The organism is Marinobacter koreensis (genome assembly GCF_023156285.1).
GTDB classification, from domain to species: Bacteria; Pseudomonadota; Gammaproteobacteria; order Pseudomonadales; family Oleiphilaceae; genus Marinobacter; species Marinobacter koreensis.
Window position 1 is genome coordinate 516,983 of record NZ_JAKZAJ010000002.1, and the last position, 56,997, is coordinate 573,979.

Annotated in this window: 53 protein-coding genes, 1 pseudogene and 1 riboswitch (2 of these 55 only partly in view); of the genes and pseudogenes, 14 read left to right on the forward strand and 40 right to left on the reverse strand. The window is 59.2% G+C overall.

Annotated features, from left to right (window positions below; translation table 11 throughout):
• On the reverse strand, positions 1–292 hold the beginning of the coding sequence (locus tag MLD04_RS07450; RefSeq protein ID WP_248156374.1) for an OsmC domain/YcaO domain-containing protein. The gene continues 1,904 nt to the left of window position 1, outside the view; only the first 292 of its 2,196 coding nucleotides appear in the window; its start codon is at positions 290–292; the stop codon falls past the left edge of the window.
• A gap of 176 nt (positions 293–468) precedes the next feature.
• Here MLD04_RS07450 and MLD04_RS07455 point away from each other — a divergent pair, with 176 nt between their 5' ends.
• The gene (locus MLD04_RS07455; protein ID WP_008939948.1) at positions 469–840 is read left to right on the forward strand and encodes a VOC family protein; all 372 of its coding nucleotides are present in this window, start codon (positions 469–471) and stop codon (positions 838–840) included.
• A gap of 30 nt (positions 841–870) precedes the next feature.
• Here MLD04_RS07455 and MLD04_RS07460 read toward each other — a convergent pair whose 3' ends face one another.
• Genes MLD04_RS07460 through osmF form a run of 4 tightly spaced genes read right to left on the reverse strand, consistent with a single transcriptional unit; the run spans position 871 to position 4,667 of the window.
• The gene (locus MLD04_RS07460; RefSeq protein WP_248156860.1) at positions 871–1,614 is read right to left on the reverse strand and encodes an ABC transporter permease; all 744 of its coding nucleotides are present in this window, start codon (positions 1,612–1,614) and stop codon (positions 871–873) included.
• A complete protein-coding gene (locus tag MLD04_RS07465) occupies positions 1,614–2,561 on the reverse strand; it encodes an ABC transporter ATP-binding protein (protein WP_248156376.1) in 948 nt (315 codons plus the stop codon). The genes MLD04_RS07460 and MLD04_RS07465 overlap by 1 nt, the downstream gene beginning before the upstream one ends.
• 21 nt (positions 2,562–2,582) lie before the next feature.
• A complete protein-coding gene (locus MLD04_RS07470) occupies positions 2,583–3,740 on the reverse strand; it encodes an ABC transporter permease (protein ID WP_248156378.1) in 1,158 nt (385 codons plus the stop codon).
• A gap of 3 nt (positions 3,741–3,743) precedes the next feature.
• Positions 3,744–4,667 (reverse strand): glycine betaine ABC transporter substrate-binding protein OsmF, encoded by a 924-nt coding sequence (gene osmF, locus MLD04_RS07475; RefSeq protein WP_248156379.1) that lies wholly within the window; start codon positions 4,665–4,667, stop codon positions 3,744–3,746.
• A gap of 177 nt (positions 4,668–4,844) precedes the next feature.
• Here osmF and MLD04_RS07480 point away from each other — a divergent pair, with 177 nt between their 5' ends.
• On the forward strand, positions 4,845–5,648 hold the full coding sequence (locus MLD04_RS07480) for an enoyl-CoA hydratase-related protein (RefSeq protein WP_248156381.1): 804 nt from the start codon (positions 4,845–4,847) through the stop codon (positions 5,646–5,648).
• A gap of 6 nt (positions 5,649–5,654) precedes the next feature.
• Here the strand turns inward: MLD04_RS07480 and MLD04_RS07485 are convergent, their stop codons facing one another.
• Entirely contained in the window at positions 5,655–6,137 is a 483-nt protein-coding gene (locus MLD04_RS07485; protein WP_248156383.1) for a cupin domain-containing protein, read from the reverse strand.
• Positions 6,138–6,172: 35 nt separating this feature from the next.
• Positions 6,173–7,471, reverse strand: a complete 1,299-nt coding sequence (locus MLD04_RS07490) for an APC family permease (RefSeq protein ID WP_248156390.1) — start codon at positions 7,469–7,471, stop codon at positions 6,173–6,175.
• A gap of 421 nt (positions 7,472–7,892) precedes the next feature.
• Here MLD04_RS07490 and ggpS point away from each other — a divergent pair, with 421 nt between their 5' ends.
• Both ggpS and gtfA read left to right on the forward strand, forming a co-directional pair.
• Entirely contained in the window at positions 7,893–10,166 is a 2,274-nt protein-coding gene (ggpS, locus tag MLD04_RS07495; RefSeq protein ID WP_248156397.1) for a glucosylglycerol-phosphate synthase, read from the forward strand.
• A gap of 41 nt (positions 10,167–10,207) precedes the next feature.
• Positions 10,208–11,650, forward strand: coding sequence for a sucrose phosphorylase (gtfA, locus tag MLD04_RS07500; RefSeq protein ID WP_248156405.1), 1,443 nt, complete (start codon positions 10,208–10,210; stop codon positions 11,648–11,650).
• Positions 11,651–11,665: 15 nt separating this feature from the next.
• On the opposite strand, the gene MLD04_RS07505 is transcribed toward gtfA, so the two are convergent.
• Genes MLD04_RS07505 through MLD04_RS07515 form a run of 3 tightly spaced genes read right to left on the reverse strand, consistent with a single transcriptional unit; the run spans position 11,666 to position 14,982 of the window.
• The gene (locus MLD04_RS07505) at positions 11,666–12,433 is read right to left on the reverse strand and encodes a CLCA_X family protein (RefSeq protein WP_248156407.1); all 768 of its coding nucleotides are present in this window, start codon (positions 12,431–12,433) and stop codon (positions 11,666–11,668) included.
• A gap of 16 nt (positions 12,434–12,449) precedes the next feature.
• Positions 12,450–13,361 carry a homocysteine S-methyltransferase family protein gene (locus MLD04_RS07510; RefSeq protein WP_248156409.1) on the reverse strand — a complete coding sequence of 304 codons (912 nt, stop codon included), beginning with the start codon at positions 13,359–13,361 and terminating at the stop codon, positions 12,450–12,452.
• A gap of 10 nt (positions 13,362–13,371) precedes the next feature.
• Complete coding sequence (locus MLD04_RS07515) at positions 13,372–14,982, reverse strand: methyl-accepting chemotaxis protein (RefSeq protein WP_248156411.1); 1,611 nt, start codon at positions 14,980–14,982, stop codon at positions 13,372–13,374.
• Positions 14,983–15,313: 331 nt separating this feature from the next.
• Between MLD04_RS07515 and MLD04_RS07520 the strand changes: the two genes are divergently transcribed.
• Positions 15,314–17,416, forward strand: coding sequence for a molybdopterin-dependent oxidoreductase (locus MLD04_RS07520; protein WP_248156413.1), 2,103 nt, complete (start codon positions 15,314–15,316; stop codon positions 17,414–17,416).
• A gap of 16 nt (positions 17,417–17,432) precedes the next feature.
• Here the strand turns inward: MLD04_RS07520 and zntB are convergent, their stop codons facing one another.
• From zntB to MLD04_RS07560, 9 genes are all read right to left on the reverse strand, one after another.
• A complete protein-coding gene (gene zntB / locus MLD04_RS07525) occupies positions 17,433–18,407 on the reverse strand; it encodes a zinc transporter ZntB (protein WP_248156415.1) in 975 nt (324 codons plus the stop codon).
• A 38-nt stretch (positions 18,408–18,445) separates the two neighbouring features.
• Positions 18,446–19,687: a Glu/Leu/Phe/Val family dehydrogenase gene (locus MLD04_RS07530; RefSeq protein ID WP_248156417.1), complete on the reverse strand. Its 1,242-nt coding sequence runs from the start codon at positions 19,685–19,687 to the stop codon at positions 18,446–18,448.
• Positions 19,677–20,336 (reverse strand): GDCCVxC domain-containing (seleno)protein, encoded by a 660-nt coding sequence (locus MLD04_RS17795; RefSeq protein WP_465262276.1) that lies wholly within the window; start codon positions 20,334–20,336, stop codon positions 19,677–19,679. The genes MLD04_RS07530 and MLD04_RS17795 overlap by 11 nt, the downstream gene beginning before the upstream one ends.
• 25 nt (positions 20,337–20,361) lie before the next feature.
• The gene (locus MLD04_RS07540; RefSeq protein ID WP_248156425.1) at positions 20,362–21,390 is read right to left on the reverse strand and encodes a DUF2157 domain-containing protein; all 1,029 of its coding nucleotides are present in this window, start codon (positions 21,388–21,390) and stop codon (positions 20,362–20,364) included.
• 53 nt (positions 21,391–21,443) lie between these two features.
• Positions 21,444–22,460, reverse strand: coding sequence for a hypothetical protein (locus MLD04_RS07545; RefSeq protein WP_248156427.1), 1,017 nt, complete (start codon positions 22,458–22,460; stop codon positions 21,444–21,446).
• Entirely contained in the window at positions 22,460–24,949 is a 2,490-nt protein-coding gene (locus tag MLD04_RS07550) for a galactose oxidase early set domain-containing protein (RefSeq protein ID WP_248156428.1), read from the reverse strand. Before MLD04_RS07550 ends, MLD04_RS07545 begins: the two co-directional genes overlap by 1 nt.
• Positions 24,950–25,107: 158 nt before the next feature.
• On the reverse strand, positions 25,108–25,956 hold the full coding sequence (locus MLD04_RS07555; RefSeq protein WP_248156430.1) for a sulfurtransferase: 849 nt from the start codon (positions 25,954–25,956) through the stop codon (positions 25,108–25,110).
• Between the two features lie 15 nt (positions 25,957–25,971).
• A complete protein-coding gene (locus MLD04_RS17760) occupies positions 25,972–26,391 on the reverse strand; it encodes a GFA family protein (protein ID WP_379883039.1) in 420 nt (139 codons plus the stop codon).
• Between the two features lie 93 nt (positions 26,392–26,484).
• Positions 26,485–26,886, reverse strand: coding sequence for a GFA family protein (locus MLD04_RS07560; protein ID WP_248156433.1), 402 nt, complete (start codon positions 26,884–26,886; stop codon positions 26,485–26,487).
• Positions 26,887–27,036: 150 nt separating this feature from the next.
• On the opposite strand from MLD04_RS07560, the gene MLD04_RS07565 reads away from it, so the two are divergent.
• Positions 27,037–28,233, forward strand: coding sequence for an MFS transporter (locus tag MLD04_RS07565; RefSeq protein WP_248156435.1), 1,197 nt, complete (start codon positions 27,037–27,039; stop codon positions 28,231–28,233).
• Here MLD04_RS07565 and MLD04_RS07570 read toward each other — a convergent pair whose 3' ends face one another.
• On the reverse strand, positions 28,234–28,581 hold the full coding sequence (locus MLD04_RS07570) for an avidin-fold protein (protein ID WP_248156437.1): 348 nt from the start codon (positions 28,579–28,581) through the stop codon (positions 28,234–28,236).
• A gap of 588 nt (positions 28,582–29,169) precedes the next feature.
• Here MLD04_RS07570 and MLD04_RS07575 point away from each other — a divergent pair.
• The 4 genes from MLD04_RS07575 (at position 29,170) to MLD04_RS07590 (ending at position 30,372) form a co-directional block, all read left to right on the forward strand.
• Complete coding sequence (locus MLD04_RS07575) at positions 29,170–29,421, forward strand: type II toxin-antitoxin system Phd/YefM family antitoxin (RefSeq protein ID WP_012137510.1); 252 nt, start codon at positions 29,170–29,172, stop codon at positions 29,419–29,421.
• Complete coding sequence (locus tag MLD04_RS07580) at positions 29,418–29,672, forward strand: Txe/YoeB family addiction module toxin (RefSeq protein WP_248156444.1); 255 nt, start codon at positions 29,418–29,420, stop codon at positions 29,670–29,672. Before MLD04_RS07575 ends, MLD04_RS07580 begins: the two co-directional genes overlap by 4 nt.
• A gap of 137 nt (positions 29,673–29,809) precedes the next feature.
• Positions 29,810–30,055 carry a type II toxin-antitoxin system CcdA family antitoxin gene (locus MLD04_RS07585; RefSeq protein ID WP_248156446.1) on the forward strand — a complete coding sequence of 82 codons (246 nt, stop codon included), beginning with the start codon at positions 29,810–29,812 and terminating at the stop codon, positions 30,053–30,055.
• Entirely contained in the window at positions 30,055–30,372 is a 318-nt protein-coding gene (locus MLD04_RS07590) for a CcdB family protein (RefSeq protein ID WP_248156447.1), read from the forward strand. Before MLD04_RS07585 ends, MLD04_RS07590 begins: the two co-directional genes overlap by 1 nt.
• Positions 30,373–30,538: 166 nt before the next feature.
• Here MLD04_RS07590 and MLD04_RS07595 read toward each other — a convergent pair whose 3' ends face one another.
• The 9 genes and pseudogenes from MLD04_RS07595 to MLD04_RS07635 form a co-directional block, all read right to left on the reverse strand.
• Positions 30,539–31,069, reverse strand: a complete 531-nt coding sequence (locus tag MLD04_RS07595) for an SMI1/KNR4 family protein (protein WP_248156449.1) — start codon at positions 31,067–31,069, stop codon at positions 30,539–30,541.
• Between the two features lie 158 nt (positions 31,070–31,227).
• A pseudogene (locus MLD04_RS07600) lies at positions 31,228–32,058 on the reverse strand (IS3 family transposase); the annotation flags it as partial.
• Positions 32,037–32,408, reverse strand: a complete 372-nt coding sequence (locus MLD04_RS07605; RefSeq protein ID WP_345799611.1) for a transposase — start codon at positions 32,406–32,408, stop codon at positions 32,037–32,039. The pseudogene MLD04_RS07600 and the gene MLD04_RS07605, both read right to left, overlap by 22 nt.
• Before the next feature lie 77 nt (positions 32,409–32,485).
• Entirely contained in the window at positions 32,486–32,902 is a 417-nt protein-coding gene (locus MLD04_RS07610) for a GNAT family N-acetyltransferase (RefSeq protein WP_248156451.1), read from the reverse strand.
• Positions 32,903–32,992: 90 nt separating this feature from the next.
• Entirely contained in the window at positions 32,993–33,751 is a 759-nt protein-coding gene (locus MLD04_RS07615; RefSeq protein WP_248156453.1) for a COG4705 family protein, read from the reverse strand.
• A 472-nt stretch (positions 33,752–34,223) separates the two neighbouring features.
• Entirely contained in the window at positions 34,224–34,661 is a 438-nt protein-coding gene (locus MLD04_RS07620; RefSeq protein ID WP_248156455.1) for a hypothetical protein, read from the reverse strand.
• Between the two features lie 100 nt (positions 34,662–34,761).
• Positions 34,762–35,562, reverse strand: a complete 801-nt coding sequence (locus MLD04_RS07625; protein ID WP_248156457.1) for an endonuclease domain-containing protein — start codon at positions 35,560–35,562, stop codon at positions 34,762–34,764.
• Between the two features lie 119 nt (positions 35,563–35,681).
• On the reverse strand, positions 35,682–36,440 hold the full coding sequence (locus MLD04_RS07630) for a COG4705 family protein (protein WP_248156459.1): 759 nt from the start codon (positions 36,438–36,440) through the stop codon (positions 35,682–35,684).
• A gap of 111 nt (positions 36,441–36,551) precedes the next feature.
• Entirely contained in the window at positions 36,552–37,355 is an 804-nt protein-coding gene (locus MLD04_RS07635) for a hypothetical protein (RefSeq protein ID WP_248156466.1), read from the reverse strand.
• A gap of 257 nt (positions 37,356–37,612) precedes the next feature.
• On the opposite strand from MLD04_RS07635, the gene MLD04_RS07640 reads away from it, so the two are divergent.
• Positions 37,613–38,572 (forward strand): integron integrase, encoded by a 960-nt coding sequence (locus tag MLD04_RS07640; RefSeq protein WP_248156468.1) that lies wholly within the window; start codon positions 37,613–37,615, stop codon positions 38,570–38,572.
• A 14-nt stretch (positions 38,573–38,586) separates the two neighbouring features.
• On the opposite strand, the gene MLD04_RS07645 is transcribed toward MLD04_RS07640, so the two are convergent.
• From MLD04_RS07645 to urtA, 11 genes are all read right to left on the reverse strand, one after another.
• Positions 38,587–39,645, reverse strand: a complete 1,059-nt coding sequence (locus tag MLD04_RS07645; RefSeq protein ID WP_248156470.1) for a ribonucleotide-diphosphate reductase subunit beta — start codon at positions 39,643–39,645, stop codon at positions 38,587–38,589.
• A 29-nt stretch (positions 39,646–39,674) separates the two neighbouring features.
• Positions 39,675–42,443, reverse strand: coding sequence for a ribonucleoside-diphosphate reductase subunit alpha (locus MLD04_RS07650; RefSeq protein ID WP_248156472.1), 2,769 nt, complete (start codon positions 42,441–42,443; stop codon positions 39,675–39,677).
• Between the two features lie 178 nt (positions 42,444–42,621).
• Positions 42,622–42,842, reverse strand: a riboswitch (cobalamin riboswitch).
• 84 nt (positions 42,843–42,926) lie between these two features.
• A complete protein-coding gene (locus MLD04_RS07655; protein WP_248156474.1) occupies positions 42,927–43,280 on the reverse strand; it encodes a zinc ribbon domain-containing protein in 354 nt (117 codons plus the stop codon).
• 3 nt (positions 43,281–43,283) lie between these two features.
• Positions 43,284–44,516, reverse strand: a complete 1,233-nt coding sequence (gene fmdA / locus MLD04_RS07660) for a formamidase (protein ID WP_248156476.1) — start codon at positions 44,514–44,516, stop codon at positions 43,284–43,286.
• 91 nt (positions 44,517–44,607) lie between these two features.
• A complete protein-coding gene (locus tag MLD04_RS07665) occupies positions 44,608–45,651 on the reverse strand; it encodes an AAA family ATPase (protein WP_248156478.1) in 1,044 nt (347 codons plus the stop codon).
• A 15-nt stretch (positions 45,652–45,666) separates the two neighbouring features.
• Positions 45,667–46,713 (reverse strand): aliphatic amidase, encoded by a 1,047-nt coding sequence (locus MLD04_RS07670; RefSeq protein WP_248156480.1) that lies wholly within the window; start codon positions 46,711–46,713, stop codon positions 45,667–45,669.
• A 162-nt stretch (positions 46,714–46,875) separates the two neighbouring features.
• Positions 46,876–47,562, reverse strand: coding sequence for an urea ABC transporter ATP-binding subunit UrtE (gene urtE / locus MLD04_RS07675; RefSeq protein ID WP_248156489.1), 687 nt, complete (start codon positions 47,560–47,562; stop codon positions 46,876–46,878).
• A 28-nt stretch (positions 47,563–47,590) separates the two neighbouring features.
• Entirely contained in the window at positions 47,591–48,331 is a 741-nt protein-coding gene (gene urtD, locus MLD04_RS07680) for an urea ABC transporter ATP-binding protein UrtD (RefSeq protein ID WP_248156497.1), read from the reverse strand.
• A complete protein-coding gene (gene urtC / locus MLD04_RS07685) occupies positions 48,331–49,545 on the reverse strand; it encodes an urea ABC transporter permease subunit UrtC (RefSeq protein ID WP_345799612.1) in 1,215 nt (404 codons plus the stop codon). Before urtC ends, urtD begins: the two co-directional genes overlap by 1 nt.
• Before the next feature lie 25 nt (positions 49,546–49,570).
• On the reverse strand, positions 49,571–50,494 hold the full coding sequence (gene urtB, locus MLD04_RS07690) for an urea ABC transporter permease subunit UrtB (protein ID WP_248156505.1): 924 nt from the start codon (positions 50,492–50,494) through the stop codon (positions 49,571–49,573).
• 133 nt (positions 50,495–50,627) lie between these two features.
• Positions 50,628–51,803 carry an urea ABC transporter substrate-binding protein gene (gene urtA, locus MLD04_RS07695; protein ID WP_248156868.1) on the reverse strand — a complete coding sequence of 392 codons (1,176 nt, stop codon included), beginning with the start codon at positions 51,801–51,803 and terminating at the stop codon, positions 50,628–50,630.
• Between the two features lie 400 nt (positions 51,804–52,203).
• Here urtA and MLD04_RS07700 point away from each other — a divergent pair, with 400 nt between their 5' ends.
• The 3 genes from MLD04_RS07700 to MLD04_RS07710 all read left to right on the forward strand — a co-directional run.
• Positions 52,204–55,407, forward strand: a complete 3,204-nt coding sequence (locus tag MLD04_RS07700) for a hybrid sensor histidine kinase/response regulator (protein ID WP_248156513.1) — start codon at positions 52,204–52,206, stop codon at positions 55,405–55,407.
• A complete protein-coding gene (locus MLD04_RS07705; protein WP_248156515.1) occupies positions 55,394–56,299 on the forward strand; it encodes a response regulator transcription factor in 906 nt (301 codons plus the stop codon). Before MLD04_RS07700 ends, MLD04_RS07705 begins: the two co-directional genes overlap by 14 nt.
• Before the next feature lie 65 nt (positions 56,300–56,364).
• A protein-coding gene (locus MLD04_RS07710; protein ID WP_248156517.1) for a DUF3047 domain-containing protein crosses the window boundary here: on the forward strand, positions 56,365–56,997 show its 5' portion. It continues 90 nt past the right edge of the window; only the first 633 of its 723 coding nucleotides appear in the window; the start codon lies at positions 56,365–56,367; the stop codon falls past the right edge of the window.

Genomic DNA, 56,997 nt, shown 5'->3' on the forward strand with positions numbered 1-56,997 from the left:
ACAGATCCTCCGGCAGTTCCACCTGGATCTTGAAAATCTGGTTGTACCGGTCCTCCGGATCAACGATGTTGTTCTGCGACAGCCGGATATTGTCGGTGGGAATATTCCGCGCCAGGCAATACACTCGCACAAAGTAGGCGGCACAGAGCGCCGAGGATGCCAGGAAGTAGTCGAAAGGACTCGGTGCCGAGCCATCGCCCTTGTACCGGATGGGCTGGTCGGTGACGACGGTGAAGTCGTCGAATTTGGCCTCAAGGCGGAGGTTGTCGAGAAAATTGACTTTGATTTCCATAGCGGGAGCACCAGGCTTGGAGAATTTCGGCGAGCCATCAGGCTGAAACCCGCCATTATCCAGTTTTTACCGGGCTTCGTCTCTCCGTATTACTGCGGTAACCGGGAGACACAGCAAACTTTTTGCAGCGGCTTTCGTATTCCTGCTGCTACACCCATCAACGAGGAGAAACAGGCATGATCGGATACGTCACCATCGGCGTGAGTGATATGGAACGGGCGAAAGCCTTCTACAGCGACCTGCTGGGCGACCTGGGCGCGAAAGTGCTGCTGGATATGGGGCGCATCGCCTTCATCGGCAAGAGCATGCGTGAACCCATGCTCGCGGTATGCACCCCCTTCAACGAAGAGCCCAACCACCCGGGCAACGGCAACATGCTGGCCATTCATCCCGGCTCCAAAGAAGCTGTGGATGCCCACTACAAAAAGGCCATCGATCTGGGCGCCACCTGTGACGGCGAACCGGGTCAGCGCATCCCGAACCAGTTCTATGGCGCCTACGTGAAAGACCCGGACGGCAACAAACTGGCGTTTTTCTACTTCGGCTGAGCCCCTACAAAGCCAATCAGTAGGCGCTGATCAACCCGCCACCTGTGGTGAAAACCGACGGTCCCAGGTTCGCTCCAGCGCCTCGAACAGACTGTCGGTGGTCAGTGCCAACAGGCCTATCAGGATCGCCCCCTGCAGCACATACGCGGTGTTGCCATTGACCAGCCCGGCAATGACCGGATCGCCCAGCGTGCGGGCACCAATGGTGGAGCCGATGGCTGCGGTGGCGATGTTGATGGTGACGGAGGTGCGAATACCCGCCAGAATCACCCTGCCCGCCAGGGGAAGTTCCGCCCGCACCAGCACCTGCAGCGGTGACATGCCCATTCCCCGAGCCGCCTCTTTCACGGCAGGATTGATACTCTCCAGTCCCGCCAGGGTATTCCGCAGGATTGGCAACAGGCCATAGAGCATCAGCGCCACCAGGATCGGCGCTTCGCCGAAACCCAGGACCGGCACTGCCAGCGCCAGCACGGCCACCGGCGGGAACGTCTGGCCAATGGACGCGATCTGGCTGACCAGCGGCAGGAAATCCCGCCCCGAGGGACGCGTGGCAAAAATACCGCCGGCCACGGCGGCCAGGGTGCCAGCCGCCGCCGATACGATCACCAGAAACACATGGTTCTGCAGGAGAAACAGAAAGCTCTCGCGCTCATAGATCACCTGCTGTTTGTCCGGCTGTATCCAGTGAAACAGTGGCTCCAGCGCAGGCATGCCGGTGCTCAACCCAATCAGGAGAACGGCCAGCAGGACGGGGGGCAACCAGAGCCGCATCACGCGCCTTCCCGGACAATGCGTTCGCGGGTGATCACACCGGTCTCTTCGCCCCGGCTATTGAAGACGGGCACCTGCGGAGTGTCCTGCCAGAGCATGACCGACAGCGCCAGACGCAGGCTGTCTTCCTCCCTGAGTCCCTCTGTTCCGGGTTCCGGACGTTTTGGCGCCGGATGCGCCTGCATCAGCTCACGCACCGTTCGCAGACCCATCAGTTTCAGGCCCCGATCCTGTTTGCCAACCAGATTCTCGACAAACTCGGTCGCGGGGCGCCGGAGGATGTTCTCCGGGGTGTCGTGCTGGATAATCCGCCCCTGGTCCATCACGGCGATGCGGGTCGCCAGTTTCAGGGCCTCGTCAATATCGTGGGTGACAAACACGGTGGTTTTACGCACCTGCTTCTGGATGCGCAGCATCTCCAGCTGGAGGTTCTCCCGGGTGATCGCATCCAGCGCGCCGAAGGGTTCGTCCATCAGCAGGATGTTCGGATCCGCCGCCAGCGCCCTGGCTACTCCAACCCGCTGCGCCTGGCCACCGGACAGTTGCTGGGGATATTTGTTGGCGTGGGTGGACGGGTCCAGGTCCAGCAGGGTCATCAGCTCGTGGACCCGGGCGTCGATGCGCTCCCGGGGCCACTTCAGCAACTGCGGCACCATGGCGATGTTGCGGGCCACCGTCCAGTGGGGAAACAGCCCCGTGCCCTGGATCACGTAGCCCATGTTGAGCCGGAGCTGCTCCGGATTCATGGTGCCGATGTCTTCCCCGTCCACCAGGATTTCACCGTCGGTTCGGGGCAACAGGCGGTTGATCATCCGCAGGGTGGTGGATTTTCCGCAGCCGGAACTGCCCACCAGCACGCAGACCTCGCCGGTCTCGATGGTCAGGTCGATGTTATCCACCGCGACGGCGTTTCCGAAGCGACGGGTGACATGTTTGAGTTCGATCATCCGGACAATTCCTTTTCCCAGTCAGACACGGGCGGCGGCGGGCCTGAAACTGGCCGCAAGCATTGTGAGTAAGGCGTCGGCCAGCAGGGCGAGTACGATGGTCGGCAAGGCCCCGAGCAGAACCAGATCCATGGCCGCCTGACCCAGGCCCTGGAAAATAAAACTGCCAAAACCACCGGCACCGATCAGTGCCGCGACCGCGGTCAGGCCGATCGCCTGGATGGTGGTAATGCGCACCCCCTCGATAATAACCGGCAGCGCCAGCGGTAATTTGAGTTTGAAGAACAGCTGCCGTTCATTCATGCCCATCCCGCGACCGGCATCGGCCAGCTCTTCAGGCACCTCCGTCAGAGCGACAAAGGTGTTGCGAACCATCGGCAGGAGGCTGTAGGCGATCAGTGCCAGCAGTGCCGGCGCCCAGCCAATTCCCCGGATACCCAGGGACTCCAGCGCCGGAAAGGCTGCCACCAGCGCGCTGAGCGGTGCAATCAGCAAGCCGAATACGGCCAGGCTGGGAATGGTTTGCAGAAAGCTCACCAGGCCGAGAATGGGCCGCTGCCAGGCGGGGCTTCGCATCATTTTCAGGGCCAGGCCAAATGCCAGAACCGCACTGATGGTCACCGCCCCGAACGCCAGCGTCAGGTGGGTCCAGAGCGCCTGTTCGAACTTGGCCGGCCGCGCGTTGAATTCCCGCACCAGCGACAGACTCTCAAGCCCGTCGCTCTGCAGGAACACCACCCAGCTACTGCCAATCACCACCACGAGCAGGAGCTGCAGGCCGCGACGGCGCCCGAGCTGCCCGACCACTTCAATCAGCATCAGGGAAAGCAGGAACAACAGGCACCAGAAACCCGCACCAACGGACGACCGCGCGTAGGGAGAGTCTTCCGGAAGATGTCGGCTCGCAAATACCTCCAGGAGCAGCGGCAACAACGCCAGCGACAGACCGATCAGGGCCAACAGCAACAGGTATCGGCCACGCACCCTCAGGACGGCGAGCAGAATCGCCCCTGCCAGCGCCGACGTGACCAGTGCCGCACCGCCCCAGCCAACGGCCGAGACCAGGCCATGGCCCGTGCCGGGCACGATCCGGTTCGGCTGAATGGCGCCAAGATCCAGCAGCCAGACCAGCGCCAGGGCCAGCAGCCCCAACGCCGCAATCACACGGTTAACAGACAAACCTCAGTCCTGGCTCAGGGAGTCCAGGTAATCCCGTGCCACCTTCTTTGCAGGCACCCCGTTCACCGCCACCTGACCGTTCAGGCGCTGGAGGGTTTCCAGATCCAGGGATTCGAAGATCGGCTTCAGGACATCGCGGATCGCCGGATAGGCATTCAGCACTTCGGCACGAACAATCGGGGTCGGCTGGTAGACCGGCTGAACGCCCTTCGTGTCCGTCATCACCTTGAGATCCAGCGCGTCCAGACCACCATCGGTACCATAGGTCATGGCCCCGTTGACGTCGTTGTTGTTCAGGGCAGCCGCCCGGAGGGTCGCGGCGGTGTTACCCCCGGAAAGAATCAGCAGCTGGTCAGAGTCCAGCTTGAAACCATAGGCCTTCTGGAAGGCAGGCAAGGCGCTGGGCGATTCGACAAATTCGGAACTGGCGGCAAACTTGAAGGCACCACCGCCATTGATGTACTTCGCCAGATCTTCCAGGGTCTTCAGGCCCTGATCCCGCGCCAGATCGCCCCGCACACTCATGGCCCAGGTGTTGTTGGCTTGTGCGGGTGTCAGCCAGACGATGTTGTTGGCTTCCCGATCCAGCTGGGCGGCCTGCTTGTAGGCCTTGTCCGCGTCTTTCCAGAGATCCCGGTCCGCCTGGTCGAAAAAGAACGCCGCATTGCCGGTGTATTCCGGGTAGATATCGATTTCACCGGCCTTGATGGCGTTGCGCACAATGCTCGTGCCGCCCAGCTGCAGGCGATTCTCGACCGGAATTCCGGCGTCCTCCAGCGATTGCAGAACCATCTGGCCCAGCACGGCGCCTTCGGTATCAATCTTCGACGACACCACCACGGGATCGGCGGCCATCGCCGGCGCGGTGATCAGCATAGCGGTTAGTGCCGCAGCGCGGCGAAAGCGGGAGATAAGGGACACAGCCATTCCTCTTCGTTGTTTGAATGAATTTGGCAATCGAAGGGGGCCGCAATCCTCGCGGCCGATCACTTTTAGTCTATGGCACGCACATACGAAGGCAAGGCCGGATTGGTCTTCGATGCGTGAGCCCCGAGCACCCGATCGTTTATCATGGCATCAACGTTGAACCACGAGGATTCCCCGATGGCAAACCTGCCCCAGCTTTCCGATGCCCTGCTTACCCTGGAAGACCGGGTCGCGGTCCTGACCCTGAACCGACATGACCTGCGCAACGCCCTCACCGGCTCAAACCTGATCGATGACCTCGTCGCCACGGCAGACTGGGTCAACCACTGCGACGACGTCTCGGTGCTGGTCATCACCGGGGCAGGTTCGGCGTTCAGCGCCGGCGGTAACATCCGCGACATGGCGGACCGCAGCGGCGATTTTGCCGGCGATCCGGCGGAGTGTGCCGAGCGGTACCGCAAGGGCATCCAGCGCATCCCGCTGGCCATGCAGGCAATTGAAGTGCCGGTGATTGCCGCAGTGAATGGCCCGGCCATTGGCGCCGGCTTTGATCTGGCCAACATGGCGGACATCCGGATCGCCGCAGACACGGCCAAATTCGGCGAGACGTTCCTGAACCTGGGGATCATCCCGGGGGATGGCGGTGCCTGGTTCATGCAGCGCCTGATCGGTTATCAACGGGCCTTCGAACTGACCCTGACCGGACGCGTTGTCGATGCCGCCGAGGCGAAAGACCTGGGCATTGTGATGGACATGGTCCCGGCGGACGAGCTGATGCCAAAGGCACTGGCCATGGCCACCAAAATGGCCAGCCAGCCACCGAAGGCGACCCGCCTCACCAAACGCCTGATGAAGATGGCACAACGCATGGAGCTGAAGGACTTCCTGGACCTGTGTGCGTGCTTCCAGGGCATGAGCCACAACGAGCCGGAGCATCTGGAAGCGGTGCAGAAGATGCTGGCCAGCATGGCCCGGAAGTAACCGGGCTCAGATTTTCCGGCCGGCGGTCGGTTCGACCACATTCTCCAGATCCACCAGGTTCCAGGGCATCCCGACGTTCCTGTAGATCCGCTTCTGCAGCCTGGGATAATCCGCCACGTCGTGATCGGCTCTCTGGCCGACCACGATGCACCGGAGGGTGCTGTCGCCGGTATTCTTCAATGCATGGGCCTCGCCGCCGGTCCGATAGCCGATGAAATCCCCGGCCGACACCGCCACTGTCTGGTCACCAATCGTGGCCTCCGCCGTGCCCTCCAGAATGTAGACGCACTCTTCCTCGTGGTAATGCACGTGCAATTCCGTGGTTTCCCGGCCGGGCGCCACCTCGATGATGTGAAAGCCGATCCGGTTCAGCCCCGTCAGGTCCCCCAGGGACTTGTTGCGACGCTGGGCATTCTCGTTGAGAAAATGCGTCTTCTCGACGCCCTCGAAATCCTCGATTTCCTGGCGGGTAACGATGTATCTGTCCATCCACGGGCTCCTTGTTCTGGATTGAACGGTGTCTTCTAACGGCCGGAGGGATTGAGCTTCCGCCTGGTCGCCAAACGAAAGGTCGCTTCTGTCAGGAAGGCGGCGCCAAGAATGGCTACCAGGAACCACAACTTGCCGGGGGTACTGATCGCCGTCTGCCAGACCAGTGCGCCAAGCGCTGCCAGACACAGGGCAACGCCAAGCAGCGAGACCATTCGCCGGCTTCCGGTGTCACGCGCCAATACGGCATTGGCCGCGTTCACCGCGGCAAATATGATCAGGAAACCGGCACTGCCCATGGTAGACATACTGGAGATGTCCGTCAGATTGGCGATCAGCAGGGTCACACCGGAGGTAATCAGCAGCCCTTCCACTGGCTTACCCCAGATTTTTTTCTCCAGCACTTCCGGCAGCTCTCCGTCCTTGGCGATGATATAGCTCAGGCGGGCCGCGCCGTAAATGGTGGCATTGATCGCTGAACTGGTGGACAGCATGGCGGCAATGGCAATCAGGATAAAACCGGTCTGACCCAAGGACGGCCGCGCCGCCTCGGCCAGGGCGTAGTCCTTGGCCTCCGCCACCTTGTCCACCGGCAGGGAGCCGACGGTTACAATCGCCACCAGCACATAGAGCACAATGACAAAGCCCACACTGGAATAGAACGCGCGGGGAAGATTTTTAGAGGGATCGCGGACGTCCTGCGCGGTATTGGCGATCAGCTCGAAGCCCTCGTAGGCGAGGAAAATAATCATGCCGCCTGCCACCAGGTTCAGTGGATCCGACCAGGTGGACACGGCCAGCCTCGCGCCGTCGATGCCCCAGATGCCCACGCCGATAAAGACCGCCAGGATGATCAGCTTGAGCGCGACAATCCAGTCCTCGGCCTTGCCGATCAATCCGGCATTCAACAGGTTCAACCCGGTAATACCAACCACGCTTGCGGTAATCAGGACATGCTTCCAGAACAGTTGGGATTCCGGTGGGAAGAACGAAGCGCCATAGCTCCCGAAGGCGTAGGAATACAGCGAGAGCATGACCATGTAGCTGATCCACAGGAGGATATTGGCCGCGCCGGTCATCAGGCCCGGCCCGAACGCTCTGTCCAGAAAGGCGACCGTGCCCCCCTGGCTGGGAAAGCTCACCGAAAGCCGTGCGTAGGAATAGGAAGTCACCAGGGCAATGATTCCCGCAATCAGAAACGCCACGGGTGCGCCCCCGCCCGCCAGTTCCACCGACAGCCCCAGCACCGCAAAGATGCCGCCGCCAATCATGCCGCCAATGCCGATGGAGACTACTTCCCAGTAGCCGAGGGTGTCTTTGGAGGAGTCGCTCATAATGGATTCGCCTTTGTCGGTCGGGACAGACGATGAAATTCAGTAGGTACCAAAAATCCTGCCATCAAACGGTTCCCTGTAAAAACCATTCTCCGCACAGCAGGGTTATACCGACTGCTCAGCCAGCCCCGAAATAAGGCATGAGGCGACAGGATGCACCATACTGAAACCATCGACATTCTGCATAGTGAAATTCCAGAAATCCTCAGATTCTTTCAAGCCATTGTTTTTACAGTTTCAACAGCGTGATTTCCCGGGCAGGAAGGACACATCGGCGCCTGACCCGGAACAAAACCTGCAGGAACGTCTGTAAGGTTCCTCAGGTTCAGCAAAGCTTTGCCCAAACTGAGCGGTTCCCGTTTTCTCGCAAACGTTTCGCTGAACTCCTGGACATTGGAATCGACAGATTCAGGAGTACACCATGCTACTAGCCACCGATCTGGACGGTACGTTCCTTGCCGGCGATCCCGACAATCGCCTGAAGCTCTACCAGCTGATTTCCGCCCACCCCGAAATCGATCTCGTGTTCGTCACCGGACGGGGGCTGGAATCGGTGCTGCCGCTGTTGTCCGATCCGACGATTCCCCAACCCGACTACATCATCTGCGACGTGGGGTGCACCGTGGTGCACGGCGACTCGCAACAGGCCATCCAACCGCTGCAGGGTGCTATCGACGAGCTGTGGCCCGGCGCCCAGGTGATCGAAGACGCACTCTCGGGCTTCGACGGCCTACAGCGCCAGGAGGTGCCCCAGGAGCGCAGGGTGTCCTACTTCTGCGAGCAGGACGTCGTATGCGACGAGATGCGAGACAAGATCGAGACCCTGTCCTGCGAGGTCCTGTTTTCTGCGGGCAAGTACCTGGACATCCTGCCCCGGGGCGTCAATAAAGGCACCACCCTGTCGCTCCTTGTGGATCACCTCGGCGTAGATCCGGAGGCCGTGCTGGTCGCCGGCGACACGCTCAACGATCTGTCCATGTATCAGCAGAGCTTCAAGGGCGTCTGCGTTGGCGCATCCGAGACCGACCTGCTGGCGGCGACGGAGCATCAGGCCCGGGTGCTCCACGCCGGGGCCACCGGCTGTGGCGGTATTCTCGAAGCCTTCGAACATTTTGGTTTCCTCGGCCATGCCGGCATTGCGGCCGAAATCCCGGAGTCCGCCAGCTCGGGCAAATCCGACCTGGTCATCGTGTACCACCGCCTGCCCTATGAGGAGATTGTCGAGAACGGGGAGCTGATCCGCCGTCGCCCGAAATCGCCGAACGGCATCATTCCCACCCTGCTCAGCTTCTTCGCCGACGGCAAGGCCGGCTCCTGGGTGGCCTGGTCCATCGACGATCCGGATCTCGGTCCGTTCCAGACCCACACGGAAGTGGACACCGACCGCTATGAAAAACTGGTGGCCGCTCGGGTACCCCTGAGCGAGGAGGACGTGGAGATCTTCTATAAGCGCTTCTCGAAGGAAGCCTTCTGGCCGACCCTGCACACCTTCTGGGAACGGGCCACCTTCCGGGACGACCACTGGCAGGTGTTCCTCAAGGTCAACAAACGCTTTGCCGAGCGTACCGCCGAGGAAGCGGCGGAAAATGCGGTGGTCTGGATCCACGACTACAACCTGTGGATGGTGCCCGCCTTCCTGCGGGAGCTGCGTCCGGATGTGACCATCGCGTTTTTCCACCACACCTACTTCCCGTCCGCCGACGTGTTCAACGTACTGCCCTGGCGCCGGGAGATCATCGGCAGCCTGCTGCAGTGCGACCACATCGGCTTCCACATTCCCAGGCAGGCGGAGAATTTCGTCGACGTGGCCCGGGGCGTGACGCCGCTGGAGGTCACCCGCAAGGCCGGCTGCGCGCCGCGCTTTCTGACCTATGGCTGCGCCGTAGGCCTCGATGAGATGAGCGTCGAGATCGCGGTGAACGACCGGAAGATCGGCCTGGGCGCCCACCCGGTCGGGCTGGATCTCAACCGTGTTCGCAATGCGCTGAACGACTCCGACGTTCAGACCCGCATGGAGAGCCTGCGAAAAGAGCTGGAGGATGTGCGGCTGATTCTGTCCGTGGAGCGGCTCGATTTCACCAAGGGCATTCTCGAAAAACTCCATGCCTACGAGCGCATGCTCAGCGAGCATCCGGAACTGGAAACCAAAGTCACCCTGATGATGGTGTGTGTCCCGGCGGCGAAAGGGATGACCATCTACGAAGAGCTGCTCTCGCAGATCGAGCAGACCGTGGGCCGCATCAACGGGCAATTCGCCCGGGTGGGCTGGACCCCGGTGCAGTTTTTCTTCCGGGCCCTGCCCTTTGAAGAACTGGTGGCCTACTACACCATGGCGGACGTGATGTGGATTACCCCGCTGCGGGATGGTCTGAACCTGGTGGCCAAGGAGTACATTGCCACCCAGGGCCTCACCGAAGGGCGCGGTGTGCTGGTGCTGTCCGAGTTTGCCGGAGCGGCGGCCGAACTGCGCGGCGCCATCCTCGCCAATCCGCACCACCCGCAGGACCTGGCGGATACCTGTTACTACGCCCTGGCCATGAGCCGCAGTGAAGCCCGCAACCGGCTCAGCGAAGCCTTCGAGGCAGTGTGCCGGTATGACATTGAATACTGGGGACGGGAGTTCATCGAGGCGGTGGAGCAACGGCGCACCACCAAGCTGAAGAAGATCGTGCCATTGGGTCAGAGCGCGGCCTGATCACGATGCCATCCCGGCCTTAATAACCCAGGAGCCGAACCATGCTGCTCAAAAACGCGGTGCAGCTGATCTGCTATCCCAACCGGATCGGCAAGGATCTGAAAGACCTGCACACGGTGGTGGAAAAACACCTGGCCGACGCCATCGGCGGGCTGCACATCCTGCCGTTTTTCCCCTCCAACGCCGACGGGGGTTTCTCGCCCCTCACCCACAAGGAGGTGGACCCGGCCTACGGCACCTGGGACGACATCGAGGCGTTCACGCAGAAGTACGACCTGTGCGTCGACCTCACCGTGAACCACATCTCCGACGAGTCCCCGGAGTTCCGGGACTTCATCGCCAGGGGCTTCGATTCGGAGTACGCCGAGTTGTTTGTGCACGTGGACAAATTCGGCGAGATTTCCCCGGACGACATGGCCAAGATCCACATCCGTAAGGAGAAGGAGCCCTTCCGGGAAGTCACCCTGGCCGATGGCACCCGAACCCGGGTGTGGTGCACCTTCACCGAACAGCAGATCGATCTCAATTACGACGCCGATCTGGCCTACCGACTGATGGAAAGCTACATCGGTTTTCTGACCTCCAAAGGCGTGAACCTGTTGCGGCTGGATGCCTTCGGCTACACCACCAAACGCATCGGCACCAGCTGCTTCCTGGTGGAGCCGGAGGTCTACCGGATACTGGACTGGATCAACGAAGTGGCCCTGAAACACGGCGCGGAATGCCTGCCGGAAGTGCACGACCACACCAGCTACCAGTACGCCATCAGCCGGCGCAACATGCACCCCTACGGCTTTGCCCTGCCACCGCTGCTACTGTATTCGCTGCTGGATGCCAACAGCGTGTACCTGAAGAACTGGCTGCGCATGTGCCCCCGCAATATGGTCACCGTGCTCGATACCCACGACGGCATCTGCATCCCGGATGTGGAAGGCGTGTTGCCGGACGAGAAGATCAGGGTGCTGATCGACAACATCGACGCCCGCAGTGCCGATCCGATTATGCGCCGTTCCGCTGCCAATATTCACAGCGTCGGTGCCATCTACCAGCTCACCTGCACCTTCTACGACGCCCTGATGCAGAACGACGATGCCTACATCGCCGCCCGCGCCATCCAGTTCTTCACCCCCGGCATTCCCCAGGTCTATTACGTGGGCCTGCTCGCCGGCTGCAACGATCAGGAACTGATGGAACAGACCGGCGAATTGCGGGACATCAATCGCCACTACTACAGCCTGGAGGAGGTGGACGAAGAGATCGGGAAACCGGTGGTCCAGCGTCTGCTCAGCCTGATGCGGTTTCGCAGCAACTACCCCGCGTTCGACGGGCATTTCGAACTGAACTACTCCAACGACTCCAGCGTGGCCATGGCCTGGCGCCATGGAGAGTATTACTGCCACCTGTTCGTGGACCTGAACTTCAAGACGGTGAAGGTGGAGTATGTGGATGTGGAGAGCGGCGAGACGAAAAGCCTCGACTGTTAAGCCGAGGTGCCAGATTCAGGAACGTTTCAGCGCCCGACCGAGGTTCATGAAATAGTCCCGGAAAGCGAAGTTGATACGTTCCCGCTCGTCGCCTTGCGGATAAAGCCCGAGTTTTGCCTCCTCCGATTCCCGGGTGCCCCGCACCAGAAAGGCGTTCTTACAGGCCGCATCCTGCACGAAGGCTTCGAACGCCCGGGCACACAGCTCTTCGGGCTGACTGTAGTAGTGCACGCCTGCCGCCTTGTCGGTTTTCGCGGACTGGCGAAACAGATCGCTGGGCTCGGTACCGGCGGCATTGAGCAGCACCGCGCGATAGCAGGACTGAAGGCGGTCATTGAGCGGGTGGGCAATGGGGTCTTCGCGGCTCAGCCAGAGCCGGGAGCCAAAATCCCCCTTGCCAGTTCCGGGGAACAGTTTGTCGGCGATGTAGTGGTCGAACGCGTGAAACCATTCATGGGCAATGCTGCCAGGACCGGCGTTCTTGGCCAGGGCAAAGCTGCGAGTCGCCGGCGTATAGTGAGCAGAGACGCCCGGTCGACCGCCGATGCCGTATTGCAGCGCCAGGGAACCACGCAGGGAAATCAGGGATTCGGTACCGCCAATGATAGTCATCAGGTCGCACAGGGCATCGTAGAAGAGCGCGGCGCTGCGCTGCTTTTCTGGCTCCGTTACCCAGCGGCCGATTTCCACGGAACGGAACTGGAAGCGGCGGCGGACGTCCAGGAAGGTGACGGCAGAGCCCGCCCGGTGATCGGGCCCGCGGCGGTAGAAAGTTCGTGCCATGGCAACAGGAGAGCTCTCAGTGTTTCCTGTGGGTTACCAGGTATTGCAGGTGCTCAATACCGGTGCCACAACATCCTCCGAGTATCTTCACCCCGTAGGACTGATTGAGCGTTAACATCAGCTGCCCCCACTCAGCCACATCGTCCGCCTTCAGTTCCCCTGCGTTATCCAGGTCACAGTGATCAAGTGACGATGCATTGGCCTGATAGCCGATCAATCGATTGAAAACCGTGCGCGGCTGCTGTTCCGGGCACAGGAATGACGGGTGGGCACAATTCACCATATAGCCAAGGGGTGGCCGACTCGTACCGGCATCGATCAGTTCAATCGCAGCCTCCAGACTGGAGCCATCCAGCACATGGCCGTCCCTGGAAATGACGAAACTGATCATGTACGGAACACCCGTCGCTTCCATGGCCTTTGCTATGCCGAGCGCTTCCTGAACATTCGGCAGTGTCTCCGCGAGCAGGAAATCCACGCCTGCACTGGCGAGTTGCTGGACTTGCCACGCGTGGAACTGCTCGGCCTCGGCAGCGGACAGTCCTTCATCTGGCCGATAACAATCGTTCCTGCATCCGATCATTCCACCAATTTTCACGCGTGTATCGTCATAGCCTGCTGAATCGCGAAGCTCTCGCAGGAAGGAAACCGCGTCCGGATTGACGGTATCGCTGATATCGGCGTCACGCACCCTGGCCCGGTTCGCGCGCCAGGTAGGCGTACACACAAGAATTGGCAATTGAGCATTCTCTGCCAGCCTCATGTACTCCAGATAGATGGCACCCATGACGTCCCTTGCTTCAGGGTCGTATATCAACGGCGCGTTGACGAGCGTCTCGTGGAGATGCACCTCTCCGGAACGCCGCAACTGCTCAACGATAGCGGCTTCCATCAAGATGAACGGATTATTTTCGAGGAGCTTCTTCATAGTGGAGCTATTAAACCACGAACCGGGCCACCATTTCCTTCAGACGATCCGCCTCCCCACGGAGGGAGGAACCTGCTTCGCTGGATTCACCAACACCGGCGACGGCTTCGGTAGAAGCGTGGCTGATCTGTTGCAGCCGACGACTCATATCCTCGGACACCGAGCTCTGTTCCTCGGTGGTCGACGCAATCTGGGTGGTCATCTCGGTGAGACGGGCCACCGCCTGCCGGATTGCATCGAACTGGTGGTGAGCATTAGCCGCCCCATCAGCGCTCCGGGTCCCGGTCACGCGGCCATTCTCCATGGCAGACGCGGCGGTTTTGATCCGGGACTGGAGGTTCTCGATCATTTTCTGGATGTCCTGGCTCGCGGACTGCACCTTCGCGGCCAGGCCACGCACTTCATCGGCCACCACCGAGAAGCCGCGACCGGCATCGCCAGCCCTGGCCGCCTCAATCGCGGCATTCAGGGCGAGTAGGTTGGTTTGTTCCGCCACACCCTGTATGACCGACAAGATGCCGCCAATCTCCCCCGATTCCTTCTCCACCTCTTCCATCATCGACGAGGTGTCGGTCATTTCTTTCGCCAGTCGTTCGATGTCCGCCAGCAGGGGCTCGAGTATGTCGCGGCCGGAGGACACACTGGCGTCCGCCTGGCTCGCCGCATCAGCCGCCGACGACGTATGGCTGGCCACTTCTGCCACACTCACCTGCAATTCTTCCATTGCCGAGGCGACCTGCTCGGTTTCCTGGTTCTGGCTGTGCAATTGATTGCTCACCGTACCCAGGCCGGAGGACAACTGGGTGGCCGACGCCACCAGCGCGTTCGCGGCGTGCAGGATGCCGCCGACCAGGCTGTTCAGCTGATCCCGCATGCTGTTCGTGGCCTGGGCCAGCGCACTGATCTCATCCTTACCTTTCACGGGCAACGGCTCACCGGTCAGATCCCCGCCGGCAATCTGTCCAAGCGCTTCGGTGACGGCAGGAAGCTGCCGGATGCCCCGGAAATTCAGGACAATCATCACAATCAGGCCCAGCAGAAGCACAGCGGACATCACCAATCCCCAGTTCCTCGCCATGTGGGCGCCGTCGGTGAGTTCTGCGGTATGCACGCCGGTGGTTGCTATGGCATCCGCCACAAAACGGTCCAGATTCTCCCCGAGGGTTTCAGCCGCCTGATCAAAGTCCGGCATCATCGCGTTGCCGGCTGCCGGCCCGCCACTGATATAGGCCTGCGCCATCTCGGCACCAATCCGGTAATACGGCTCGAAGTCCTTCTCCAGCTCTTCATACTGGCTCACGCCCTCCGGATCGATCACCTTTAACTCTTTGATCTGCGATCGAAAACGATCCGCCTGCTCCCGGGCGAGCGCCAACCCGTCGTCCAGCCCATCCTGCGCCCGGGTGGCACTCACGTCCGAGAGATATTGCTGAACCTGGACCACCGAAAGCTTGGCCTGATGGGCCAGGTTGAGTTTCACGAGTGTTTTGTCGGCAAGGCCCTGGGACAGCGTCAGTGATCGCTGGGTTGTCCACGCGGTGAGCAATGTCTGTGCAACCAGCAGGACGAAGAAGATGGCACCCAGCCCCAACAGGCGGGTCCTTAAACTGTGTGTATTCATGAAAGCGCTACCCGTTTATGTCCAGGCCGCAACGCCCCTTCGGTGTTCTGATACTCCGCAGGTGATCAACTCGTCGCGCGCCCATTTTATTTTTTTGATACAGGAAAATAGAGGCAATTAGCTTGCCAAGTTATAAACATAGTGCATTAAATGAATAAGGCAGCACCGAATGGCCAATTATTGAGCCTGATCAAAAACCAGTCAGGGCTTCATTCTTTCATTTGGCGAAATCAACCAATGATATGTCATTTCTGACCGTCTGATTTTGCTCGCCTGTGTGCCAAACTCGAATCTTGCCAATAACAACAGCTGCTCGAACGAGGCCCTTCCCATGAGCGACATCCGTACTCACCACCGGACCTGCAACATCTGCGAAGCCATGTGTGGCCTGGAAATCCAGCACCGGAACGGCGAGATCCTGTCGATCAAGGGCGACAAGGACGACCCGTTCAGCCGGGGCCATATCTGCCCCAAGGCCGTTGCGCTCCAGGATTTCTACAACGACAGCGACCGACTGAAAACACCGCTCCGGAAAACCGCCGACGGCTGGACCTCGATCAGCTGGGAGGCGGCCTATGAAGAGATCGCCACCCGCTTCCGGGCGCTTCAGGAGGCCCATGGCAAGGACGCGGTTGGCGTTTACCTCGGCAACCCCAATGCCCACAACTTCGGCAACGCCATCATGCTGCCGCGATTCTTCAAGGCATTAGGCACCAATAACCGCTTCAGTTCCGCCTCCGCCGACCAGTTGCCCCATCATGTTGCGTCCAACTACATGCTTGGCGCAGGCATGCTCATTCCGATTCCGGACATCGACCACACGGACTTCATGCTGATCATCGGCGCCAACCCGATTGTGTCCAACGGCAGCCTGATGACGGCCCCGGGGGTTGGCAAACGCCTGAAGGCCATTCAGCAGCGGGGCGGCAAGGTTGTGGTGGTCGACCCCCGCCGCACAGAAACCGCGAAGAAAGCCGATCAACACCTGTTCATCCGCCCGGAAACCGACGCCCTGTTGATGCTGGCACTGGTGCAAACCCTGTTTGATGAACAGCGGGTGAGCCTTGGCCACCTGGCGTCCCGGATAGATGGGCTGGATTCGCTGGCCAACGCGGTGAAAGCCTATGCGCCGGAAACCGTGGCGGAGGCCTGCGGCATCGACGCACCGACCATCCGCCAGCTTGCGCGGGACCTGGCCGGGGCCAAGAGTGCCGTCTGCTATAGCCGCATGGGCGCCTCGACCCAGTCCTTCGGAGGGCTGTGCCAATGGCTCAACAACGTGCTGAATATCCTGACCGGGAATTTTGATCGCCGGGGCGGCGCCATGTTTCCCCAGCCCGCCTTCGATCTGGTCCGCGACAAGAAGGGCAAACCAAGCTCCTACGGCCGCTACCAGTCGCGGGTACGAAAGCTGCCCTACTTCAATAACGAATTCCCGGTGGCCACCCTGGCCGACGAAATCCTTACCCCCGGCGACGGCCAGATCCGGGGGATGATCACCGTGGCGGGTAACCCGGTGCTCTCCGCACCCGGCGGAGCCCGCCTGGAGGAGGCGTTCGAAGCCCTGGATTTCATGGTGTCCGTGGATATCTACCTGAACGAGACCACCCGGCATGCCGACATTATCCTGCCGGCCACCACGGGCCTGGAAGTGCCCCATTACGATGTCTTCTTCCATTCCTTTGCGGTACGCAACACCGCCAAGTTCTCAGAACCGATGGTCGAGAAATCACCGGAGCAGAAGCACGACTGGGAAATCCTTCGGGATCTGTCCCTGCACCTGACCGGGCTGGATGACGACGGGGTGACACCGGAACAGATGCTCGACGCGGGGCTCAGGCACGGGGCCTATGGCGAACAGGGCATGAGCCTGGAGACCCTGAAGGCCAACCCGCACGGCGTGGATCTCGGCCCGCTGCAACCGTGCCTGGACCAACGGCTTCAGACCGAAGATGGCCTTATTCACATCGCTCCACAATTGTACCTGGACGACCTGAAGCGCCTGGACAGCTCCGGACTACTGGAGCGGGCGCAGGACACCAACTACCCCTTCTCGCTCATCAGCCGGCGGCTGCCCCGCAGCCATAACACCTGGACCCAGAATTCCCACCGTCTGGTGAAAGGCAAAGCCCCCTGCACACTGCAGATGCACTCGGCCGATGCGCGGAAACTGGGGCTGGAAGATGGCCAGATGGCGCAAGTGGCAACCCCGGTGGGCAGCATTCAGCTGCCGGTGGAAATCGACGACGACATGTTCGAAGGCGTGGTGAGCATTCCCCAGGGCTGGGGCCATAACCGCCCGCAGACGGGCATGTCCATCGCCGAATCCCAACCGGGTGTGAGCATCAACGACATCACCGATGGTCAGCGTATCGATGCGCTCACCGGTAATGCCGCGTTCAACGGCACGAGGGTGTCCGTGCAGCCAGCCTGACAGGGCCGGCTGCAGGCTACATCCACTTCTTGCGCTTGAACACCCAGACCTGGGCCACGGCGATGACGACGAGCAGGCCGCAGAAAATCGTGAAGGCCCAGCTGTTATCGGTGCCCGGGATGCCCCCGACGTTGATGCCAAGCAGTCCGGTCAGCAGGCCGAGCGGCAGGAAGATCCCGGCGACAATGGACAGGATGTACATCGTGCGGTTCATGCGCTCCGCCAGCCGTCCGTTCACCTCTTCCTGGGTCACGGAGGCGCGATCCCGGATGGCATCGAGATCCTCGACGTACCGGGTGGTCCGGTCGGCAATTTCGCGCAGGCGCATGCGGTCATCCTCGTGGAGCCACTCCGCCTTCTCCGTGTGCAGGCGCGCCATGACATCCCGCTGGGGGGCCAGGTAACGACGCATGGAAATCGCCATGCGGCGAACATTGGCGATCTTCTGGCGGAGATCGTAAGTCTGCTCCGAAATCACCTCATCCTCGAGCTCATCGGCGGTATCGTCCAGGTCGGAGATGACCCCGCCCATACGCTGGACCAGACGATCCGCCAGCTGGCTCAGAAAATCGCCGGGGCCGGTCGGCCCGTCGCCATCCTCAACCGCCTGTCGAAGGTCGTCCACCGCCATCACACGCCGATGCCGCAGGGTCACGATGCGATCCGAGTCGATCCAGAAGCGGATGGAGACCATGTCCTCGGGATCGGAGTCCGGATTGAGGTTCACCCCACGCAGGATCACCAGCATGCCATCCCGGTGCACCAGGCTTCGTGGGCGGGTTTCCGCTGCTGTCAGGGCCTCGACGATCACCGGATCAATGCCGCTGTGGTTCTGCAGCCAGTCCCTGGCGTCGCTGCCGGTGTAATCCAGATGCACCCAGATCGGACCACTGTCCGGACGCCACTGCCTGACGGCATCAAGATCGAGCTTGCTACCACCGCCATTGCCATCCAGTGTGAAAGCGAAAATCAGACCGCTGTTGTCGTTCATGAAACTCCCTTGTGGGCGGATTATTTTCTAACCGTGGCCTAGCACCAGCCACGCAGATGCATGGCCTCTTCCATCCGCTTGAGGCCATTGATCCAGGCACCCAGACGTACCGATTTCAAACCATGCCCGGCTGCGGTATCCACCGCTTCCCGATAGGCTCGCGCCAAACGTTCCTGTCGCAGACGGTTGATCGTCTCTAGATCCCAGTAATTGTCGGACAGCCCCTGGCTGCGTTCCATCTGGCACAACTGGACACTGCCAGCATTGGCCAGCACATCGGGCACGATGATCGTCCCTTTTTCCAGCAACAGGGCTTCGGCCTTTACCGTGGTCGGCGCATTGGCGGCCTCCACCAGCATCCGGGCTTTGATCCTGCCTGCATTCTCCCCGGTAATCACGCCCTGCACCGATGCCGGCACCAGGACATCACAGTCACATTCAAGCATCGCTCCGCCGGACAGGTCCTGGCTGCCGGCAAAGCCAGTGACTTTTCCAGTGACTCGCTTGTGTTCCAGAAGCTCCGGAATATTCAGCCCTTCGTTCGCATAGACGGCACCACGGCTGTCGCTGACTGCCACCACGACGCACCCGGCATCATGGAACTTGCTCGCGGCCACGGAACCGACCTGGCCAAATCCCTGGATAGAAATGCGCAGCCCGTCAATTTCAAGACCGGCCTGCTCCGCGGCCACGCTGAACACATCGAAAACGCCACTCCCGGTGGCTTCATAGCCACCCAACGACCCACCAAGAATTGGCGGTTTATCATTGACGGCTGCAGGCTCGTGATAACCGGTAATCGACTCGTACTCGTCCAGCATCCAGCTCATGGTCTGCAGGTCAGTGCCGATATCAGCCCCCGGCACATCGTAGGCCTGCCCGCGGGGACGCAGGAAACGGATGTAGGCCCGGCACAGGGACTCGAACTCCCGCGGGCTCAGCTCACGCGGGTCGGCCTCGATACCTCCCTTACCGCCGCCCGCCGGTATCCGGCCGGCCGCGTGCTTGATCGACATGATCAGCGCCAGGGATTTCACCTCATCGAGGTCGAGATCGGGGGAAACACGGGTGCCATCGCGACTGGGCCCGAGTGCATCGTTATAGCGGACCCGATGGGCATCGAACACCCGGAAACTGCCATCGTCCATTTTCAGGGGTATACGGAATGAGACCACGCGGGCGGGAGCCGCGAGGAACGCCATCACATTGGGATCGATCCCACCAAGCCGACCCGCCTCACGAAGAATCTGGCCGCTTTCATCCAGAAAATCATACGTCATGGCATTTCCTCCCCGGGTTTTCCTGAATGGGCGGACAGGGCACCGAACCGTAGGAACAGAATACGCAGCAATCACCGGCCTTCGGTTTCAACATGGTATGGCAGGACTCGCACTCGGAAAAATACTGGCAGGCGTCCGTGGGCATGACTTCCGTTTTCTGATGTCCGCATTCCGGGCAGGTGATCGTGGATTCCAGAATGGTTCCACCAGATCCGGAATCTGGCGACTCGATCGCCCCCTTGATTGCCTGTCGAACCGCGTCCGAATCCAGGCGGTAATAGTTCATACCGTGAATGATCCGATGGGCGACGATCCCGGAAGCCACAAAGCGCTCCAGCTGGCGAATGACCTCTGCCTCGGGCAGCTTCGTCAGGGTTGCCACGTCACACTCGCAGAGCTCCGCTGAATAGAGACCGGCGAGGATCTTCATGCCGTTGCTGTCCTCCACCTCCGGAACCGATCCCGCCAGCCGGCGGGCCAACTCGTCACCGATCAGCAGAATGGCTTCGGTCTTGCCGGAGATCTGACAGGTGTACGACACCCATTCCTTGCCCGTAGGGCGAAGGCGGTTCAGCGCCTCTTCGACAACATCGGGATTCATGCAGCGAATCTCGCAGGCGATCTTCGATCTGGATGAGCACTCCGCCATGGCGTTCTCCCTTTTCAACGCGATCTTATGATCTTAACTCTAGCAACTCTCTCAGGGAGGTGGGGAGTATTCGCCGGGCTTTCGCGGCAATCGCCTTCTCATGCTTCTGCCAGAGGATTCCAAGATAAACGATGCCCAGCCCTATCGCCGTCAGGGAGATTGGAAAGAACCAGCTGTCTTCAAAGACATCCGAGGCCAGGTGCACCAGGTATCCACAGCTGCCGATGGCACCGAACACCACGAAAACCCGGCGAATCAACAGCACGCCTACGCCGATCATGGCGAGGTTGATCACGAAATACAGGAATTTCGAGAGCTCGCTGTCCGACTGCTGGGCGGACAGACCACCCCAGAAGGCCATTACGCCGAAGATGTAGATCCAGAAGGCATAATCCAGCTTCCGGCGGGAACGCAGATCCACCCAGATTGCCAGGCCGATCATTAACAAGCCGGCATAGAGCGAGACCAGCTTGCGCAACTCCCAGTCGAAGTCGCCGCCGGACAGCATGGCCGTGAGATCCATGGACAGGTACCAGAGCGTGACCGCAATCGGCATGATCAGGAACGGGTATTTGTACTTCCAGGCAATGATCACACCGACGGCCAGGGTCCCTAGCTCCATGTAGAGCCAGTGCCACTTGATGTAGCGATGATAGTCCCGGTAAACGCTCTCATCCGGCCAGACACCGAGCCATTGCTGCAGGCCATAGATAGCGATCGGCGTGAGACACACCACAAAGGTTGCGCAGATACCGGCGGGAATGGCCAGATTCCGGGCCGCCAATACGTTGGTGACCGTCAGCCCCAGTGCCGCATACACCGCCGAAATGAACAGGATCCCGGCACCGCCGAAGGCCTCCCAACCCAGGTTCATGAACAGGGTCATCGCGCCAATCGCGATGAGGCCGCCGAGGTAATACAGCACATGGGTGAAGGTGAAGCGGGGAACGTCCTTGTTTTGCACCTCGAAAAACTCAAGAAGCGCTTCGGCCTGCTCGGGAGAAATGAGTTTCGCCTCTGCGGCATCGAACAGGTTCTTCCTTGTTATCTTCATTGCCGGTCTCGCACGGGTTCAGCCTCACATGGAGGCTATCTTCCCCGAGAACGCTATGGAAGACCAGGCACCCACCGGGTCACACCCTCAATGTGGCTGCTGTTATCACCGATGCGAAGAGGTATCTGCCAACGCTTGACCACGTGGGGTCGTGTCGGATGTTCAACCGTATCCGCATAGGCCGCGCGCGGTTCGATCCAGCCGTAACTCCGGCCGTCCGAGACCTTCGCCCAGCGCACGTTGGTATCGCCCTGAGCGGCCACGAGCGTCGGCGAACCGGCGGGCGCGACCCGGGCCCAGGTCGGACTGTGAAGGTTGGCTTCAACGCCCTGCGATGAGAACCGCAGGAAAGGCTCGTCCTGTGCGCCCATCAGCGTCGCCGGCGTATCGCCCCGGTAGGACAAAAACAGTCCCGGACGGGCGCTGCCGGGCATGGCTCTTACCAAAGCCTGGCCCTTCAACGCTCCGGCATCCACCACCTGCGCCTGGGCGATGCCCTTCGCAGCGGGCACATACTCGAAATGGCCTGAGATCGCCGTTTCGGTATCGCCCAGACGTACCGGCACCGACCACTGGCCAACGCTGGCACGCTCATCGGCGTCGACAACCTGATGGGGCACGTCGACCGGGCCGGTCCGCAGCCTCAGATCAAACCAGCCCCAGTTCGGTGTAGCTTCCACCACCGTCCAGCGCGGCTCGCCGGAGGCGTCCACTGGAATCGTACCGGGTGCCATCAGAGTGTTGGTACGGTGGAACGCCGCCGCGCCCAGATCCCCTTCGGTCTTTCCCGGGCCAATGCGCAGAAACGTCCGGCCTTTTTCGTCCGCTACCATCAAGGGTTCGTCGGTGGGGTTGGCAACCAATAGCTGCGGTGCCAACGTTCGGCGCAGCTGTATCTGCAGTGCCGACAGTTCCGGCGGTAGTGGGTCAAGTACCACTCGAACCGTACCCTTGCCCTCGTTCGCGCTCTCGCCGTGGCCATAGGCCGTCAACGACCAGAGCAGGCTGGCAGCGATGAGTGCAACAAAAAGCCCCCCCCGAAGGGGGGGAGTGTGTGTGGAGGGGTTCATCACAGGCTACCGTCGAGACTGGTGAAGTCGACAATCAGACCTTCCAGCGCGACAGGCACGCTGTTCACGGTCTGCTTGAACACCGAGGCACCGCCTTCAACGGCAACGCCGGCTTCGTTCAGCAACTGCGGAGTACCGTCCTGAAGCTGGCCAAGGGTCGGCACGGCACTGATACCACCCGAGCTCAGATCCAAGATCGGATCCAGCAGCGAACCGCCATTGTCACCGCTGTTGAGCAGACCACTGAGCAATCCGCCACTGCCATCGGTGTCTTCCGGCGACGGGGTCACCTGCTGGGTGAGCGGACCGGACGGGTTGCCAGGATCGGCGAGCACGCTTACCGGCGTGGACTCCGAGGGCAGGCGCATGCCGTCGTCTGCCTTGTAGCTGACAAACAGCATGTACTGGCCCGCCGGCAGGACCGCGCGGTTACTGGTCATCTTCACCGTGACCGTCTTGTTGTTGCGGTCGATGATCGGCAGCACAACGGTACGCTGGTCACCGTCCACCAGGTGCGTGGTGGCCTTGCGGCGAATCAGCATCACCTGGTCGATGTCCGTCCGGTCGGTATGGATATCGAACTCGCCACCATTGGTAAGCAGTGCGACGGGCGCTTTCTGGATCGTCGGACGATCGTCCCGTGCTGCGTAAGGAGGCGTGTAGATTTCGAACGACGGATCACGCCCGGCGTAATCCGCAAAGCCCAGTTCGTCCAGGTTGACGAACGACAGGTAGGCGGTGTTGATCGGCGAGTGGCCACCCACCAGCACCCGGCCGTCCGGCATCAGCACGGCGGTGTTGTGATAGGTCCGCTCACGATGCGCCAGCGCCATTGGTTTCCAGGTTTCCGTTTCAATATCAAACCGCTCGGCCTGGATGATCGCGCCTTCCAGCCCGGTCGCCACCACGCCATCGCGGGTGCCACCGGAGAACACCATCACGCTGTTGTCCGGCATCATCACGCCCGAGCCATACCAGCGGGGCTGGTTGAGCGAACCGGTCAGACGGGACTGGTAGGCCATGTCGGCGCCATTGGTCAACACGGTATCGATCCGTGATGACGATACCGGCAGATAACCGCCCGGGCTGCCCGCGACCACATAGGTTGGCACACCACCGGCCGTCAGGAATTCCGACTTGTGATAACCGCCGTTGCTGTCCGGGCGCAGGGGCAGCTGTATCGAGAAGGTCGACCCGCGCATGCCGGATCCGATGGCACGCTCCAGGGAGCGGTCATCCACCGGCAGCCCCAGCAACTGACCAATGACCGACGTCGGATCGTCCAGGGTCTTGCCCACCAGGTCTCCCAACAGAGTCTGTACCTGATCCGAACTCATATTGGTGGGATTGAGCGTGGTGCTCAGCGCGTCCAGACCCACATCGTTGATCTTCAGCGGCAGGCCGGCATAACCCAAATCGGTCCACTGATGGGTTTCGGGATTGTAGGCACCGACAATGTTCCACAGCGCCTGGTCATAGGCCTGCCCGAAGGGATTGAAGGCCTGGCCGCCGGCGTTGTAGAACACGTAGCCGTTGGGCAGCAGGTGCATACGCGGGAACAGCGGCAATGAACGCTGTGCCGTCGAGCCGTTGTCACTCCAGGTGCCACTATCAGTATCGTAGGTTTCCGTCTGGACCACGTTACGGCCCGACTGGATGGGATCGTCCGGGTACACCGGCTTGAGCAGCTTGGTCACGCCGCTGGCGACGAACAGGTCACTGTTGGCCAGGCTCACCAGGCTGGGATACCAGCGGCCGAAATTCATGTCGCCGCTCTGGCTCCAGGTGTTGTTCTCCGGGTCAAAGATCCGTGAGGACTTCAGGCCTTCCAACTCCACCACACCGACCGGCACATCGTCGATACCGGGCTCGGAATAGTAGTCGGTACCGCCCACTGCGATCATCCGGCCATCGGCGAGAAACGCCACGTCGGCACAGAACAGCGCACCGTCGTTCTTGGCGGTGTTGTCCGCGGTATCCAGCAGCCCGTCGGTCAGCGTGGTGCTGTCGTTGCCGTCCGGATTGGCACCGCCATCGATCGGCGAGGGTTTGGCCCAACTCGGCTGGTCATTCTTGCCCAGTGTCAGAACCCGCGACTGATCGTTCACCGAAATCTCGCCGAATTGCGCGATGACGGCCAGTTCCGCGTTTTCGGTGCCTTCGAGGGCGTTCAGGTACAGAAAACGACCATCGCCCAACACGGCGATAGTGCCCGCCGCCGGTTTGCATTGAAGGGAACCGTCGGTATCCGGGATACAACGCTGATCAGTCGCTACCTGCTGATCGTCTACCTGAATGGTGGGTTCGGCAAAGGGTTCGCTGAAGGAACCGCCGTCACCCGTGACTTCCGAGGGGTAACCGTCGCCGGCACTCTCACCGTCACCACCAAGTAGACCCAGCAGTCCAGCGTAGGCTGGCGTCGTGCCGGCTATGGTCAGTGCAATTGCCGATGCTAAAGATGCTCGCATGTAATGCTGCTTTATAGACATGTAGCTCTCTCCTGGCAGAAGCCACGCGAGTGCGGCTCTGCCTTATTGTTGTATTTCCACCCGGTTAAAAACCGGGGAGCCACCTCGGGTTACGCGGCGGATTCGGAGAAAGTTGCAGCTGGATTTATTTTTTTCGGATTTTTTTCGAGCGGGGTGTGTCAGGCCACCGGCAACGCCTCATTGCTGCCCCAATCGGCCCAGGAGCCGTCGTAGAGGGACAACCGGTCATACCCGGCGAGCTCACCCGCCAGCAGGATGATGCAGGCGGTGATGCCGGAACCACAGGAAAACACCAGTTGCGCTTCCTTGCCGGGCTGAAGCGAGGGCGCCAGCCGGGCAAAGGTGTCTGACAGCTCATCCTCCGGCTTGAACCGATAGCCGGCCAGCACCTCGGAAAACGGCAGATTGAGAGAATTCGGGATGTGGCCACCACGCACACCCGGCCGCGGTTCCGGCGCCTGCGCCAGGAACCGTGCACGGGATCGCGCATCCAGGACTATGACTTGCTCGTCGTCCAGATGCTGGAACACGTAATCTGAATCCCGAACCCGAGTGCGATCGAACTTGCCCATCACGCTGCCGGGGTTGGCCGCTTCCGCCACCGGTGCAGAGACGGTGTCACGCCCTTCGGCCAACCACTGCGGCAGGCCGCCATCCAGCACAAACACCTGATCCACACCCATTGCCCGAAAAATCCACCAGGCCCGCGGTGCCGAGTAGATGCCCTGGTTGTCGTACAGCACCACCTGGCTATCCGGGCCAATGCCCAGCCTGCGGGCCTCCGCGGTGAACTGCGCTTCCGTCGGGAAAGCATGAACCTGAGGCGATTCGGTATCGCAGAGTGTTCCCTCCAGATCGATCCGGTAACTCCCCGGGATGAACACGGGAGCGTCGTAAACGATCGGCTCCTTGCCAATCACATTGACCATACTCGCGTCGATCAGTACCAGATCCGGGTTATCGAGATTGGCCTGTAGCCAGTCGGTGGTCACGAGGGGGGAAGGCATGATGGTGTCTCCGGGCTACAACAACTTGTTAAGTGCTTCCAGGCTTTCAGGCCCACCGTCCAGTCGAACACACCCGGCGGAGTCTTCCTCCCACGGGGCAGCGGATTTTGTATGGAGGTGAACCGAAACCCGCGATTCGACAGGTTCATCAAGCAACCCGGCCGGAATCCAGATCATCCCGCTGTCTCCCAGGCTGTTGGGAACCGGACTGCCGCATACGGAACAAAAATCGCTCCGGAAACCGCTGGGCTTTTTGAACGAACTGATCCGGCGTTCACCGGACACCCAACGAAAAGCGGAGCCCTGAACAAACGTCGCGGCATTCGCTGACGCTCCTGTTGCCTTGCGGCACAACGAACAGTGACATTGATAGAGGTTTCGAATCTCTCCCTCAATGTGGAATTTCACGGTACCGCAGAGACATTCACCTTTCATCGACTGTTCCTTTGAGATTTGCTGTTCTGATCAGCGGCGAGAATGCAACAGAAAGAGTTGCCTCAGACGAGGGCATTGTTATGTGATCTTAGCTCACTCCGGCAGGCCCTCGAACTCTGGTACGTCACCCATCGCTCCGTCCCAAACTGCTCTGCTCGATGTGAAAATGTGCGCAGTTGGCGATACAGAGACTTCAGTGTCCAAACTCCCTGCCGGAACAACAATCAAACCCGCAATCTGAGTGCTTGGCAATGCCGAGCCACACAATTTACAAAAGCTCTTGTTGTGGCGCGTACCCGGAAGCGTAAAGGAAGTCACGGCATCTTCACCCGCCAGCCAGGTCAGCTTGGCTGACTGCGAAAACAGATTTGCCGCATGAGCCGAGCCCGTGTCCTTCTGGCAATGGTGACAATGGCACAGGTAAAAGCTGTCGAAATCCCCGTGCACTTCAAATCGTACGGTGCCACACAGGCAAGAACCAACGTGATCCGTCATCCAGTTTCCCTCTATGGTTTTCAGGTCGCACATACATAATGCCGGGTAGAGTGAGTGAACGCTCGCCTCCGTCATCCCGATGCTTCGATTCCGTGCGACGCATCTGATAACGTAACCGACCTCTCAATAGCCGCTTATCGGAACTCATGCATGGCCCCCTCCAAACAACACCCGTGGTTTCCGCTACTCATTTTCCTGGGCGCGGCCTTTACCTTCAGTGTCACGATGATCGGCACCACCATGCCGACCCCGCTCTACCCCATCTACCAGGCCAGATTCGGGTTTTCCGATCTGATGATCACCATCATCTTTGCAGCCTATGCCGGCGGTGTGATTACCGCCCTGGTGCTGACGGGACGCTGGTCGGATCAGGTGGGACGCCGGCCATTACTGTTTGCGGGGCTGGCTTGCTCCATCATCAGTGACCTGGTGTTCTGGCAGGCCAATGGCCTGGCGATGATCCTGACCGGCCGGGTGTTGTCCGGGCTGTCCGCCGGGATCTTTACTGGCACCGCCACGGTGGCCGTCCTTGAACTGGCCCCACCCCACTGGCGGGATAAGGCCACCTTCTTTGCTACCGCGGCGAACATGGGCGGGCTGGGCCTCGGGCCCATGCTTGCCGGTGCCCTCTCCGAGTTCCTGCCCCGGCCACTGCACCTGACCTTTCTGGTACACATCGCCATGGCCGTGCTGGCAGTGTGCTGCATCTGGGCGGCTCCGGAAACCGTCTCGAAACCCGCTCACCCCAAACTGTCCATCCAGCGCCTTAATGTGCCCCCGGAAGTCCTCGGCGTCTTCATTCCCGCCGCCATTGCCGGTTTTGCCGGCTTCGCCATGTGCGGATTTTTCACATCCATCGCCCCGGCGATGATGGGCAAGGTGCTGGGCTATGACAACCGGTTGCTGATCGGCGTCGTCGCCGGCAGCATCTTCATCGCCTCAACCCTGGGCCAGTTCCTGCAGGGCAAACTGCCGCTCAGGCTTCGCCTTCCACTGGGCTGCGTGTCTCTGATGCTCGGGGTGATTCCGATAGCACTGGGCATCTATACCCGGTCCCTCTCCCTGTTCATGGTCGGTGCTGTGATTGCCGGTATGGGCCAGGGCATTGCGTTCCGGGCAGGCATGGGTGCGATCGCCCTGGCCAGCCCGGCTGGGGAGAAGGCCGCGGTGACGTCCACGTTCTTTGTCGTGGCCTATGTCGCTATCTCGGTACCGGTCATCGGCCTGGGTCTGATGGCCACCGTGACCAGCCTTACGACGACCGGGATCAGTTTCGCCACAGTGATGGGATCGCTGGCGGCGCTGGCATTGGTACTGCTGATTCGGCGGGATCGGGCGGAGGCGTGATCAGGAATCGTCGGTGATCTCTTCAACTTCCGAATGCCCGGATGTTCGATCTCCGGTAAACCATTGCCAATTCTCTTTAAGCACGAGAGTACCGGCACTATCCCGGCCAGGAGTTGAGACGCACCTCCCGGCCATCAGTTCGCCATCGACATTTTCATGGTGATAAACAAACTCCAGGCTACCATCGGCATGGACCTTTCCCTGGAGGTGCCCGCTGGCTACCTCGCCACCGCTATAGGTGGCCCACACCCGATCTTCACTTTGCCGATAATGAAACCTGGTTTGACCTCCCACTTCGCCGTTCTCGGAGTTCGTCCTGCCTCGAAAAATGCGATTGTTGTAATTCACGTAAATTCCTAACGCTGAATGTTAATCGGCGCCTGCGAAGCACAGTGTAGTGGGCGTCCGATGGACGGCCGCCAGGCCGAAAGCTACCACCCCCACCAGCTCCAAACCTTCGCTATACCTCGCCAGATACCTCCGAGGATGGATGGGAAGAGCTGCGGGAGCAGCAGAGCCAATGCCGCGAATACGATGATACATACGATGAGGTAACGACTACTGAGGAAACCATCCCAATAGACAGCCAACTCCAGGTTGGCACAGAGCCAGACAAACGCTGCGGTCGGGATGGAGAAGAACAGAGATGCAAAGAGGCTGATCAACCGTGATTCAATTGGCCCACCTTGGCCGCGATTCCTTGCCATTGCTTATGACTACTCCTTGTTTATGGTGACATGCATGGTTAGCTGTTCCCAAGCATGTACGCACGAAGCTGCCGCTCCTCTCGCATAACATAAAGGACGACAACCCGCTGCTCATCCTCACGATAAAAGATTCGACACGGCGGACTATCGGTCGCTGTGCAGCTGATTGTTAAATCCTTTTATGTACGATATCCTGACCATGTTCAATATCCTGTACAGGAGCAGCCGTATGGATGCCATTAGCTACACAGCCGCTAGAACCAATCTAGCAAAAACCATGGAGCAGGTCTGTGAAGACCATTCCCCTGTGATCATCACCCGGAGCAAGTCGCAGTCAGTGGTAATGATCTCCCTGGAGGACTACGAGGCGCTGCAAGAAACTGCATACCTTCTGCGCGCACCAAAAAACGCACGGCGTTTGCTGGAATCCGTTGCCGAACTAGAGCAAGGGGGTGGTCAAGAAAAGGAACTTCTTGAATGAAACTCATCTTCTCTGAGAACGCCTGGGAAGACTATCTGTACTGGCAGAAAACCGACAAAAAGATTCTTAACCGAATCAACAAGCTGATCAAGGAAACCAAGCGAGAACCGTTCGAAGGTGTTGGCAAACCAGAGCCCCTCAAACACAGCCTCGCCGGATACTGGTCTCGCCGGATCAACGAAGAACACCGAATAGTTTACAAAGTCACGGATGACGCTTTGATTATCGCCCAGCTCCGGTATCACTACTGATTTAACGCCTTGGCTGCGCGGCGTGCCGGAGCGATAGCACAGACGCGTCCGACAACAGCCGTTGGTCAAATGCTTGAATGCGCATTCCAGTGCGCATAAACTGAAGTGGTGCATTAAACAGCCACTTGGAGGCTCCGATGGCCGAACTCTATAACGCAGCCGCACCCAAAAAAGCAGCTAACCTATCAATTAATAGCGATTTGCTGCGTAAGACCCGGGAACTGAAGATTAACTTGTCCGCTACCCTGGAGCGAGCCCTGAAAGAAGAGCTTGCCAAACGCGAGGCAGCCCAATGGGTCGAAGAAAATCGCGCTGCGATAAAAAGCTACAATGATTTCGTCGAACAACACGGATGCTTCGGCGACGAATTCAGGGAGTTTTGATGGCACAGTTCGATGTGTATCTCAACCCAAGCAAAACAAGCAAAACGCACTACCCGTACCTTGTCGATATTCAAAGCAGCCTGCTGAGCGAACTGGCAACTCGCATCGTCATTCCTTTGGGGAACCGGTCTGCCTTTGGTGGCGAAGCCATGCAAGGACTCACGCCGGAAATCAGCTTTGCCGACCAGGAACTTCTACTGTTAACCCCGCAAATTTCCTCTGTCCCAGAAAAGCATCTCAAGAACCCGGTTGGCTCTCTATCGCATTTCAGAGATCAGATTGTTGGAGCTCTGGACCTGGCTATCACTGGCATATAACGCTGAGCGAAGCGGCGGCCTTAGGCCGTCCGCCTTGCGTGCCTTGTTAACCAAGTGCACCATTCCTAGTGAACATTACTAGGAGTGCCCCTTACCGCCCTGTCTATCGACTTCCGTTAGTTGCCTTTAGGCAAGCATTTCTCCAAATTCGATGGGAGCTAAAGGTTCACATCCAAGTTCGTTCATTTTTCAAGTCTTGGTACTCATTTCGATTGTAATCGACCATGGACAAGTAAAATTCGTTAAAAGATGAGAATCGATCAATCTCAGCTCCCGCAAGCCAGATTATTTGACCAAAGAACTGGGAGTTTGGCTTGCAAAGGGCAAATACATCCGAATCGGCAGTACTTGCGGCAATGGGGAGAAGACTGTTTCGAGCAAGGCCGGACTGACTAAGGACATCTTTCTGGATGCTATCGAGAACCTTCTCGGCTCGCCTAAACTCTGGACCGCCAGCCAACTCGGACGTACCGAAAAGGTTCACCGTCTGGTAGAACCCCTTCCAACCATTTGCCTTGGTCAAAAAGACAGCAAACTCCTTATCTAGCTCAAAACCCAAGCTAGCTTCCAAGGACTGCAAATCATCATTTGAAGCGGCAACTTCTGGAAAATGGTGAGGCCACAGACCTTGGTCGTCCAAGTCAGCAATTGCCTGTTTCACAGCAACCATGACGACAATTTCTTTTGCCCAATCCATAAAACCTACCTAATTGACCTCCCTGCTTCCTCTGAGAACCATCAGTCTTCGAGCTTATAAAGTGGTTAACGCTTTTGTTTAGCGGCGCCCCGCCAGGGGCGTCCGGTGGAGGCCGTCCGCCGGAATGGTACTCCCCCAAATAATTGGACACGCTCCCATCAGTTAGCGCTCTCGAACTCCAACGGAGTCCGGTAACCGAGGCTGCTGTGCAGCCGTTCGGTATTATAAAAGCGCTCAATATAGTGTTTTATATGGTGTCTTAATTGGCGAAGCGTGACAAAGCTGGTTGCGTGCAGCAGTTCTCCTTTCAGACTTTTGAAGAAGGACTCCACCTCGGCATTGTCCGTGCAGTAGCCCGGTCGGCTCATGCTGTGAACGATCTGGTGACGGGCAAGCATGTCACGCATTTTAAGAGCCCTGAACTCAGTCCCCCGATCGGTATGTAGTAACAGACCAGGCGGCGGTGAGCGGTCCGTCAGGGCTTGTTTAAGAGCGCCGCTGGATAGCTCGCCGTTCAGATTGGCCTCCAGCTTCCAGCCCACTATGCGACGCGAGAACAGGTCAAGTACCACCGCCAGAAACACGTTCTTCCGACCCATTTTGATGTAGGTAACATCGCTGCTCCACTGCTGGTTCAGGGTAATTGGCTTCTCAGTGGCCAGACGGTAGTTTGGCCATGCCCGCAGGAGGGCCCGCCGGGTGAGCAAACGCCGATAGATTCGGTAGGTCCTGGCCTTCATACCCCATTCCCGCATCAAGCGGGCCACACGGTTTTCTCCCACTCGCACACCTTGGTTTTTCAGGGCTTGGTAAACCTTTGGGCTGCCATAGCGGCCTTCACTATCACGAAAGATCCTGCGTATCTTTAGCAGCAGATCGGCATTCTCCATCGCTCGTTTGCCAGGCTTTCGGTTGGCCCAGGCGTAGTACCCAGAGCGTGAAATGTTCAAGTGCCGGCACAGGGCTTTTACGCCGTGTTCTCGTCGGTGCTGCCAGACGAATCGGAACGCTTCCGTCGTTCCTCGGCCTGAAAACGTTGAAACTTTTTTAGGATGTCGTTTTCCTCCTGAAGCTCCGAAATACGGCGTTTCAGGCGAGCAATCTCATCCTGCTCCTGGATCTTCTTCTTGGCGTCAGCTGGCGCTTTCTTCACCCGTTTCATAGCGAACTTTCCTTCGCGATATTCCTTACGCCAGCGTGACAGCATGAAGGGGTGAATATCCAGCGCTTCGGCAACGCTTTTGACACTGCGGTGGGCCTGGTGACTCCACTCCACCGCTTTGACCTTGAACTCAGTGCTGTACTGCTGAGTTTTCTTCCCCGTGAGCATCTTCGGCATCGTAGTTCCCCTGTTTCGGAGTTATCGATGCGTGTCTATTGAAGTGGGGGAAGTGCAGAACGAACTTCATTGACTTGTTAATTGCCAATGGTCACCCCCGGATCCAGAACCCAACAGCGGTCATTGTGCGTGTAACCAATCTGACCATAGTACGAGTTGGCTGCCGGTGCTGCGATGAGTATCAATTTGCAGAGCGGCCCCAGTTGCTCTTGGGTCAGTGACTGTAATCGCTTACCTATTCCTGATCTTTGGTAGCCCTTGTGAACGGCCAAATCGGACAGGTAGCACGCATAGTGAAAGTCCGTGACACTGCGGGCGATTCCGACCAATAAATCCTCATCCCAAGCGCTTACGAGGAGATTGGAATTGGAAACCACCCCTTCCATACATTCTCGGTCGTGGATTGGCCGTCGCTCCCCGAGTGCAGAACTCTCCAACAACCCAATGAACTGGTCAGTGGTAATGGGGTCATTCACCTTGAAGCTAATGTCCATACCTCTCCTTGGTAATTAACGCCGTGCTTTGCGGCAAATTTGGAGCGCAGCGGAAAATTTGTCCGGCAACAGCGCCTTGTTAGCTGTGATTTAATGCGCTTTGACTGCCGCTCTTTGAGGCAATACAACAATTAAAATTGCGATTAAAACCAGCAATACTCCCGTTGCTGTGTAACGACTAAGTTCGAGCCCCCCATTTGCTAATGGTTTATCTAGGAAATCTCCGACAACCGCGCCTAACGGACGTGTAAGAATGAAAGCTGACCAAAACAATATGGCTTTGGAAACTTTAGTGTAAAAATGCAGCAAAACAACGGATAGTAGCATTGCACTGAAAATAGCTGCTGCACCAACATAACCAAGTCCAGCGGTATCTGCAGTCCAATCACCCAAAGCAGTACCGAGAGTCTGAGAAAACATAATAGTCAGCCAATAGTAAGACTCTGCTTTAGGCGTATGAACTGATGAAACATCAACACGACCAAGGTCGCGGTACCAAATTAGCAAAGAAGACAGCAGTAAAATAAACAACAATGTAGACCCACCAGCGTAGCCGATACCAATAGAACGCGTTGCGAAATCAGCAAGTGTTGTCCCTACTGTGGTAGAAGCAATGATAGTTGCCCAATAAACAAATGGATGGAATGCTGGTGCCTTAATCTGAAAAATTACTGCACCTACAAACAAAACCATGAAGATGCCAGTGCTAACTAGGTAACCCAAGCTCATTGACATTGAAACTGCATCTCCGCCAGTTTCACCTAGTGTGGTAGCGAGAATTTTTATAACCCAGAAGCCGAGTGTAATTGCCGGAACTTTTACAAGATGTTCTCGATGATCATTATTCACTTCTTTCTCCTTCGTTTGGATTACAGCTAACGCCGCTATAAATTGCAGCTTTGGAGTGAAGCGTTTTGTGCTAGCTTTTCCAGCACAAAAAGCGTAACGAAAAAGCTGTCAATTTAATGGCCTTGTTAAAAAGCACCGGCATTGAACACTGACCGACGCACGACTGATTGACCGCTCCACTGGTTGAATTTTAGCGTAAAAGCTGACGATATCACGGAGATCGAACGGGATAAACCGTGCTTTTACGATGCCGCCTAATACCGGCACGAGGAACGAACGCACTAGGCCGGAGTTACGCTTCTAGCATTGAAGCTGGTTCCTCAAACGGACGGCACTTGCTAACCGTTTACCGCTGTTTTTATTGACGCACCGTACGACCAATTTACGACTTGCGTTTTAACGCCAACAGCATGCGCGGTTACGGAATGGAGGCTTAGCCGCAATGGAGTAACCGTCGCTGTGTCCGTGATTGTTAAATATTGCCTGAAAATGCAAGCTTCGCACCTTCCGACAGTACAGACCGAATGACAGACAGAGCAGTCTCACGCCCAAGTGTTTTAGATCCATCCGCAAGAATGGTCCCCATTGAATCCGTCATTTCAAGTGCCTGTGGAGTCGCGTTCAACAACTCCAAGCTTTTTGGTGTCAACGTGACGTTTTTAACCGAACCGTAGACCTTCTTACCAATCCACAAATACCCAGCGTCTGTTAGCCAATTTACTGTGGCAGCTGCGAGCTCTTCGTATTCCTGTGCGTTGTAAAAAAGCTCCTCATCAAACCCCGATGTGTACCTGTCGTGTACGTTTTTTCCAAGGTCTTCGTATTTGATGTCTACTCTCACCGGAAAGCTTTCGTAGCAAGAGCCCAATACTTCAGCAACATGTAGGTTAAACAGGTCAATATTTCGCACGATAGGCCCTCGGATTTAACGCCAGCCATAAGCGGCGCCCTGACAAGGGCGTCCTGTGGAAGGCCATTGGCCCGAAACAACCTTATGGCCTTGTTAAGCATTATTGCAGCCAACCACCCTGCTCCTTCCAAAGAAGCTCCAGAATATCTCGGGTGGCGTCTACTGGAGTATTCGTAATCTCTGACCCTGAGAAGCGAAGAGTGCGAAGACCGCGAATTGCCAGGACTCGATCCCTCTTACGGTCTTTTGAGAATGCTCCTGGTGAAGAATGGAATTGAAATCCGTCACATTCAACAATGAGGCCGAACTCAGATCTCTCTGGGCTCCAAAAGTAAAGATCAGGGCGTATGCCTCGACCATCCACTTGAACGTTGGGAAAATTTGGCTGAATAGTCAAATGAACACTGTGGTCCATCATAAGGTAGTAATATCGGAACGTCAGGTGCCGCAAATAATTACGCTCTTGCGCCTCCATGCGTCCTGCAATGAGCTCGGAATCCAAATAGGCCTCTATTTCAGAGAAGGGTTTCTGGCGACGCTCCCACCATGCGATAAATTCTTTGAACCGCCCATAATACTCTCGAAAATACTCCACTTCCTGTAGCGCATCACGGCCAAACTGATGGATAACAAGCCCGAATGGATCTGCCTTTACGAACCCAAGCAGCAGGGAGCGGAGAAAAATTTTCTCGATCGGTGACTCTTGGAAGGCGTCGATTACAGTTGAATTGTTCTTGATGTGCGTATCGAGCGCCATCCTATACCATGAGGAAAAACCTGGATCTTCACCGTCGCATTCTTCTGAAATAGAACGTTGCTCGAAAGCGTCTAATAGCTCAACAAATGCATCGTCATCGAGAAGAACATTTTTAACCTCGGACTGGCTAAGAGATTTGCTCATGCATCAATTCCAATTGCGAAAACTAAAGCGTCAAAGCCAACTGCTTAACGCCGTGCTTTGCGGCAAATTTGGAGCGCAGCGGAAAATTTGTCCGGCAACAGCGCCTTGTTAGCTGTGATTTAATGCGCTTTGACTGCCGCGCTTTGAGGCAATACAACAATTAAAATTGCGATTAAAACCAGCAATACTCCCGTTGCTGTGTAACGACTAAGTTCGAGCCCCCCATTTGCTAATGGTTTATCTAGGAAATCTCCGACAACCGCGCCTAACGGACGTGTAAGAATGAAAGCTGACCAAAACAATATGGCTTTGGAAACTTTAGTGTAAAAATGCAGCAAAACAACGGATAGTAGCATTGCACTGAAAATAGCTGCTGCACCAACATAACCAAGTCCAGCGGTATCTGCAGTCCAATCACCCAAAGCAGTACCGAGAGTCTGAGAAAACATAATAGTCAGCCAATAGTAAGACTCTGCTTTAGGCGTATGAACTGATGAAACATCAACACGACCAAGGTCGCGGTACCAAATTAGCAAAGAAGACAGCAGTAAAATAAACAACAATGTAGACCCACCAGCGTAGCCGATACCAATAGAACGCGTTGCGAAATCAGCAAGTGTTGTCCCTACTGTGGTAGAAGCAATGATAGTTGCCCAATAAACAAATGGATGGAATGCTGGTGCCTTAATCTGAAAAATTACTGCACCTACAAACAAAACCATGAAGATGCCAGTGCTAACTAGGTAACCCAAGCTCATTGACATTGAAACTGCATCTCCGCCAGTTTCACCTAGTGTGGTAGCGAGAATTTTTATAACCCAGAAGCCGAGTGTAATTGCCGGAACTTTTACAAGATGTTCTCGATGATCATTATTCACTTCTTTCTCCTTCGTTTGGATTACAGCTAACGCTTGCAGCAGGGGCGCGACGTCAGGAGCGTCCCTTGCCTGCACTTGTTAGAACAGGTAGGGGAAGGTTGAAGTAAATGATTATTGCTTATTATAGCGCCCGGAAAATGATCCATCCCCTATGTAAGAAAAATCTAGCGCGTCATGTTTCTCATTTAAAATAACCAACCCTTCTTTAGAGCCGTCACTTATGCAGGAATCAGATATAATTTTCACTTCAAATAAATTAAACCGTGGGTCAGGCATGGTCAATTTTCCATAGATATTACAGCCAGGTGATGAGGCACCTGTTAATTCACCCGATGAGTTCACCGTTATAGTGCGGTCACCATCAAAGTTAACGTAAATTCCTGAAATTCCCTCTAGAGATGCGCTTTTTCTATACAGGTCATCTAATGGATTTAATACCTTCCTTTCCGAGTTCCGTGTTATCAGTTTATTTTCAGAAACTATATCAAACCCTTTTACAGAAATAGCTGGAACTATCGACCTCACGGAACCGCCACTTATGTATACCTTACTTTCCTCAGGCTCTAACTCAAACTCTATCTTATTGTTCTCTATTTTTACCTTTCCCATTGCCCAAAACAGATTGGGGTAATTGACAGCACCTTGAGATCGTTCTGTTTCATTTGCGTGGAAAATTTGATATGCATACTTTTCTTCGGTAACAATAAACCAAGTAGTGCATCCTAGCGCTGCACCACAAACACCTTCATTTGATAACTCCCATATACCGCTAGCCTTACTTCTTATCTCATTATTTTTTGCATCTCCAGAGTCGCCATCATTGCAACCTGCTAATAGAAGAAAAACAAACCAAACCATTGCTATATTGGAATACGATGCAATTTTCTTAATTCTAAAAAGTATGCTATATCTCATTAAAGTACCTTATTCATAATAAAACATTCATCACGTGGATTTATTCTAACAGCAATTAGACAGAGCGCTTCATGATTGCAGGAATTTGACCGCTTCGTTATTACGGTTTCTGGATCACAGTACGCAGTGCCCATAAATTTATAAAACAACAGGTTAGCCCACTACACACTGCCTTTCCATGTAATCATTTGACATCTGTGATCCACGCCACCAATAATACTGTATAAAAATACAGTATTGGCAGGGAGCCGGGACGAATGAAAGGGAAACAGCCTCGCTTACGGGACCAGGTTCGTGCCGTTATTCGCGTGAATCATTACAGCATTCGTACCGAAAAAACCTACTGGTACTGGATCCGCTACTTCATTCGTTTTCAGCAAATGAGACACCCTCGCGATATGGGGCCCAGAGAGGTCAATGAGTTTCTGACCTGGCTTGCAGTGCATCGCAATGTCGCGGCTGCCACCCAGGCACAGGCCCTGAATGCTCTCGTTTTTCTCTATGACAAGGTGCTGGACAAGCCGCTCGGTGAGATTGGCGAAGTTATTCGCTCAAAGAAACCCCGGAAATTACCCGTGGTTTTGACGCATCAGGAAGCCATGCAGATTATCGACCGGCTTGGTAAAACCGACAGGCTCATTGCTTCGCTGCTCTATGGTTCCGGATTGCGTGTTACAGAAGCCTGTCGCTTGCGCATCAAAGACCTCGATTTTCAGCAGCAGGTGGTAACCGTGCGGGATGGTAAAGGCGCCAAAGACCGAACAACCCTTCTTCCCATGACGCTCCTTGGGCCGTTGCACGATCATGTTGACGCTATTCGCAAGGCCTGGAAACAGCGAGATGAGGAGTTCCTGCATCCGGTAAGCCTTCCATTTGCTTTGGCCCGCAAGTACCCCAATGCCGGAAAATCTCTGGAATGGCAGTGGCTGTTCCCTTCCCCCACGCTCAGCACGGATAATCTCGGCAACGTTGCTCGTCATCATCGCCACATATCCTCTGTACAGCGGGCCGTGCGGGCGGCTGCACAGGAAGCCGGCATTGGGAAACGTGCCGGCTGCCATACCTTTAGACACACCTTCGCCACGGAACTTTTGAAGCGGGGAACCGACATCCGAACGGTTCAGGACCTCCTCGGCCACGCGGACCTGCGCACCACGCAAATTTACACCCACGTTCTCGGCCAGGGTTTCGCCGGAGTGCGCAGTCCGCTTGGCTAGAGGTCAGCAAGCCCTCACCACTCCAACTGAGCCCCGGTCTGGTACTCGATCACCCGCGTCTCGAAGAAGTTCTTCTCCTTACGCATGGTCGCCTGTTCGTCCAGCCAGGGTGAGACGTTTTTCGCGCCCGGGAAGGGTTCGTCCAGGCCGACGGTTCGGGCCCGGCGATTGGCCACGAAGCGGAACTGCTCGCTGTGGTACTCGGCGGAATAGCCCAGGATCGGATCGCGCAGGATGTAGTTGGCGTAGGCGGTTTCAGCGGCTTCGGATTCGTCCCACATGTCGCGCACGGCCTTGGGGTCCAGGGTGATGTTTTCCTCTTCGAGGATCTGGTTCACCACTTTCAGGCCGAAGGAGAAATGCATGGCTTCGTCCCGGAGGATGTACTGGAGCTGTTCCCCGGTGCCGCGCATCAGGCCCCGGCGCTGCAGGGCGAAGATGGGGCTGAAGCCGTTATAGAACCAGGCGCCTTCGAAAACTGCCGCGAAAAACAGGTAGGACATGATGAACTCGTGCAGATCGTCCTTGTTGCGCAGGTTCATGTCGGAGCGCATGGCAGCGTCCAGGCGGCGGTTGGCCATCTGGATCTTGCCGTTGATGGCGGGCACCACGCGGTAGCGGTTGTAGATTTCGCTCTGGTCGAGGTTGAGGGTTTCGATGCAGTGCTGGTAGGCCCAGGTGTGCATGGCTTCTTCGTACACCTGCCGGGCCTGGTAGATCTGCAGTTCCGGGGCGCTCATTTTCTCCATCACCGCCAGGCCGATGTTGCGCATGGCGAGGATGTCGGAGGTGGTGAGGTACGCCAGCACGTTTTCGTACACGTGTTTTTCCGGCGCGGTGAGGCGATGGTGGTAGTCGTGAACGTCCTGGGCCATGTTCACGTCCAGCGGCGTCCAGTGGTTCTTGTTGGCGTTCATGAAGTACTCCCAGGCCCAGGGGTACTTGAACGGCGCCAATTGGTTGATATCCGTCTCGCCGTTGATTACCCGTTTGTCGTCCACGTTCACGGGGGCCGGGCCGCTGCTTGCGGCCGGTTTGCTTTGGGTATTCGGTTCGTCGTCCCAGTCCAGCATTATGGTTGCCTCCTGAATAAAGTGAGTGGTTACTGACAGGCTTCGCAATCCGGATTATCGATACTGCACACCTGTGGCTGCGGGGCCGCGACCGGGGCGGCTTTTTCCGCAGCGCCGGTAGCGCCCAGGGAGCGCAGGTAGTAGGTGGTTTTCAGGCCGCGTTCCCAGGCGAGCTGGTACAGGGCATCCAGTTTCTTGCCGCTGGGTTCGGCCATGTAGAGGTTGAGGCTCTGGGCCTGGTCGAGCCATTTCTGGCGTCGGGCGGCGGCTTCCACCAGCCAGCGGGCGTCGATTTCGAAGGCGGTGGCGTAGCGGGCCTTGAGTTCCGGCGGGATGCGGTCGATCTGTTGCACGCTGCCGTCGAAGTACTTGAGGTCGTTGACCATCACGTTGTCCCACAGGCCTTCCGTTTTCAGATCGCGCACCAGGGCGGGGTTCACCACGGTGAACTCGCCGGAGAGGTTCGATTTGACGAACAGGTTCTGGTACGCCGGTTCGATGGACTGGGACACCCCGACGATGTTGGAGATGGTCGCCGTGGGCGCGATGGCCATGACGTTGCTGTTGCGCATGCCGTTCCTGGCGATGAGTTCGCGCACCGGCGACCAGTCCAGCCGGGCGTTGGTATTCACAGACAAATCCCCTTCCCTGCGGTTCTCCCTCAGCAATTTGATGGAGTCGACCGGCAGGATGCCCTGGTGCCACAGGGAGCCTTCGTAGCTGTCGTAGGCGCCGCGCTCGCCGGCCAGGGTGGCCGACGCGCGGAGGGCGAAGTAGCTGAGTTGCTCCATGGCCACATCCGCGAATTCCACCGCTTCGGGGCTGGAGTACGGCAGGCCGAGTTGGTACAGGGCGTCCTGGAAGCCCATCAGGCCGAGGCCCACCGGGCGGTGTTTCAGGTTGGAGTTCCTGGCCTGGGGCACGGCGTAGTAGTTGATGTCGATGACGTTATCGAGCATGCGCACGGCGGTGGTCACGGTGCGTTCCAGCCGCTGTACGTCCAGTTCGCCGTCGCGGATGTGGGCCGCCAGGTTCACCGAACCCAGGTTGCACACGGCGATTTCATCGGCGCTGGTGTTCAGGGTGATTTCGGTGCACAGGTTAGAGCTGTGTACCACGCCCCGGTGCTGCTGGGGTGAGCGCAGGTTGCAGGGGTCCTTGAAGGTGATCCAGGGGTGGCCGGTCTCGAACAGCACGGTGAGCATCTTGCGCCAGAGCTGTTTGGCGGAGACCGTCTTGAACAGGGTAATCTCGCCCTGTTCCGCCAGCGCCTCGTAGTGCTCATAGCGTTCCCGGAAGGCGTTGCCGTAGAGGTCGTGAAGGTCCGGCACGTCGCTGGGGGAGAACAGGGTCCAGTTACGGTCTTCGCGCATGCGTTCGATCAGCAGGTCCGGCACCCAATTGGCGGTGTTCATGTCGTGGGTGCGGCGGCGTTCGTCGCCGGTGTTCTTACGCAGTTCCAGGAATTCTTCGATATCCAGGTGCCAGCTCTCCAGGTAGGCGCACACCGCGCCCTTACGCTTACCGCCCTGGTTCACCGCCACAGCGGTGTCGTTCACCACTTTCAGGAACGGCACCACGCCCTGGCTCTGGCCGTTGGTGCCCTTGATGTGGGAGCCCAGCGCCCGCACCGGCGTCCAGTCGTTGCCCAGGCCGCCGGCCCATTTGGAGAGCATGGCGTTGTCGCGGATGGCGCCGTAGATGGTTTCCAGGTCGTCCTGCACGGTGGTCAGGTAGCAGGAGGACAGCTGGGAGTGGCGGGTGCCGCTGTTGAACAGGGTGGGCGTGCTGGCCATGTAGTCGAAGCTGGAGAGCAGGTTGTAGAACTCGATGGCCCGTTCGTTGGGGTCGTCTTCCCTCAGGGCCAGGCCCATGGCGACGCGCATGAAAAACACCTGGGGCAGCTCCAGGCGGGCACCGTTCCAGTGCAGGAAATAACGGTCGTACAGGGTCTGCAGGCCGAGGAAGCCGAACTGCAGGTCCCGCTCCGGCTTCAGGGCGGCGCCGAGGCGTTCCAGGTCGAACGCGGCCAGGGCTTCATCCAGCAGTTCGTATCGGATACCCGCTTCAATGAATGCAGCCAGTGCCTGGGGGTAGATCTCCGCCAGCGGCAGGCTCATGGGCAGGCCGAGGGCCGCGGCGTTTTCCAGGCGAAGCTGTTCCAGCAGCAGGCGGGCGGTGACGGCACTGTAGTCCGGTTCCCGCTCGATGCGGCTGCGGGCAGTCATGATCAGAGCGGCGAGCACGTCGGCCTCGGCAATGCCGTCGTACAGGTTGGTGAGGGCGTCTTCCACCAGGGATTCGCCGTCGATGGCGTCCAGGCCGGCGGCGGCCTGTTCCACCTGGAGTTTCATCAGGCCCAGGTCCAGCGGGGCGGTCTCGCCGTTGGCCTTTTTCACGGTCAGGTGCGGGTGGGCTTCCACCGGTTCGTCGATGGCCCGCTGGCGCGCGTGGTCTTCCCGATAGAGCACATAGGCACGGGCGACTTTCTGTTCTTCGGCCCGCATCAGCGCCAGTTCCACCTGGTCCTGGATGTCTTCGATGTGGACCTTGCCGCCGGCCTGCAGGCGCCGGCGGATGGCCTGAATCACCTGGTCGGTGACCCGGCGGACGGCGTCGTTCACCCGGGCGGAGCCGGCGGCCGGATCTCCTTCCACCGCCAGGAAGGCCTTGGTGACGGCGACACTGATCTTGGACGGATCGAAGCCCACGAGGGTGCCGTTGCGTTTGATGACCTGGAGGGTCTGGGTATCGGTGTGCGAGCTGGACCGGGGTTCGGCCAGGGCAGAAGCGGACATGCGGTGTTCTCCTGAATACGCGTTGAATTCCATGTCCTTCGCGTACGCAGGCCGAACCGGCGGCACGGGGCCAGAGACTGGCGGCTGTGCGTGGCCGTGTCCGTTTGCTGCTCACCTTGATGGGCCTGATGCAGGCGCCTGAGTCGCGAAGGTGCAGTCGCGCTGTCTCCGATGGGCTGGAAACAGCACCTCCCTGGCAGGTCTTCGGACTCAGGGGCGTGGATCGGTTGATCCGGCCTTGCGTGGCGACTTCCCGGCTTGCGCCAGTGTCATGCGTGCCACGCTCGTTCCCCAATACCGCTGCGCGTCAGTTCCGGACTCTCACCGGATTCCCGACTACCGCAGTGATCAGCAATTGATCACAATATCTGGTAGTGAACCAAGGATGAAAACACTATATACACGAATCAGGGGAAGAACAAGGCGGGCATAAAAAAGGCCCCCAGGCGGGGGCCAACTTCGTGACAGGACTACCACTCGCAATCAGTGACTGATCATCCAGGGCCGCATGGAGGGGAACATCTTCTTCCCGTCGGCGGTGTAGAACAGCATGTGTTTGCCGTCCGATTTCTTCTTGCAGCCACAGCTCTTGCGGTGCTCGGCTCCCCGGGCCCGCTGGTCGGCGGTGGAGATGATCGGCTCGTGCCGGGCCTTTTCGTTCCGGGCTTCCGCCTGCCGTTTGGCCGGGTCCATGCCCATGATATGGGGCGGCAGTGCAATCACCCGGGCCGACAGGGCCTTACAGGTGGGGCACTCGGCCGGTTTGCCGGGCTCCGCCATGGTGCCCAGCTCCTGGAACAGGCCGTGGTCACGGCACTTGTAGTCGTACAGTGGCATGGCTTACTCCTTGTCCGGTGACAGGGGTACGTCGGTGCCCGGCGTGACCTTCTTGGTCGGTCCTTCCGCCGTCGGGTTGATGTCGAAGTCGAAGATCTCGGTCGGCAGCCAGAGCGTCGCACAGGCGTTGGGCACGTCCACCACGCCACTGATATGACCCTCCACCGGCGCACAGCCGAGCAGGGCGTAACCCTGAGCCCTGGTGTAGCCGAACTTGGTCAGATACTCGATGGCGTTCAGGCAGGCCTGGCGATAAGCCACGTGCACGTCGAGGTAATGCTGCTGGCCTTCCTCGTCCACGGAGATGCCTTCGAAGATCACGTAGTCTTCGTAGCGCGGCTTGATGGTACTGGGCTTGAACACCGGGTTCTTGATGCCGTACTTGGCCACGCCGTCCTTGATCAGGTTGACCCGCAGGTGGATCCAGCCGGCCATCTCGATGGCGCCGCAGAAGGTGATTTCGCCGTCACCCTGGCTGAAGTGCAGGTCACCCACGGACAGGCCAGCACCCTTCACGTACACTGGGAAATACACCTTGGAGCCGCGGCTCAGGTCCTTGATGTCACAGTTACCACCATGCTCGCGGGGCGGTACGGTGCGGGCGGCTTCGCCGGCGGCAGCCTTGGCGGCATCACCCGCCAGCTTGCCCAGGTGGGCGGTGTCGGCGAACGGCAGGTTGGCCAGGCCCGGCACGCGGTCCGGATCGGTATCGAAGAGTTCTTTCTCCCGCTTGTTCCATTCCGCCAGCATCTCCTTGGAGGGCAGGCAGCCGATCAGACCCGGGTGGATCATGCCGGCGAATTCCACATTCGGGATGTGGCGGGATTTGGTGAACATGCCGTTGAAGTCCCAGATCGACTTCTGGGCCTCGGGGAAGTGTTCGGTCAGGAAGCCACCGCCGTTCTGCTTGGAGAAGAAACCGTTAAAGCCCCACTGGCTTTCCTGGAAGGCGCCGATGTCCAGGATGTCCACTTCCAACAGGTCGCCGGGCTCGGCGCCTTCCACGCCCACCGGGCCGGAAAGGAAGTGCACCTGGGTCAGGTCGACATCGCGCACGTCGTCGGCGCAGTCGTCGTTCTTGATCTGGCCGCCGGTCCAGTCGTAGCACTCGAGGATGAAGTCGTCCCCGGGTTTGACCGTGGCCGCCATGGGGATGTCCGGGTGCCAGCGGTTGTGGATGTTCTCGTTCTCGTACGCGGATTTGCTCAAATCGATCTTGATCAGTGTTTCGGCCATAACGGTCGCTCCTCGGTTCTTGGCTAGACGTTATCCACTATCGGCGATCACTGCCGGGGGCGGTATTCGCGAAATGCCCCCGGCACCTACGTCATTCGACGTATTGGTTCACCACCACGTCCTGGTCCTTCAGACCGGCGGTGAAACGGACACACTCCGGATGGGTCAGCAGCGCCCGCGCCACCGCCGGTTCCAGCCGCTGGCGAAACGCCCGCAGCATCTCCCGGGCGCCGTAGCGGCTGTCGTAACCCCGGCACAGCTCCGCGCGTAGGTCCGGCGACAGGGTCAGTTCGGCCTGCTTGCGCCCCAGCCGCCTGTTGAGCCCGGCCAGCTCGATGTCCAGCAAGGCGTCCAGCCAGTTATCAGTGAGAGAATTGAAGGAAAGGATCTGGTCGATCCGGTTCAGGAATTCGGGGTCGAAGTGGCGGCGCAGGGCGGTATCCCGGATAGCGTCGCTCTTGCTTGAAGACAACCCGAGCCACCGTCGCCAGCCCTGCCGGAACCGGTGTTGGTGCGCTTCCGCTTCCAGGGCGCCGGCGTTGCTGGTCATGAAGATCAGGGTGTTGCGGAAATCGATCTCCCGGTTGCCGGAGGGAAACACCAGCCGTCCGGTATCGAGCACGTTCAGCAGGGTGCGGATTACCTCCTTGCTGGCCTTCTCGATCTCATCGAACAGGACAATGCCGGGCTTGCTGAACGAGCCCTGTACCTTGTCCAGGTCGAACAGGCTGTGGCCCTCCTTGCTGCCCACGTATCCCGGCGGAGCGCCGGTGAGCGCGGCGGCATAATGCTCCTGGGCCAGGGTATTCATGTCGATCCGGCACAGGCCATCGCGATTGCCATGGATGGCCTCGGCGATCAGCCGCACCGTCTCGGTCTTGCCAACGCCGGTGGGGCCGAGGAACAGGTGTACCGCCAGTGGCCGGTTCTCCTCGCCGATGTCGGCCTTCACCCGCACCAGCATCGACTCCATGGCCGCCAGGGCCTCGTCCTGTCCAACGATGTTCTCCCGCAAACGGGCCATCACGGCCTCGGGCTCAAAGCGGAACCGGGAAGCACGAACCGGGCCTGAGGCGGCCCGGTTCTGTTCAATGGATTCCCGGTTGGCTTCCAGCCGTTCATTGATAAACGGCATCAACGCCTCCCGGGCTTACGCCCCCGCGGATTTTTCCTTGCAGTCGAACGGCAGCTCCCCCACCGGGCATTCGGCGGTGCCCACGGTCTTGCGGGTCATCGCCTCCACGTTCTCCTGCGCCTTCTGCGCGTCCATCACCCAGGTGCGATAGAACTCGAACGGACAATCCGCGACGCCCTTGTCGCCATCTCCGGAGGCGTGCACCCCGGTGTAACCCCGGTGCAGCAGCTTGAACAGGTGGTTCTGGGACTGGTCGTTGGCGCGGGCATCGCGAATCTGGCTCACCGACAGCTGCGCGTACTGCACGCCCATGTCCTCCTCGCCGCACTCACCCAGCGTCCGGCCGTCAAAGCCGATCACCGCCGAATGGCCGAAGTAGGAGTACACACCGTCGAAACCGGAGGCGTTGGCCACCGCCACATAGCAGTTGTTCGCCCAGGCCATGCTCTTGGCCATCATGATCTGCTGCTCCTTGGCCGGGTACATGTAGCCCTGGCAACGCACGATCAGCTCCGCGCCCTTCATGGCGCAGTCCCGCCAAATCTCCGGGTAATTGCCGTCGTCGCAGATGATCAGACTGATCTTCATGCCCTTCGGCCCTTCGGTCACATAGGTGGTATCGCCCGGATACCAGCCCTCGATCGGACACCAGGGAATGCACTTCCGGTACTTCTGGACAATCTCGCCCTCGTTGTTGATCAACACCAGCGTGTTGTAAGGCGCCTTGTTCGGGTGATCCTCGTGCCGCTCCCCGGTCAGGGAAAACACCCCCCAGGTATTGGCCTCGCGACAGGCGGCGGAGAAAATGGCCGTCTCATCCCCCGGCACCGTGGCCGCGGTCTCCATCATCTCCTCGTTGTCGTACATGATCCCCATGGTGCTGTATTCCGGGAACACCACCAGATCCATCCCCGGCAGCCCCACCTTCATACCCTTGATCATGTCCGCAATCTTGCGGGCGTTGTCCAACACCTCGGCCTTGGTATGCAACCGCGGCATCTTGTAGTTCACCACCGCCACGCCGACGGTATCGTTACTGCTGGAAATATCACCGTGTCTCATTTTTACTGCTCCCCCAGGAAGTCCTGCTCAAAATGTCGGGCCGAGCTGGTGGCCGCTGCCCTCCGGGACCGTATGCGCCAGGGAAGGCGCATCCGAGCCTACAGGGACGTATTCACGGCGTGTCCCGGAGGGCAGTGGCTGCCAGCTCGGCTTACTCCGGAATCAGACGGCCAGATACCGCGCAATTTCCTCTTGGTTGGCGGTTTTCCCGTCCTCTTCGTGCACAATCGCGCCCTTTTCGATCACCATTACCCGATCGGCCACCGCCATCGCGAAACTCAGCACCTGCTCCGACACCACAATGCTGATCTTCCGCATCTGCTTGATCTCATTCAGGTTCTTCGCCAACTGCTTGATGATCGACGGCTGGATACCCTCCGTGGGCTCATCCAGCAGCAACACCTTCGGGTCCGCCGCCAACGCCCGGCCAATGGCCAGCTGCTGCTGTTGCCCCCCGGACAGGTTGCCCGCCTTCCGGTGGCGCATGTCGTGCAGCACCGGGAACAGGTCGTAGATATCGGTTGGGATCTTCTTCGCCCCGGTCGCCTCCAGACCGGTGGCGATGTTCTCCTCCACCGTCAGGGTCGGAAACACCAGCCGGCCCTGGGGCACATAGGCGATACCCTTCTGCACCCGCTGGTAGGGCTGGGTCGACGACAGATCCTCGTCGCCCAGGGTGATCCGGCCCTGGGACGGCAACACCCCGATCAACGACTTGAACAGCGTCGTCTTGCCCATGCCGTTGCGCCCCATGATGGTGAGCGTCTCGTTCTCACCCACATTCAGGGACACCCCGTGGATCACTTCACTCATGCCGTAGCTGACACGTAAATCATTGGTACTGAGCATGTCTCGATCTCCTGCGCTCACCGCGCCGTTAGTGCCCCAGGTAAACCTCGATCACCCGTTCGTTCTTCTGGACGTCTTCCATCTTGCCCTCCGCCAGCAGCTTGCCCTGGTGGAGCACCGTGACCTTGTGGGCGATGTCCTTCACAAAATCCATGTCGTGCTCGATCACCAGCACCGACCGGTTATTGCTGATCTTCCGCAGCAGTGCGGCGGTGCGTTCCCGCTCCACCACACTCATCCCGGCCACCGGCTCGTCCAGCATCAGCAGCTCAGGGTCCTGGATCAGCAGCATGCCGATCTCCAGCCACTGCTTCTGGCCATGGCTGAGCAGGCCCGCGCTCTTGTCCAGGTCCTCGTCCAGGTAGATCTCCTCGGCGATTTCCTGCACCCGTTTCTGGATGGCTGCCGTGCGCCGGAAGAACAGACTCCCGAACACCGTGCGGCCGGCCGGATAGGACAGTTCCAGGTTCTGGGCCACCGTCAGGTTTTCGTAGATGGACGGGGTCTGGAACTTGCGCCCCACCCCCTTGTGCACGATCTGGTGCTCGGCCATCTTGGTCAGCTCCTGATCCTTGAACTTGATCGAGCCATCCGTGGCGCGGGTCTTGCCGCAGATCAGGTCCAGCAGGGTGGTCTTGCCGGCCCCGTTGGGGCCGATCACCACGCGCACCTCATTGCGTTCCAGGTAGAGGGACAGACCATCGACCGCCTTGAAGCCATCAAACGACACGGTCAGGTCTTCGACCGCCAGCAGGATTGGTGAGCTCATCAGTGGGTCTCCTGTGCGGAACCGATGGACACGCCGTCACGTTTCTGGGGACGGGCGCTCTCAGGCTTGGGGGCTTCCACTTTGGGCGCGGGCGGCTTGCGGTTGAACAGGCCGGCCAGACGCTCGCGAACCGGTCCGGCGTAATCCGAGACCAGACCCGCCAGTCCCCGCGGGAACAGCATTACCACCGCGATGAACAGCGCACCCATGGCCACCACCCACAGTTGCGGGAAGCTCTCGGACAGGGAGCTTTTCGCCAGGTTGACCAGGAAGGCACCATAGGCCGCGCCGATCAGCGACAGGCGGCCGCCCACCGCGCAGAAGATGACCATCTCGATGGACGCCACCGTGCCCACGAAGGACGGCGACATGAAGCCCACCTGCAGGGTGAAGAACGCGCCACCGATGGCGGAGAACACCGAGGCCGCGACAAACACGAAGATCTTGATGTTGGCCACGTCGTAGCCGGAGAACCGGACCCGGTCTTCCTGGTCACGCATGGCAATCAGCAACTGGCCGTAGCGGCTGTTGAGGATGTACTGCCCCGCCAGCAGGCACAGGATCAGCGCGATGCCGCAGGCGAAGTACAGCACGTACTGGGCGAAGTCGGTCTGGATGCTCCAGCCCATCAGGGTGCGCAGGTCGGTAATACCGTTGATGCCACCGGTGTAGCCCTGCTGGCCGATGATCAGGATGGTCATGATCGAAGCGATGGCCTGAGTGATGATGGCGAAGTACACCCCGCCCACCCGACGCTTGAACATGGCGTAACCGATCACGAAGGCGAAGAAGGCCGGCACCGTGAGGATCAGCAGTATGGTCAGCGGGAAGCTGTGGAACGGTTCCCAGAACCAGGGCAGCTCGGTGAGCTGGTTCCAGTCCATGAAGTCCGGGATGCCCGGCGTACTCTGGATCGCCGTGTTTTCCGGCGACGAGGCTTCCAGTTTCAGGAACATCGCCATGCCGTAACCGCCGAGGCCAAAGAAGATCCCCTGGCCCAGGCTGAGAATGCCGCCGTAACCCCAGCACAGCACCAGACCCGCCGCCACAAAGGCGTAGGTCAGGTACTTGCCGTAGAGATTGAGGCGGAAGATATCGGCCACCATCGGCAGCACACCCAGGATCAGGATCGCAATGATCAGGATCTGGAGCAGTTTTCCACGGCCGCCGAACTTGTCCATCCAGCTGGCCTTGACTACAGATTGAGTACTCATCGTCATCTCCTCGTATCAGCCGCTATCAGCGCCGGACCTTGCTGGCGAAAAGACCCTGGGGCCGGAACATCAGGATGATCACCACGGTCATCAGGGTGATGACCTTGGCCATGGATCCCGACAGGAAGAACGACAGGATGGATTGCGCCTGGGCAATGCCGAAGGCCGATGCCACGGTGCCCAACAGGCTGGCTGCGCCGCCGAAGACCACCACCAGGAAGGTATCCACGATGTACAGGGAGCCGGTAGTCGGGCCGGTGGAGGCGATGGTGGTGAAAGCCGCGCCCGCGACACCGGCGATGCCGCAGCCCAGGGCGAAGGTCAGACGGTCCACCCGGTCGGTGTTGATGCCGGCCGCGTTGGCCATGGTCCGGTTCTGGGTGGTCGCGCGGACCTTGATGCCCCAGCGGGACTTGTACAGCAGGATGAACACGCCAATGGTAAGAAGGATGGTGATTCCCACGACCATCAGGCCGTTCAGGGGAATGTCCACCATGTCCGTGGCCTGGTAGGAGCCCATCAGCCAGTCGGGCATGACTACGCTCTTTTCGCGCGGACCGAACACGGAACGAAAGATCTGCTGCAGGATCAGCCCCAGGCCCCAGGTGGCCAGCAGGGTGTCCAGCGGCCGGTTATAGAGGAAGCGTATGAGGAATCGCTCCACCAGATAACCGAGGATAAACGTCCCCAGGAAGGCGAGTATGATCGCCACCGGGAAGTAGTAATCGAGTAAGAAGGGCCAGACGTCCGAGGCCAGGTACGATGTGAGGTACGTGATGTACGCGCCCAGTGTCAGGAATTCGCCATGGGCCATGTTGATCACGCCCATCTGCCCGAAAATAATAGCTAGGCCCAGGGCCATCAGCAGGAACACGCAAAACAGACTGAGGCCGCTGAAGCCCTGCATCAGAAAGATTGCGGTGAGTTCCTCTCCGGTATAACCACCCATGATAAGTCCTCCCTCGGACTCGGGAGCCGGCGCCTGCCGGCCCCCATGCTACTTGTTGCTCAACACGTGACGGTTTGAAACGTCGGGATTCGATCGGTCAGTGCCGCCCGGCGCAGGCCGGGCGGCGTGTGGCTTACTGGTAGCCTTCCGGGAACGGATTGGGCTCGATCACATCGGATTCCCAGACCACGTCCGCCTGGCCATCCGCCTTCCACTTGCCGATGCGGGTGCGCATCCACAGGTGGTGGTTTTCGTCAACTTTCAGCTCGCCGTGGGGAGAGGTGTTCCACTCGATGCCCGGGGAGGCCGCGACCACCTTGTCCACGTCGAAGCTGCCAGCGGCTTCCACCGCACGCTTCCACAGCCAGGGGCCGAGGTAGGCGGATTCGGTGACGTCACCGATGACGGCGTCTTCGCCATACTTCGCCTTGAAGGCAGCGACGAATTCCTTGTTGCCCGGCAGGTCGAGGCTCTGGAAGTACTTCATGGAGGAGTACAGGCCTTCGACGTTCTCGCCGCCGATACCCAGGACTTCATCCTCGGTGACGGAGATGGTCAGCATGGGCTGTTTCTTGAAGGTCAGGCCGGCAGCGTTGAGCTGCTTGAACCAGGCCACGTTGGAACCACCCACCACGGCACCGAACACCAGGTCCGGCTTCTTCAGCTTGATCTTGTTGATCAGCGAGCCGAACTGGGTGCTGCCCAGCGGGTAGTACTCTTCACCCACGACCTTGCCGTGCAGCACGTTCTCGATGTGCTTGCGGGCGATCTTCATGGAAGTGCGCGGCCAGATGTAGTCGGAGCCGACCAGGTAGAAGGTCTTGGCGCCCAGCTCCTCGTGGGCCCAGTTCAGGCCCGCCAGGATCTGCTGGGTCGCTTCCTGGCCGGTGTAGAAGACGTTGTGGGATTCTTCGAGTCCCTCGTAGAAAGTCGGGTAGTACAGCAGGCCGTTGTCTTTCTCGAAGACCGGCAGAACGGCCTTACGGGAGGCGGAGGTCCAGCAGCCGAACACGGTGGCCACCTTGTCCCGCTCCAGGAGCTTGTGGGATTTCTCGGCGAAGGTCGGCCAGTCGGAGGCGCCGTCCTCCTGGATGATCTTGATCTGGCGTCCCAGGACACCGCCCTGGGCATTGATCTGTTCGATCGCCAGCTTCTCGGCCTGGACCGAACCGGTCTCACTGATCGCCATGGTGCCGGTCAGTGAATGCAGGATGCCGACGGTAACCGTGTCGTCGGTGACCGCCAGCCCGGTGGTGTTCACTTCCTCGGTAGACGGAGCGGCCATCGCAGCGGTGGCGGTGGTCGCCATCATTACCGATGCTGCCAGTGTCCTCAGGCTCTGACGGAGCCCAGCGCTTGTGCCAGTGTGCCGCCATCCGGCGGCTGTCGTTGTGGTTCCCATGGTCATTCCTCGCAGAGTTTGAAAGCCGGTGCCGCGTTCCCTTCGAAAGCGCAGCGCCCACGTCACCCATTCTGTCGAGGCCCTGTCATCCCGCCCATTCGGCAATCACCCCAGCGCACTACGTCATTTGACGCATACCCCCTGCCGACCGGACGCGCTAAAACCGCAGGTCATTAATGAAACCCGATGCCCTCCGCCCGGGATTGCACCTCTATGGCACGATCCTTGATCTGGTATTCCCGGAAGCGGTGCATCGGCCATTTCGTGCACCAGCACTGCGCACAACAACGGGGAAGGACCGGCAGTCGTGGCCACGAAACAGAACATTTTTCGCGTAAGGCGACGGTACAACCAGTGGGTGGCCAACGAGACCCTGGAAGACTACGCCCTGAGGTTCACCGCCAAGAGCGCCCGGCGCTGGTCGGCGGGCCAGGTCAGCCACACCGCACTGGGGGCCATCTCGTTCCTGGCCATGGAGGCGATTGGCGGGTCGATCACGCTGCACTACGGGTTCAGCAATGCCGTGGCGGCCATCATGGCGATGGCCCTGCGGCTGCTGTTCGACATACCACTGGTGCTGGGCTATCTGCTCTGCGCGGTGGTGATCATCCCGCTGGTGACCCATGGCATCACCACCATCAGCCGGTTCCAGCTCTGGACCCAGCCGGTGTTCGTGGTGCTGCAGCTCGCACCCTTCGCGTTCATCATCTACGCCGATGCCTCGTCGATCACCGACTGGACCCGGTTCGAGGGGGGCTCGCCATCGGCCCAGCCGGGCTTTGACCTGCTGATGTTCGGCGCAGCGGCGGCGGTGGTGTTCTCACTGATTGCCCAGATCGGCGAACAGGTGGACTTCCTGCGCTTCATTCCCGAGCCTGAGACGCCCCGGGAACGGCGCCGCTGGTGGATCGCGGTGATGGCCGGCGGCCCCGGCTGGATTCTCGTCGGGCTGCTGAAAATCCTGGGCGGCTCCTTTCTGGCCGTGCTTGCACTGAATCAGGGCGTACCCGCCGGCGAAGCCGCCGATCCGACCCGGATGTACATGGTGGCCTTCAACTACATCACCCACTCGCCGGAGGTCTCCCTCGCCCTGGCCGGCATGTTCGTGATCCTGTGCCAGATCAAGATCAACGTGACCAACGCCTACGCCGGCTCCATCGCCTGGTCGAACTTTTTCTCCCGGCTCACCCGCAGCCATCCCGGCCGGGTGGTCTGGCTGTTCTTCAACGTGGCCATTGCCCTGCTGGTGATGGAACTGGGGGTCTACCAGGCTCTGGAACAGACCCTGGCGTTCTACAGCATCATTGCCATCGCCTGGGTGGGGGCACTGGTGGCGGACCTGGTGATCAACAAGCCGCTGGGCCTGAGCCCGGCACACATCGAGTTCAAACGCGCCCATCTGTACGACATCAATCCGGTGGGCGTGGGCGCCATGTTGATTGCCTCCGTTGCCGGCGTGGTGTGCGACACCGGCGCCTTCGGCGATGTGGCGAAAGCCCTGTCCCACTTCATTGCCCTGGGCACCGCGCTGATTGCAGCGCCGGCGATTGCCTGGGGCACCGGCGGGCGTTTCTACACGGCCCGCCCCGCCAACACCATTGCCTCCGATTTCCAGCTGGTGCCCTGCTCCATCTGCGAACACCGGTTCGAACCGGAGGACGTCACCCATTGCCCCGCCTACGACGGCACCATCTGTTCCCTGTGCTGTTCGCTGGACGCCCGCTGCGACGACCAGTGCAAGCCCGGCGCCAGCTACCGCGAACAGTTCCAGAACCTGCTGGGCCACCTGATTCCGAAACCGGTGCTGGCCATGGTCCAGTCCCGGCTCGGCCAGTTCCTGACGTTGCTGTTCTTCATCAACGGCGTGTCCGGTCTGCTGTTGTCACTGATCTACCACCAGACACCGGTGGGCTCCCCCGGCGAGGCGCTGGTGCTGTCCGTCACGCTGTGGAAGGTGTTTTTCATCCTGGTGATCATTACCGGGGTGGTGACCTGGCTGTTCGTGCTGGCCCATGAAAGCCGGCGGGTGGCGGAAGAGGAATCCCGGCGCCAGACCCGGCTGCTGATGGAGGAAATCACCGCCCACGAACGCACCGACAAGGCGCTGCAGGCCGCAAAAGAACAGGCAGAAGCGGCCAATGGCGCGAAAAGCCGGTACCTGACCGGTATCAGTCACGAACTGCGCTCTCCCCTCAATGCGATTCTCGGTTACGCCCAGCTGATGGAGAACGACGCCACGGTGCCCGACCACCGGCGCGAAGCCCTCGGGGTGATACGGCGCAGTGGCGAATACCTGGCGGACCTGATCGAGGGCTTGCTGGATATCTCCAAGATCGAGGCCGGGCGCCTGGACCTGCACCGGGACCAGGTGCGCATTGGCTTGCTGGTGGAACAGATGGTGACCATGTTCCGGCTCCAGGCCGAGGACAAGGGTCTGGCGTTCGACTACCACTGCCCCAACCCGCTGCCGGACATGGTGACCACGGATGAAAAGCGGCTGCGCCAGATCCTGATCAACCTGCTGTCCAACGCCATCAAGTACACCGACCATGGGGGCGTCTCCCTGACCCTCCGCTACCGGAGCCAGGTGGCAGAATTTACCGTGAAAGATACCGGGGAAGGCATCGCCCGGGACAACATTGAGCGGATCTTCCGGCCGTTCGAGCGCATCCGCACACCGGGCCAGAGCCGCACCGGAACCGGCCTGGGCCTGACCATCACCCGCCTGCTCACCGAGATCATGGGCGGGGATATCTCGGTGGAGAGCGAACCCGGCCAGGGCAGTACCTTCCGGGTCAGCCTGATGCTCTCCAGCGTATACAGCCCCCACCCGCGCTCCGCCTCGGAGCCCGAACGCCGGATCTACGGCTACCAGGGCGGTCGCAAGAAGATCCTGGTGGTGGACGATGACGACTCCCACCGGCAGGTGATCCGGGCGATGCTCGCCCCGCTGGGCTTCGAAGTCCTCGATCTGGGCAATCCGCTGGAGGTGATCGAGACCCTGGGCCGAGAGCGGCCGGATCTGTTGCTGCTGGACGTATCCATGCCCGGCATGAACGGATGGCAGGTTCTGGAGCAGATCCGCGAGCGCAAGATTCCGCTGCCGGTGATCATGGTGTCCGCCGACGCCCAGGAAGGAAAACACGAACCGGACTCGCCCCGACTGCACGACGATTACCTGATCAAACCGGTCCGCCTGAATGCCCTGCTCGACGCCATGGCGCGGATCCTGGAGCTGACCTGGCGCTTCGAAAAAAGCCCGGAACCCCTGGCCAGCATTCCGGTGCCGCCGGCCGGCGAATTGCCAATGCCCGGGGCCGAGGTCCGGGAGGAGCTGGCCGCCCTGGCACGGATCGGCCACCGCAAGGGCCTGCTCGAAGCCCTGCACGACCTGAAATACCAGGGCAGCGCCAACGACCGGTTCATCGACGAACTGACCCGACTGACCAACGATTTCCAGTTCGAGAAAATTCTCGAATTACTTGAGGTAGAAGACTATGAAGTCTCGTGAGGACAACCGCACCGTCGTCATGGTGGTGGACGATGCGGTGGATTCCATTCGCATGATCAACGATGCCCTGGAGGAAACGGGTATGACCGTACTGGTCGCCCTGGAAGGCAACCAGGCCATCACCATCAGCCAGAACATCACACCGGATGTGGTGCTGATGGATGCCCTGATGCCCCACATGGACGGCTTCGAGACCTGCCGCCGGTTGAAGGAAAATCCGGCGTTCACCGACGTGCCCATCATTTTCATGACCGGGTTGAGCGACACCGAACACGTGGTCATGGGCCTGAACGCCGGCGGCGTCGATTACGTGACCAAGCCGATCAACACCACCGAACTGCTGGCCCGCATGGACGTCCACCTCACCAACGCCCGGATGGCCCGGAGTGCCCGGAATGCGCTGGATACCGCCGGCCAGAACCTTTTTGCCGTCGATGCCCGTGGGGAACTGCTCTGGGGCACACCCCAGGTGTGCCGCTGCCTGCCCCAGGGCCAGGAACCGGAGGCCGAGGCCTTCCGCCAGCAGCTGGAGGAGTGGCTGGGCCATGTTCCCGAACCGGGTCACAGCATGCCGATCCGGATCCATGACACACCCCGATCGGTGGAATACCTCACGGTGGTCGACGGCCGGGAATATCTGCTCCGCCTGAAGACGCCCCAGAACCAGAACAGCGCCGCCGCCCTGCTCCGGGAACGCTTCCAGCTGACGCTCCGGGAGTCGGACGTACTGCTCTGGATCGCCAACGGCAAGACCAACCGGGAAATCGGCCAGATCCTGGAAATGAGCCCGCGCACGGTCAACAAGCACCTGGAACAGGTGTTCCGGAAGCTGGGCGTGGAGAACCGGACGGCCGCCGCCGCCAGCGCCATCCGGGTGCTTGCGGTCGCCTGAGGAAACTGGCACCTTGCCGGAGTCGGACGTTCCGTTTCCGACCCACACCCACAAGGGGCCCGATCATGAACACACTGTCTCGCCTGGGGATCGCCCTGCTGGTCTCCGGTATCGGACTGGCCCTGGCCAGCGCACCAACCCTGCCGGCCTTCTCCGGCATGGCCAGTCTCTCGGACGGCTGGGAACCGCTGGAATTTCCCAAGATCGATGAACACACCCGCTACCAGCTGGTGCAGGAAGACGGTCGCCAGGTGGTCCGTGCGGACACCGCCGGAGGCGCCTCGGGGCTGATCACCCGCCTGGACTTCGATCCCGGAAAATCCCTGGACCTGTCCTGGCAGTGGAAGGTCTCCAACGTGTTCGAAAAAGGGGATGCCGGCAAGAAGTCGGGAGACGACTATCCCGCCCGGATCTACGTTGCCTTCAAGTTCCAGCCTGAGAAAGCCGGCTTCTTCGAACGGGCCAAGCGCAAGGCGGTGGAAGTGCTGTTCGGTGAAACACTGCCGGGCAAGGCACTCAACTACATCTGGGCCAACAAACAGCCGGTGGGCCGCTTTATTCCGAACGCCTACACCGAGGATACGATGATGGTGGCGGTCAATTCCGGAGACGATCAGGCCGGGCAATGGGTGAGCGTCACGCGGGATATTGTGGCGGATTACCGCAAAGCCTTCGGCGAGGCGCCGCCACCCATCGTT

What these genes read in the sequence shown, in the direction of transcription:
- MLD04_RS07550 (WP_248156428.1), bottom strand. Translation starts at nt 24,949, where the DNA reads ATGTCTATAAAGCAGCATTACATGCGAGCATCTTTAGCATCGGCAATT.
- MLD04_RS07530 (WP_248156417.1), bottom strand. Translation starts at nt 19,687, where the DNA reads ATGACGTATGATTTTCTGGATGAAAGCGGCCAGATTCTTCGTGAGGCG.
- MLD04_RS07465 (WP_248156376.1), bottom strand. Translation starts at nt 2,561, where the DNA reads ATGATCGAACTCAAACATGTCACCCGTCGCTTCGGAAACGCCGTCGCG.
- MLD04_RS07460 (WP_248156860.1), bottom strand. Translation starts at nt 1,614, where the DNA reads ATGCGGCTCTGGTTGCCCCCCGTCCTGCTGGCCGTTCTCCTGATTGGG.
- MLD04_RS07625 (WP_248156457.1), bottom strand. Translation starts at nt 35,562, where the DNA reads ATGAGCAAATCTCTTAGCCAGTCCGAGGTTAAAAATGTTCTTCTCGAT.
- MLD04_RS07590 (WP_248156447.1), top strand. Translation starts at nt 30,055, where the DNA reads ATGGCACAGTTCGATGTGTATCTCAACCCAAGCAAAACAAGCAAAACG.
- MLD04_RS07455 (WP_008939948.1), top strand. Translation starts at nt 469, where the DNA reads ATGATCGGATACGTCACCATCGGCGTGAGTGATATGGAACGGGCGAAA.
- MLD04_RS07485 (WP_248156383.1), bottom strand. Translation starts at nt 6,137, where the DNA reads ATGGACAGATACATCGTTACCCGCCAGGAAATCGAGGATTTCGAGGGC.
- MLD04_RS07645 (WP_248156470.1), bottom strand. Translation starts at nt 39,645, where the DNA reads ATGCTGGACTGGGACGACGAACCGAATACCCAAAGCAAACCGGCCGCA.
- MLD04_RS07545 (WP_248156427.1), bottom strand. Translation starts at nt 22,460, where the DNA reads ATGAACCCCTCCACACACACTCCCCCCCTTCGGGGGGGGCTTTTTGTT.
- MLD04_RS07610 (WP_248156451.1), bottom strand. Translation starts at nt 32,902, where the DNA reads ATGGACATTAGCTTCAAGGTGAATGACCCCATTACCACTGACCAGTTC.
- MLD04_RS07665 (WP_248156478.1), bottom strand. Translation starts at nt 45,651, where the DNA reads ATGCCGTTTATCAATGAACGGCTGGAAGCCAACCGGGAATCCATTGAA.
- MLD04_RS07540 (WP_248156425.1), bottom strand. Translation starts at nt 21,390, where the DNA reads ATGAAGATAACAAGGAAGAACCTGTTCGATGCCGCAGAGGCGAAACTC.
- MLD04_RS17760 (WP_379883039.1), bottom strand. Translation starts at nt 26,391, where the DNA reads ATGAAAGGTGAATGTCTCTGCGGTACCGTGAAATTCCACATTGAGGGA.
- osmF (WP_248156379.1), bottom strand. Translation starts at nt 4,667, where the DNA reads ATGGCTGTGTCCCTTATCTCCCGCTTTCGCCGCGCTGCGGCACTAACC.
- MLD04_RS07505 (WP_248156407.1), bottom strand. Translation starts at nt 12,433, where the DNA reads ATGGCACGAACTTTCTACCGCCGCGGGCCCGATCACCGGGCGGGCTCT.
- ggpS (WP_248156397.1), top strand. Translation starts at nt 7,893, where the DNA reads ATGCTACTAGCCACCGATCTGGACGGTACGTTCCTTGCCGGCGATCCC.
- MLD04_RS07585 (WP_248156446.1), top strand. Translation starts at nt 29,810, where the DNA reads ATGGCCGAACTCTATAACGCAGCCGCACCCAAAAAAGCAGCTAACCTA.
- urtB (WP_248156505.1), bottom strand. Translation starts at nt 50,494, where the DNA reads ATGGGTGGTTATACCGGAGAGGAACTCACCGCAATCTTTCTGATGCAG.
- MLD04_RS07575 (WP_012137510.1), top strand. Translation starts at nt 29,170, where the DNA reads ATGGATGCCATTAGCTACACAGCCGCTAGAACCAATCTAGCAAAAACC.
- MLD04_RS07565 (WP_248156435.1), top strand. Translation starts at nt 27,037, where the DNA reads ATGGCCCCCTCCAAACAACACCCGTGGTTTCCGCTACTCATTTTCCTG.
- MLD04_RS07580 (WP_248156444.1), top strand. Translation starts at nt 29,418, where the DNA reads ATGAAACTCATCTTCTCTGAGAACGCCTGGGAAGACTATCTGTACTGG.
- MLD04_RS07605 (WP_345799611.1), bottom strand. Translation starts at nt 32,408, where the DNA reads ATGCCGAAGATGCTCACGGGGAAGAAAACTCAGCAGTACAGCACTGAG.
- MLD04_RS07650 (WP_248156472.1), bottom strand. Translation starts at nt 42,443, where the DNA reads ATGTCCGCTTCTGCCCTGGCCGAACCCCGGTCCAGCTCGCACACCGAT.
- MLD04_RS07515 (WP_248156411.1), bottom strand. Translation starts at nt 14,982, where the DNA reads ATGAATACACACAGTTTAAGGACCCGCCTGTTGGGGCTGGGTGCCATC.
- MLD04_RS07490 (WP_248156390.1), bottom strand. Translation starts at nt 7,471, where the DNA reads ATGAGCGACTCCTCCAAAGACACCCTCGGCTACTGGGAAGTAGTCTCC.
- zntB (WP_248156415.1), bottom strand. Translation starts at nt 18,407, where the DNA reads ATGAACGACAACAGCGGTCTGATTTTCGCTTTCACACTGGATGGCAAT.
- gtfA (WP_248156405.1), top strand. Translation starts at nt 10,208, where the DNA reads ATGCTGCTCAAAAACGCGGTGCAGCTGATCTGCTATCCCAACCGGATC.
- MLD04_RS07595 (WP_248156449.1), bottom strand. Translation starts at nt 31,069, where the DNA reads ATGGATTGGGCAAAAGAAATTGTCGTCATGGTTGCTGTGAAACAGGCA.
- MLD04_RS07510 (WP_248156409.1), bottom strand. Translation starts at nt 13,361, where the DNA reads ATGAAGAAGCTCCTCGAAAATAATCCGTTCATCTTGATGGAAGCCGCT.
- MLD04_RS07635 (WP_248156466.1), bottom strand. Translation starts at nt 37,355, where the DNA reads ATGAGATATAGCATACTTTTTAGAATTAAGAAAATTGCATCGTATTCC.
- MLD04_RS07705 (WP_248156515.1), top strand. Translation starts at nt 55,394, where the DNA reads ATGAAGTCTCGTGAGGACAACCGCACCGTCGTCATGGTGGTGGACGAT.
- MLD04_RS07480 (WP_248156381.1), top strand. Translation starts at nt 4,845, where the DNA reads ATGGCAAACCTGCCCCAGCTTTCCGATGCCCTGCTTACCCTGGAAGAC.
- urtE (WP_248156489.1), bottom strand. Translation starts at nt 47,562, where the DNA reads ATGCTCAGTACCAATGATTTACGTGTCAGCTACGGCATGAGTGAAGTG.
- MLD04_RS07560 (WP_248156433.1), bottom strand. Translation starts at nt 26,886, where the DNA reads ATGACGGATCACGTTGGTTCTTGCCTGTGTGGCACCGTACGATTTGAA.
- MLD04_RS07670 (WP_248156480.1), bottom strand. Translation starts at nt 46,713, where the DNA reads ATGAGACACGGTGATATTTCCAGCAGTAACGATACCGTCGGCGTGGCG.
- MLD04_RS07640 (WP_248156468.1), top strand. Translation starts at nt 37,613, where the DNA reads ATGAAAGGGAAACAGCCTCGCTTACGGGACCAGGTTCGTGCCGTTATT.
- MLD04_RS07655 (WP_248156474.1), bottom strand. Translation starts at nt 43,280, where the DNA reads ATGCCACTGTACGACTACAAGTGCCGTGACCACGGCCTGTTCCAGGAG.
- MLD04_RS07520 (WP_248156413.1), top strand. Translation starts at nt 15,314, where the DNA reads ATGAGCGACATCCGTACTCACCACCGGACCTGCAACATCTGCGAAGCC.
- fmdA (WP_248156476.1), bottom strand. Translation starts at nt 44,516, where the DNA reads ATGGCCGAAACACTGATCAAGATCGATTTGAGCAAATCCGCGTACGAG.
- MLD04_RS17795 (WP_465262276.1), bottom strand. Translation starts at nt 20,336, where the DNA reads ATGGCGGAGTGCTCATCCAGATCGAAGATCGCCTGCGAGATTCGCTGC.
- urtA (WP_248156868.1), bottom strand. Translation starts at nt 51,803, where the DNA reads ATGGCGACCACCGCCACCGCTGCGATGGCCGCTCCGTCTACCGAGGAA.
- urtD (WP_248156497.1), bottom strand. Translation starts at nt 48,331, where the DNA reads ATGAGCTCACCAATCCTGCTGGCGGTCGAAGACCTGACCGTGTCGTTT.
- MLD04_RS07555 (WP_248156430.1), bottom strand. Translation starts at nt 25,956, where the DNA reads ATGCCTTCCCCCCTCGTGACCACCGACTGGCTACAGGCCAATCTCGAT.
- urtC (WP_345799612.1), bottom strand. Translation starts at nt 49,545, where the DNA reads ATGAGTACTCAATCTGTAGTCAAGGCCAGCTGGATGGACAAGTTCGGC.